The organism is Sphingomonas flavalba, from assembly GCF_004796535.1.
In the GTDB taxonomy this organism is placed as follows: Bacteria; Pseudomonadota; Alphaproteobacteria; order Sphingomonadales; family Sphingomonadaceae; genus Sphingomonas_L; species Sphingomonas_L flavalba.
In genome coordinates, this window is record NZ_SPHY01000001.1 from 1 (window position 1) to 55,402 (window position 55,402).

The following is a 55,402-nucleotide window of genomic DNA, read 5'->3' on the forward strand; positions in this document are numbered from 1 at the left end:
TTCGGCCGTCTCAAGGACTGGCGCCGCGTCGCCACGCGCTACGACCGGTGCCCGCAGGCCTTCTTCTCCGCCATCGCACTCGCAGCAACCGTCATCTTCTGGCTCTGATCAATGGGTCCTGACCCTAAGCGCCGCCAGCAACAGCGTCGCTACCGACAGCGCCGCCATCTCCGCCCCCGACGGCGGCTGAAGGCTGGCCACCCGCGCCAGCGCGAACAGCGGCTGGTGCCACAGATAGGCGGAATAGCTGATCAGCCCGATGAACACGATCGGCCGCAGCGACAGCAGTCGCCAGGTCAGTGTGCCGGGGCGGCTGAACAGGATGACGCCGATCGTCCCTAGCACCGGCACGGCGGAGTAAAGGGACGGGCTCGGCGTATGCTCGTCGAACACGCACATCGAACCGACGAGCAGCACCAGACTCACGAACGACAGCCATGGATCGAACGCCCGCGGCTTGCGCTCGATGTAGGAGCCAAGGCAGCCGACCATCAGCTCCCACGCGCGCGAGCTGAGCAGATAGAAGCTCGCCGCCGGATGGTGGCGCCAGCCATATTCCGATGCGACGAAGCTCGCCACGCCGATCAGCGCGATCGCCAGCACCTGCCGGCGCTTGTCCAGCCGGATCAGCAGCACCAGCAGCAGTGGGAACAGGACGTAGAACTGTTCCTCGACGCCAAGGCTCCAGGTGTGGAGCAACGGCTTGAACGCGCTTTCCAGCTCCCAGTAGCCGGACGTCATCGCCAGCAGGATGTTGTTCGAAAACAGCAGCGTCGCGACAATGCTCTGTCCATAATTCTGCCGGAAATCGGGCAGCATCAGGTACAGCGCGAACGGCGTGCAGCACAGGATGATGATCAGCAGCGCCGGCAGGATGCGCCGCGCGCGCCGTTCGTAGAAACCGAGCAGCGTGTAGCGCCCCGCCTCCATGTCCCGGCGCAGGATGGTGGTGATCAGATAGCCGGAAATGACGAAGAACATGTCGACGCCCAGGAAGCCGCCGCCAACGGCGCCGACGCCCGCATGAGCCAGGATGACCGATATGACGGCGATCGCGCGCAGCCCGTCGATGTCGGCCCGGTACTTCATCGCCTCCGCAGACATCGCACCCCCTGAACAACGCAAGGCAGACGCATGATACGTCTGCCTCCCGGCTTCGATAGCATTGCTGCCGTTCGCGAACGCTTAATCGTGCGCCGGGCACGGCCGAATACTCACCGCCGTCCGTTTCAGTCGGGCATGACGGTCCTGATGTCGAGCAGGAAAATCAGCCCCGCCGGTTCAGTTTGGGCCAGCCCGGCGGCGCGTGTCTGCCGCCGCCCCCTTTGACGCCCGCGTCGCTTGTGCAACGGTGCCGGGCGGAGGGCCCATGCGCTACACCGATTGCCACAACGTCGCCGATTTCCGCCATCTCGCCCGCCGCCGCCTGCCCGGCCCGGTGTTCCACTACATCGACGGCGCCGCCGACGACGAGTTGACCAAGGCGCGCAACACCGCCGCCTTCGACGCGTGCGATCTGGTGCCGAACGTCCTTGCCGGCATCGAGCAGGTCGACATGCGCACGACGATCATGGGCCGCGCCGTCGGCATGCCGCTGTTCCTGTCGCCTACGGCGCTGCAGCGGCTGTTCCACTGGCAGGGCGAACGCGCCGTAGCCCGCGCCGCGCAGGCGTTCGACACTTGGTTCGGCATCTCCAGCCTGGCGACGGTCAGCATCGAGGAGATCGGCCGGACGATAACCAGCCCCAAGCTGTTCCAGCTCTACGTCCACAAGGACCAGGGGCTGAACCGCTCGATGATCGCGCGCTGCAAGGCGGCCGGGTTCGACGCGCTGGCGCTGACCGTCGACACCGCGATCGGCGGCAACCGCGAACGCTGCCTGCGCACCGGCTTCACGTCGCCGCCACGGCTGACCCCGCGCTCGGCGATCAGCTTCGCCACCCATCCGCGCTGGACGCTCAACTATCTATTCCGCGAACGCTTCGCACTGCCCAACCTCAACACCCATGTCGCGGAAGGCAGCAACATCGCCCTGTCGGTCGCCGACTATTTCAACACCATGCTCGACCCGTCGCTGGACTGGAAAACGGCGGAGGCGATCCGCGCCGAATGGGGCGGCCCGTTCTGCCTGAAAGGCGTGATGTCGGTGGAGGACGCACGCCGCGCCGTCGCCATCGGCGCCAGCGCGATCATGGTCTCCAACCATGGCGGCCGCCAGCTCGACGGCAGCCGTGCCCCGTTCGACCAGCTTGCCGAGATCGTCGACGCGGTCGGCGACAGGATCGAGGTGATCTGCGACGGCGGCATCACCCGGGGCAGCCATGTGCTGAAGGCCCTGTCGGTCGGCGCCACCGGCTGCTCCGGCGGGCGGCTCTATCTCTACGCCCTCGCCGCCGCCGGCCAGCAGGGCGTGGAACGCATCATCGGCCGCTTGCGCGACGAGATCGAACGCGACATGAAATTGATGGGGGCGCCCAACCTCGCCGCCCTCACCCGCGCGAACCTGCGCTGGCGCTGACCAGGACGCCACCGAACGCTGTCAGGGGCACCAGTCCTTCGACTTCGCTCGGGATGGACGGATCGGAAGGAGGACACACCCCCGCGCGCCACCGCGACACCCCACCGTGCCACCTCCTGATCCCATCTCAAAACGCCCAACCTGCCCCCCACCGTCCATCGAGCGAAGTCGAGGGTCGCACCACAGCCGGGAACGACAAACCCCCTCACCCGGAAACCGCGCCATCCCCGTCGTCGCGCCGCCCGCCCCAGTCGATCCGCCGGGTCGCGTACATCACCACGCCCAGCGCCACGAACAGCATCAGCGCACCGATCAGCAGCGCATAGGCTTCCAGGCTGAGCAGCACATACAGCACTGCATAGAGCGCGATCAGCAGCCCGCCGATATACCACGCCCGGCGCCAGCTTTTCAGCACCGCCGCCGAATAAGCGCCGATCTGGACGATGATCGCGGCGCTGGCGATCAGATAGGCGGCGGTGAAGCCGACGATCTCGGCCAGCGCCAGCAGCAGCACGAAGAACAGCACCAACCCGACGCCGACCAGCAGATATTCCGCCCCGGCCACCCGCACCCCGGCAATCACGTCGAACATCAGGAAAGCGAGGAAAGTGAAGCCGATGAACAGGAAACCGTATTTTACCGCCCGGTTGACCTGCGAATAGAGGTCGACCGGCTGGATCAGCGTCACCCGCGCCTCCCGATCGCCCGCCTCGGCGCCCAGATAGCCGCGCCGCGCTACGCCGTTGCCGGTATCCGCGTCGGCAGCGCCGGTGGTGACCAGCGCCCGGCCAAGCGCCAGATTGCCCACCCGCCACGTCGCGGTGAAGCCGTCCGCGCTTACTTGCCGCGTCGCCGGCAGGAAGCCGCCCTGGAAGCTCGGGTGCGGCCAGGGCGAGGCCACCGTCCAACGCGTGTCGCCGGCCTGCGGGCTGAGGGTCAGCCAGCCATTGCCGCGAAACGCGTAGCTGAACGTCGCGCCCAGCGTGCCGCCGCGCAGCGCCGACGCATCCAGCCGGGCGAAGAAGCCGGACCCACCGGTGTCGCCCGGCCCCTTGCCGGGTTGCAGCACCAGCGGGCGCCCGTCGGCGGCAACCTGCGGCGGCGGGCCGAACAGGCCGCGCGCATCGGCCAGTCCGAAACGAATCTCGGCCCGGTCGAAGGCGATGCTGTCGAGCGCGACGCCCAGCCGGGCAAGGTCGGCGGGCAGCGCGAACCGCGCCTGCCCCTGCACCGCCGCTTCATAAACCACCGCTTCGTAGATCGATCGGGTGCGGCGCTCCGGCTTGATGCGGGCGTCGATCATGGCCACCTCGGGCGCGACGGTCAGCGCGCGCCACACTGATGTCGATTTGGTCACCTGCCGCCCGCCTTCGCTGACCGTCTCGGTCGCCTGGTCGAGATAGGGGATGACCAGCAGCGGCCCGGCAATGGTCTGGGGCCCGCCCCAGCCCTCGGCAATCGACGCGCGCGCCGTTTCCGACTGGGACTGCCGGTCGTAGACCATCAGGTAGACGGAAAAGAGCGGGACGGCGAGCGCCAGCCCGATTAGGATGACGACGATCAGCTTACCGCCCGGTGTCCGCTCGCCCTTCGCCGCCATCGCCGCCATCGCCGCCCGTCTCCCGTTGCAAGCGGGAGATCGGACAGCAAAACCGCCCGACGATCAAGCCACGCTTTGTCGCACGTTGTCGCGGCCGCTTAGTAGACCCGCTTTTTCGGCACGATATACTCGATCTCGTCGGTCAGCGTGTAGCTGTGCACCGGCCGGTAATCGATCGACACCTTGTGGTCCGGCGTCAGGCTGACCACGGTGTGTTTCATCCAGTGGGCGTCGTCGCGCTCCGGATAATCCTCGTGCATGTGGGCGCCGCGGCTTTCGGTGCGGTTGGCGGCGGAATGCATCGTCACCACCGCCTGGCCGATCAGATTGTCCAGTTCCAGCGTCTCGATCAGGTCGGTGTTCCAGATCAGGCTGCGATCGGTGACGTGGATATCGTCCATCCGCTTCGCGACCACGTCGATATGGGTTTTACCTTCTTCCATCAGCTCGGTGGTGCGGAACACCGCCGCGTGCTTCTGCATCGTGTGCTGCATGTCAAGCCGGACCTCGGCGGTCGGCGATCCGCCATCGGCGTAGCGGAACTTGTCGAGCCGGGCGAGCGCCGCCTCCTCCGACCCGGCCGGCAGCGGCTTCGACGGACTGCCGGGCTTGACGATCTCGGCGATGCGGTGGCCGGTCGCGCGGCCGAACACCACAAGGTCGATCAGCGAATTGGAACCAAGCCGGTTGGCGCCGTGGACCGAAACGCAGGCCGCCTCGCCGACCGCGAACAGGCCGGGGACGACGGCGTCCGGGTTGCCGTCGCGCAACTGGACGACCTCGCCGTGATAATTGGTCGGGATGCCGCCCATATTGTAGTGGACGGTCGGCACCACCGGCAGCGGCCCGCGCGTCAGGTCGACGCCGGCGAAGATCTTGCCGGTCTCGGTAATGCCGGGCAGCCGCTCGTGCAGCACCTTCGGGTCTATATGATCGAGGTGCAGGTAGATATGGTCCTTGTTCTTGCCGACGCCGCGTCCCTCGCGGATTTCCATCGCCATCGAACGCGACACCACGTCCCGGCTGGCGAGGTCCTTCGCCGACGGGGCATAGCGCTCCATGAAGCGCTCGCCTTCCGAGTTGGTCAGGTAACCGCCCTCGCCGCGCGCGCCTTCGGTGATCAGCACGCCGGCGCCGTAGATGCCGGTCGGGTGGAACTGGACGAACTCCATGTCCTGCAGCGCAAGCCCCGCGCGCAGCGCCATGCCTCCGCCGTCGCCGGTGCAGGTATGCGCCGACGTCGCGGAAAAATAGGCACGGCCGTAGCCGCCGGTCGCCAGCACCACCGCGTGCGAGCGGAAGCGGTGGATGGTGCCGTCCTCCATGCACAGCGCGATGACGCCGCGGCAGGCGCCGTCCTCCATGATCAGGTCGAGCGCGAAATATTCGATGAAGAAGTCGGAATCGTAGCGCAGGCTCTGCTGGTACAGCGTGTGCAGCATCGCGTGGCCGGTGCGGTCGGCGGCGGCGCAGGTGCGCTGCGCGGCGGGGCCGGCGCCCATGTTCTGCATCATCCCGCCGAACGGGCGCTGGTAGATGCGACCGTCCTCGGTGCGGCTGAACGGCATGCCGGCATGTTCCAGCTCGTAGACCGCCGCCGGCGCCTCGCGGACCATATATTCGATCGCGTCCTGGTCGCCCAGCCAGTCGGACCCCTTGACGGTGTCGTACATGTGCCAGGTCCAGTGGTCCGGGCTCATATTGCCCAGGCTGGCGGCGATGCCGCCCTGCGCCGCGACGGTGTGGCTGCGCGTCGGGAACACCTTGGTGATGCAGGCGGTCTTCAGGCCCTTCTCGGCGATGCCCATCGTCGCGCGTAGACCGGATCCGCCGGCCCCGACCACCACGGCATCATAGACGTGATCGATGATCTTGTAGGCGTCGGCCATTATGCGTGTGTCCCGGTAAAGGCGATCTTGAGGACCGAGAAGGCAGCAACCGCACCCAGCCCGATCACATAGGCGTTGAGCAGGATGAGGGCGCCGATCTTCAGCCCCTCGTCATGGACGTAGTCCTCTATCGTCACCTGCAGCCCCAGGCGGATGTGATAGAAGACGGACGCGATCAGCAGCAGCATCGGCACCGCCGCCACTGGCTGGGTCAACCACAACACGATCGTCGCATGGTCGAAATTGGGCAGCCTCAACAGCGACACGACGAACCAGATCATCAGCGCGACGTTGAAGGTCGCGGTCATCCGCTGGTGCCAGAAATGGCCGACGCCCGCCTTCGCGGAGCCGAGGCCGCGCACCCGGCCGAGTTCGGTCCCGCCGCCCATTACAGCATCCCCCTGAACACGTAGAGCCAGACCGCCGCCGTCGCCGCGACGGAGATGAACAGCGTCGCGATCGACCAGGCCCGGTTGGCCTTCAGCTCGTAACCGACGCCGGTGTCGAGGATCAGGTGGCGGATGCCGCTGCACAGATGCTGGAACAGCGACCAGGTCAGGCCGACGCCGACCACCGTCGCGGCAATGCCGACCCACGGCGTCGCCAGGCAACCCAGCAGGCGCTGGTACGCCTCCGGCCCGCCGGCGACGGCTGCCAGCCAGCAGGTCAGCAGCAGCGCGCCGCCAACCGCCAGTGCGATCCCGGTCGCGCGGTGCAGGATGGAGACCAGCATATGCGGCCCCCACTTCCAGATGGTCAGATGCGGCGACAGCGGTCGCGCGGGGTTTCGGTGTGCCATGGCATTCCCGTGAATGGTCGGAACGGGTGCGTCTTAGCGCAAGCACGGCGCCACGCAACCATTGGCGACAATTCAGCGGATGATTAACCCCTGCTTTACCGGCCGGGCGTAACGCTGGCGGCGCCGGGGCGCCCCGGCCAGGCGGAGTGAACGGGATGGCGGCAACCAACGAGATGAGCGCCGAAATGGCGGCGGCCCTGAAGGCGATTCGCATCCCTCTCGCCAGCCGGCTGGCCGATTTCGACCGCGACGGCCAGTTCGCCGACATCTGCCGCGAAGCCGGGGCCCTCCTCCAGGGCGAGGAACCGCGGCTGGCCCAGGATTTCTGCGAATTCTTCAACAGTTCGCCGCATGTGACGGACAAGATCAGCGGGGCCCTGCTCGAACGGGCGCTGGCGACCGCGGCCGACTATACGCGGATGCGCTATGCCGATCCGATGGCGCAGGACTGGGCCGACATGGCGCGCGACTACGCCCGCTGGACGCTGCGGGTCGGCATCCCGCAGGCGACGCTGCTCGCGGCCCTTGCCCATGTCCACAGCCATGCGCTCACCAGCATCCGCCAAAAGGTCGGCGACGACGACGCCCGTTTCATGCGACTCGCCGACGCGGTGCTGCGCCTGTCGTTGCTCGAGGCGGAAATCATGTCCGCCTATGTCGCCGAATACGAAGCGACCCGTGTCCGCTTCGAACGCGGCCAGCATGCCGATCTGTTCAAGGACCGGATCGCATCCGAAGTGTCGACCACCTTCGGCCTTGGCGAGGCATTGCGCGCCCAGGCCAAGGACGCATCCGAATCCGCGCGCGGCATGCTCGGCAAGGCATCTGAAGTCGCCGCCGCCGCCGAACAATCGGCCATCGCGATGCGCGAGGCGGCACACACCGCCGCCGGCCTGATCCGCGCCATCGAGGAAGCCCGCGGCGAAGTCGAGGTCGCCGCCGGAGTCGCGACCCGCGCCGCCGAACAGGCGACGACCGCCGTCGACATGTCGGAACAGTTGAGCGGCCACGCCCAGTCGATCGAATCGATCCTCGGCCTGATCCGCGACATCGCCGGCCAGACCAACCTGCTCGCCCTCAACGCGACAATCGAGGCGGCCCGCGCCGGCGACGCCGGCCGCGGTTTCGCCGTCGTCGCGCAGGAAGTGAAGAGCCTCGCCAACCAGACGGCGCGCGCCACCGACGACATCGCCGCGCGCATCGCCACCATCCAGTCGGCGACGCGCACCACCGTCGACGCCAACGGATCGATCCGCGACACGGTCAGCGACGTGCAGCGCTCCGCCGACCGCATCCGCACCGCCATGGAAACCCAGGCGCATACCGTGACGATGATCACCGCCGCCGTCGACGAAACCGCGCTCGCCGCCGACTCGATGTCGACGACGATCGCCTCGATCCGCGCCGACACCGAAAATGTCGCGTCGGAGATCGACCAGCTCGAAACCGGCTTCCGCAAGGTCGACACCCAACTGTGCGACCTGAAGCGCGCCGCCGACGACTACGTCCGCATGGTCGCCTAGCCCAGCGCCCAGCCCCTCCCCGTCATTGCGAGCGCAGCGAAGCAATCCATAGCCCCCGGCATTGCCCACCGCCCGCGCCCGCTTCGGCGCCGTGCCCGCCACCGCTTCCACCGGGGCGGAACAGCCTATAAGGCGGCGGCATGACCGCTATCCTCCTCACCGGCGCCACGCGCGGCATCGGCGCTGCCTGCGCCGACGCCTTCGCCGGCCAGCGCCTGTTCGGCACCGGCAGCGCCGACGGCGACCTGGCCGATCCAGCCACCCCCGCCCGGCTCTGGCAGACGGCGCTCGACGCGCTCGGCGGCCGGGTCGACGTGCTGGTCAACAATGCCGGGATCTTCGAAGCGACGCCGCTCGACAGCGCCGACGACGCCTGGCTCGCCGGCTGGGAGCGCACGCTGCAGGTCAACCTGACCGCCGCCGCCCAGCTCTGCCGCCTCGCCGTCCGCCATTTCCAGGCGCAGGGCGGCGGGCGCATCGTCAACGTCGCCAGCCGCGCCGCCTATCGCGGCGACAGCCCGGCCCACTGGCATTACGCGGCGGCCAAGGCCGGCATGGTGGCGATGACCAAGACGATCGCGCGCGGCTACGCCCGCGACGGCGTCTACGCCTTCGCCGTCTGCCCCGGCTTCACGATGACCGGCATGGCCGACGACTATCTCGCCAGCCGCGGCGGCGCGGCGCTGCTCGCCGACATCCCGCTCGGCAAGGTCGCCGATCCGGCGGAGGTCGCCTCGGCCGTCCGCTATCTGGCGCTCGAAGCGCCGCCGTCGATGACCGGCGCGGTCCTCGACGTCAACGGCGCCTCCTATGTCCGATAGCTGGAAGCTGACCCTGCCCTGCACCCGCGCGGAGGCGGAGATACTGGCGGAGGACATCGCGCCGCTCGCCGGGCTCGATCCGCCGCCGGTGCTGATGACCAGCGAGCCGGACCCGGACGCCCCCGACGCCTGGCGGCTCGACGCCTATTTCGAAGGGAAGCCGGACGCGGCGACGGTCGAGCTGCTCCACGGCCTGGTGCCGAGCGCGGCGGCGGTGAAGCCGGCCCTCGCCCGCCTGCCCGACGCCGACTGGGTGACGCTCAGCCAGCAGGGGCTGGAACCGGTCCGCGCCGGCCGCTTCTTCGTCCACACCGCCCAGCATGCCGAAGCGCCGCCGCCCGGCGCGGTCGCCTTCCGTATCGACGCCGGGCTGGCCTTCGGCACCGGCCAGCATGAAACGACCACCGGCTGCCTGCAAACGCTGGACCGGCTCAAGCGGCGCGGCGCCCGTTTCCGCAACCTGCTCGATCTCGGCACCGGCACCGGCCTGCTCGCCTTCGCGGCGATGCGGCTCTGGCCGCTCGCCTATGCGACGGCATCGGATATCGACCCGATCGCGATCCGCGTCTCGGCGGAAAACGCCGCGATCAATCGTATCCCGCTCGGCGCCGACCACGGCCGGCTGGCGCTGGCGGTCGCCGATGGGCTGGACGATCCGTTGCTCGCGGCCAACGCCCCCTACGACCTGATTATCGCCAACATCCTCGCCCAGCCGCTGATCGCCATGGCCGGGCCGGTCGCCGGCGCGCTCGCCCCAGGCGGCACGCTGATCCTCGCCGGCCTGCTCGACAGCCAGGCCGCCGCCGTCGCCGCCGCCTATCGCCGCCACGGCCTCCGCCTCGCCGGCCGCATCGACAATCGCGGCTGGCCCACCCTCCGTATGGTCAAGCGCCGCCGCTAGAACACAGCACGACAAAACGGGAATCGGCTTTCCGCCACGCTTGGCGATGAGCTGACATCCGCCTAAGCCGCCGGCCGGCTCAGCCCCGCCGCTTCCCCGCCGCATACGCCTGTGTGCCGCGGGTCAGCACCCGGTCGCCGTCGACGATTGCGTCGACCGCCAGGTCCGGCAACCCGTCCAGCGCGGCATAGAGCGGTGCGAAATCGGTCTCCACCGTCACCCGCAGCAGCTCCTCGAAGCTGGGGATGACGAAATAGCTCTGCTGATAATCGTCGATCCGGTAATCGGTGCGCATCACCCGCTTCAGGTCGAAACCGATGCGGTTGGGGCTGGGGTCGTCGAGCGCGAAGATGCTCTCCCCCTTCGACGAGACGATGCCGGATCCGTAGATGCGCAGGCCGCCGGCCTCCTCGACCAGCCCGAACTCGACGGTGTACCAGTACAGCCGCGCCAGCCTGGTCAGCGATCCATATTCCAGCGCCCGCAGCCCGCCCAGGCCATAAGCGACCATATAGTCGGCGAACACCGGGTCGGCGAGCATCGGCACATGGCCGAACACGTCGTGGAACACGTCCGGTTCCTGCAGATAGTCGAGCTGGTCGCGGCGGCGGATGAAATTGCCGGCGACAAAGCGCCGGTTGGCGAGGTGGTCGAAGAACACGGCATCCGGCACCAACCCCGGCACTGCGACGACCTGCCAGCCGGTCGCCTTCGTCAGCCGGTCGGACAATTCGCCGAAATCGGGGATTCCGGGCTTGGACAGTTTCAGCACGTCCAGCCCGCGCAGCCACGACTCGGATGCGCGGCCGGGCAGCAGCGCCGCCTGCCGCGCGAACAGCAGATCCCAGGTCGCGTGGTCTTCGGGCGTATAGGCGGCCCAGTCCTGCGGAATCGTCCAGTCAGGCTTCGCGCCGGCCGGCGGCCGGCCCAGCACATGCGTGTCAGCGCTCATGCCGGCAACATAGCACGCGGCAAGTCGTTGACGAACAGCGCATTTGCCGGACACGGCAACGCCGCCGGCCTCGCGGCCGACGGCGCCTCGCTCCACCCGGTGGATTTTATGCGAAGGTGACGGCGGCCCGGCTGCGCCGGCGGGCGACGCCGCCGATCAGGCCGAAACCGGCGATCATCATCGCCCAGGCGGCCGGCTCCGGCACGGCGGTGACCGCCAGCGAAATGCCGCCACGGTTATCGCCGACATTGTCGTCGTAGATGAAGAAGGTGACGTCGCCCGGCGCCGCCAGCGTGAACAGCGAACTGTAAGTCGTCGCACCGGCCGCGAAGGCGGCGGCGGCGCTGCTGTAGAACGCGTTGTCGGGCGTCGCGGTCGGGCCGTAATTGCCGGTGCCGCCTGCGTCGCCGAAATGGGTGATCGCGCCGTCGATCGCGTAGCTGGCGCTCAGTTCCCAGCCCTGCCGGCAATTCTCGCCGGCGCCGTCGCAGCCGACGTTGGAATTCCAGCGGCTGAACGCTGTGAACTGGGCCTGGGTGAAGGTCACCTGATAGGTGCCGGCGGCCAGGTTGATCGTCTCGCCGGCCGAGCCGTTCAGCGACGCATCGGCGATGCCGTCGAGGTTGACGATGGTGGCGGCGGGAGCGACCGTCGCCGACATGGCGAAGGCGGCGGTGGAAACGAGCAACAAACGACGCAACATGACAATTCCCCTATGAACACGGCACATGGTTTACAGTTCCGTAACCACGCCCATGTGCCCCATACTACGGCGTTTTCCGAATCCCCAACGAAAAATGCCGACCCGTGCGCGCTTTCGGTCGAGACGCAGCCGCGCTTGCCGCCGGCCGGCCCGCCATTCTATCGTCCCGCATGGCTCTCCCGCGTCCGCCGCACCGCCTCGTCCGCGCCGCGATCCGGCTGCTGCTCGCGCTGCTGCTGCTCCCTGTTTCCTACATCGCCGCCGCGCTGGTCGGCGGCCTCGTCCCCGCCAACCTTGCATGGCGGGAAACTGATATTGGGGTGACAATCTACATCGAAACCAACGGCGTCCACACCGGCCTGCTGCTTCCCGCCACCGCCGCCGGCGTCGACTGGCGCGGCTTCATCCGCGCCGATCACCTCGCCGACCCGCGCTATGCCGGGCGCTATCTGTGGATCGGCTGGGGCGACCGCCGCTTCTTCCTCGAAACCCCGGGCTGGGCGGACGTGAAGCCCGGCACGCTGCTCAGCGCGGCGTTCGGTTCGGGCGGGACGCTGATGCACGTCGACCACGTTGCCACGCCCCGCCCCGGTGACGCCGTCCGCCCGCTCCGCCTGACCCCAGCGCAGTATCGCCGCCTGGCCAGCCTGATCCGCGCCAGCTTCGCCACCGGCCCGGACGGCGGCGCGATACCGCTCCCCGGCTACGGCCCGGCGGACGTGTTCTACGAAGCGCGGGGTCGCTACAGCCTCTTCAACACCTGCAACAACTGGACCGGATCGGTTCTGCGCCGGACAGGGATCCGCGTCGGCCGCTGGACCCCGCTCAGCTTCACGGTGATGTGGTGGTTCGACCGCCCGGCTACTGCGCGCCGCTGACCTTCGGTGCTGCGACGAACGGCTTGATGCCGAATTTCGGATAAGCCTCGCTCGGGTAATAGAAGACGCCGTCCTTCACCACCATGCCGATCGTCTTGATCGCTTTGATGTCCCTGGTCGGATCACCGGGGATCAGGAAGAAATCGGCCAGCTTGCCCTTCTCGATCGAGCCGAGCCGCTGATCCTGCCCGGTGTAGCGGGCCATATCGAAGGTCGCACGCTTCAATATCTCCGGCGCGGTCATGCCGAACTGCTGATAGAGTTCCAGCTCGCGGTGATAGGTGAACGACCCGCCGGTATCGGTGCCCGGCACAATAAACACGCCGCGATCGTGCAGCATCCGCAACGTCGCAACGATCTTGTCGTAGGCGCCACGATAGGCCGCGTCGTCGCCCGGCGCGGAGGTGTCGGTCATCGCCTTCTTGGCACTGCGCTGGTAGCCGATCGGCATATGGTCGATATAGTCGACCGCCCCCGGCGGCACCTGCCCGTCGCGGTTCTTGGTCAGCATTTCGTGAATGCCGAGCGTCGGGTCGATCGCCACCTTGCGGTCGGTCATCAGCTTCATCGTGTGCTGGACACGCGGGCTGTCGAGGTCGAGCCCCGGCAGCCGCTTCAACGCAGTCAGGCGGAACAACGTGCGGGTGTCCTCGTCCGGCTTGATCACCCATTGCAGCATGAACTGGTTGATATGAGTGACTTCGTCGAACCCCGCCTCGATATCGGCATCCTCCGTCGAAAATGCCGGCACATGCCCAGCCACCCGCATTCCCAGCCAGTGCGCTTCCTTGACGAGCGCCGGAATCCACGCCGGGTTCATGCTGTTGTAGCTCTTGATCTGCCAAAAGCCGCGCGCACCGTACCAGCGCACCGCGTCAATCGTCTCCTGCTCGCTGTTGACGACGATGCCGTTATTGGCGCTGTACTGGCTCTTGCCCTCGACGAAGCCGCTGCGGATGATCCGCGGCCCGCCGATGATTCCGGCGTCGATCCGCTCCTTTAGTTCGGCGAGCACGGCGTTGTCGTTGCCCATATCCCGTACCGTCGTGATGCCGGCGAGCAGGTTGAGCAACGCATCGTCCTGCCCCAGATGCCCGTGCATCTCGTACATGCCGGCAACCAGCGTGCCCCCGGCACCGTCGATCGTCACCTCGCCCGGGGTACCCGGTTCGCCCATCGGTTCGACCGCAGCAATTTCGCGCCCGCTGACGACCACCTGCACTGGCCCGGTCAGCGCCGATGTCGCCGGGTCGAACAGCCGCACGTTGATGATGCGCACCGGCGCGGCGTAGTGATGGGCGACTTCCTTCTGGATCGCGACATAGCGGTCGGTCGACCATTTCGCCGCCAGGCCGCGCAGCCGTTCCTCCTCGCCCTCGTAACCGGCGCGGATGATGATGAAGTCGGGGGTCAGGTAGGCGACGAACGCGCCGCTGTCGTCGAGCAGGAACGTGTCCGGCGTCAGATCGATGCCGCTCAAGGTATAGGCGGTGGTCGCGAGCGCGCCGGACGTCCCGCTGATCGCCACCGCCTCCCCCTTTTCAAGCCGCAGGCTGCCGCCGGGCAGTGCCGGCATCTGGTGGTCCGCATCCTTCAGCAGCGCGCGAGCGTAAAGCCCGACCGACCACGGGCTGCCGCCCTGGGCGACATACAGGCTCGGCTCGCCGACCGTCGTGCTGCCCTTGCCGGTGGAATCCACCCAGCTTGCTCTGTCGCCCTTGCGGCTGAAGTTTTCGCTGACCTTGCTGCCGAAGGTGGTGGTGCCGCTGATCGTCCAGGCGGTCGGCAGGCCTTGCGCGTCAACGCTGACGGTTTCCGCCATCGTCGGCCCACGCCCGTTGTTCTTGTAGTCGAAGACGATCGCCGTCTTCGCGCCTTCGATATCGGCGGTCAGATGCCCGACGGCCTTGCCGCCGAAGATGACGGTATAGCGCTCGGTGGCGGCATCGGCGGCAGTCGCGGCGAACAGCGAGGCGGACAGGCAAAGGCCTGTGATGAGGCTGATTTTCATGCGGTTGATAGAGCATGCCGATGCGGGAAAGAAAACCCCGAACCAGCAATGCCAGCCCGGCGTCACGCGCCAGCGACGATCTCCGCCCAGCCAGCCTCGTCGATCACCCGAATCCCCAGTTCCCTGGCCTTTTTCAGCTTCGACCCGGCGCCTGGCCCGGCGACGACCAGGTCGGTCTTGACAGAGACCGACCCCGCTGTCTTGGCGCCCAGCGCCTGCGCCTGCGCCTTCGCCTCGTCACGCGACATCGTCTCCAGCGTGCCGGTGAACACCACGGTCTTTCCGCTGACTTCCGAAACGCGCGTGACATGGATGACGTCAGCCGGCGCCACCCCCATCGCGATCAGATCGGCAACCGCGGCGCGGTTATGGTCCTCGGCGAAGAAATCGAGCAGCGCGTTGGCGACTTCCGGACCGACATTTTCCGTATCGACAGCGGCGACAATCTCGCGCTGGCGGCGCAGTTCGAACTTGCGCTCCGGCTCGGCCGGGGTCGGAACGGTCGCGGCGCGCCGGGCCAGCGCCGCTTCGATCATCGCCATGAAGCCGTCGAAGCTGCGGTAGCGCCGGGCGAGGTCGCGCGCCGTCACCTCGCCGACATGACGGATGCCTAGCGCGAACAGGAAGCGGTCAAGCGGCTGCATCTTGCTCGCCTCGATGGCCGCCAGCAGCTTGTCTACAGAGGTTTCTGCCCAGCGCTCGCGCTCGATCAGCGCCGCGCGCTGCGCCTTCAACCGGTAGATGTCCGCCGGCGCCTTGACCATGCCGTCGGCGAAGAAGCTCTCGATATGCGTCAGGCCCAGCCCCTCGATATCCATCGCCCGGCGGCTGACGAAGTGACGCAGCCGCTCGACCCGTTGCGCCGGGCAGATCAGCCCGCCGGTGCAGCGCACGTCGACCTCGCCGTCCTCGCGCACCGCATCCGAATCGCATTCAGGGCAGGTATCGGGAAAAACGAAGGCTGGACGCTCTTCGTCCCGGGTCAGATTCTCCAGCACCTGTGGAATGACGTCGCCGGCGCGCTGGACCTTGACCGTGTCGCCCGGGCGAACGCCCAGTCGGGCTATCTCGTCGGCATTATGCAGCGTCGCGTTGGTAACGACGACGCCGCCGACCGTAACCGGCTGCAACCTCGCGACCGGGGTCAGCTTGCCGGTGCGGCCGACCTGAATGTCGATGGCGAGCAAGGTGGTGGACGCCTGCTCGGCCGGAAATTTGTGCGCCAGCGCCCAGCGCGGCGCCCGCGCGACGAAGCCGAGCCGCGCCTGCCAGTCGAGCCGGTCGACCTTGTAGACGACGCCGTCGATATCGAACGGCAACGATGCCCGCTGCGCCTCTATCCGGCGATACTGGGCCAACGCCGCGTCCGCGCCGTCGGCCAGCACAAGCAGGTCGGACAGCGGGAAACCCCAGGCGGCGATCGCCTGCATCATCGCCATCTGCGTGTCGGCGGGCATCGCGCTCATTTCGCCCCAGCCATGCGCCAGGAAGCGCAGCGGGCGGCTGCGGGTGACGGCGGCATCGATCTGGCGCAGCGAGCCGGCCGCGGCGTTGCGTGGATTGGCGAACAGCTTGCCCCCGGCATCCGCCTGCCGCTGATTGAGCGCGGCGAAGTCGGCTTTCGCCATGTAGACTTCACCACGAACCTCACAGACATCCGGTGCGCCAGCGGGCAATGCCGACGGAATATCGGCGATCATGCGGACGTTGCTGGTCACCACCTCACCGACAGTTCCGTCGCCACGGGTCAGCGCCTGCACCAGCACTCCGCCTTCATAGCGCAGCGAGCAACTCAACCCGTCGATCTTGGGCTCGGCGGTCAGCGCCACCGGTGCGTCTTCGCCCAGCTTCAGGAAACGACGAATCCGCCCGACGAACTCGATCACCTCGTCATCGGCAAAGGCGTTGTCGAGGCTGAGCATCGCCTGAGCGTGGGCGACCTTGGTCAAGTGCGAGGCCGGCGCCGCGCCAACCGCAAGGCTGGGCGAATCGGGCCGACGAAGATGAGGGAAGCGTGCCTCCAGCGCCGTGTTGCGGCGGACCAGCGCATCATAGTCTGCGTCGGAAATCTCCGGCGCATCTTCGCCATGATAGCGTTGGTTGTGATAGGAGATCGTCGCGGCCAACGCGGCCAATTCCGCTACTGCCGCGGCTTCGTCATCAGTTTGCGCCATGCGCCTAGCTAAAGGATCGCGGCCGTCGCGATCAAGCGGCCTCCAACAGCCGGTCCGCCTGCGCACGTGCCTCATCGGTCACCGTCGCGCCGGATAGCATTCGCGCGATTTCCTCCCGCCGCGCCGCGACATCTAGCTGCGTTACGCCGGTGCGCGTCACCGGCCCGTCGCTGCGCTTGGCGATCAGCATATGCGCGCGCGCGCGCGCAGCGACCTGCGGACTGTGCGTGACGACCAGCAGTTGCGTGTGCATGGCCAGCCGCGCAAGCCGTTCACCGATCGCGCTCGCCACCGCACCGCCGACGCCGCGATCGATCTCGTCGAAGATGATCGTGGCTGCACCGCCTTCCTCGGCCAGCGATACCTTCAGCGCCAGGATGAAGCGCGACAGTTCTCCGCCACTGGCGATTCGGTTGAGCGGGCCGAACGGCGCGCCGGGATTCGTCGCCACCTCGAACTCCACGCGATCGCGGCCGCCCGGCCCCCATTGCGCCTCAGGCAACGGCGCGATCATCGTCCGGAAACGCGCCGCATCCAGCTTGAGCGGCGCCAATTCCCGGGCCACCGCTGCATCGAGCCGCGCCGCCGCCTCGGTGCGCGCACCGCTCAGCGCAGCAGCAGCCGTCTCGTAGGCGGCGCGGGCCGTCTCCGCCGCCTCGGCCAGGTCAGCGAGTCTGGTTTCGCCATAGGCGATCGTCGCCAGCCGCGCGGCGAGCTCCTGCGCAAGGCTCGGCAGAGCGTCCGGATCGACGCGATGCTTGCGCGCCAGTGCGCGCAAGTCGAACAGGCGGGTTTCCAGCTGATCCAGGCGTTCGGGGCTGTAGGCGAAGGCGCTGTCCGCCTGCGCCAGTCGGTCCTCGGCCTCGGCCGCCTCGATCACCGCCCGGTCGAGCGCCGCCAGCGCCTCGGCCAGCAGCGCGTGCTCTGGCGCGATCCGGTCGAGCCGTCGCGCCGCCTGACGCAGTTGCGCGATCGCGCCTTCCGCCCCGGCCAGATGGGCGACGACCGTTGCCAGATCGTCAGCGAGCCGGGCGCCGCGCTGGATATCGGCGCGCGCCTCGGCCAATTTCGCCTCCTCGCCGATTTCGGGAGCGAAAGCAGCAAGCTCACCGGCCGCATGGTCAAGCCATTCTCTGTCGCGCGCGGCAGTGTCCGCGGCGGCACGCGCTTCGGCGAGCGCATCCTCCGCCGCGCGCCAGGCGGCATGGGCGGCCGCGACCGCCGCGCCATCGAGCCGCCCGAACGTGTCGAGCAGTGCCCGATGCCCGCGCGGGTTGAGCAGGCCACGATCATCGTGCTGACCGTGAATCTCGACCAGCATAGTGCCGATATCGCGCAGCAGTGCCGCCGCCACCGGCTGATCGTTGAGGAAACCGCGGCTACCGCCGTCGGCCTTGACGATGCGGCGGATCAGGAGCGGTTCGCCCGGCTCCACCTCTATGCCGTTTTCGGACAGTCGCGCCGCGATCGCCGCATCCGGCGCGAACGTCGCCCCGACCACCGCCTGTACCGCGCCCTGGCGGACCAGCCCGCTGTCCGCCCGCACGCCAAGTGCCAAACCCAAGGCGTCGAGCAGAATGGACTTGCCAGCGCCCGTTTCGCCGGTCAGCACGCCGAGGCCAGCACCGAACTCAAGGTCGAGCGCCTCGATCAGCACGACATCGCGAATGGACAGCGCGGTCAGCATCGGATCCGTGCTTTAGCCGATCCACATGGGGCAGGCAAAAGCGCCGGTCAGGCCGCTCAGGCGCCCGGCGCCTTCTGGCGCATCAGCTTGTAGGCGCGGTCGTACCACTCACTGCCCGGATAGTTGCTGCCGAGCACCGCCGCCGCCTTCTTCGCCTCCGTCGGGATGCCGAGCGCGAGATAGCTTTCGGTCAGCCGCATCAGCGCTTCCGGCGTATGGCTGGTCGATTGATAGTCGTCGATTACGGTTCGGAAGCGCAGCGTCGCCGCCAGCCACTGGGCGCGCCGCTGGTAGAAGCGACCGATCTCCATCTCCTTGCCCGCAAGATGGTCGTTGACCAGATCCAGCTTCAGCGCAGCGTCGGCGGCGTAGCGGGTATTAGGATAGCGGCGAATCACCTCGCTCAGCGCGTCACGCGCCTGTTGGGTGATCTTCTGGTCGCGGGTGACATCGCTGATCTGCTCGTAATAATCGACCGCGATCAGGTAATTCGCGTAGACCGCGTCGCGGTTACCCGGATGGATCGACAGGAAGCGACTCGCCGAGTTGATCGACTCGGGATAATTGCGCCCCAGATAGTAGCTGTACGCGCTCATCAACTGCGCACGCCTGGCCCAGATCGAATAGGGATGCTGGCGTTCCACCTCGTCGAACAAGGCGCCAGCCAGCTTGTACTGCCGCCGATCGAGCCGTGCCTTGGCCGCGTTGTAGAGCGTGTTGACGTCGCGGGCGACGTAAGACGTGTCGGTCTTTTTGTTGCCACGGCTGGCGCAGCCGGCAAGCGTGCCGGCAATGACGAGCGCGATGACGAGCGCGGCGGGGCGAAGGACGGGCATACGCATGGCCGGTTCTTTAGCCGAGCCTCCGTCCGCCGCCAAGCGCCCGTTGTCGGGGACATTGCGCGCGGGTTGAGCGTTGGACCGCTGACCCGGTAATGGAGTAGATGATGCCCGCCACCCGCCTCGCCATCCGTCGCGTCGAGAAACCGTGGGGCCGCCACCACCTGTGGCCCGGCTTTGCCGATACTCTGGCAGACTCGGCACCGATCGGCGAGATCTGGTTCGAGGCAGAGCACGCACGTGAGCCTGCCCTGCTGGTCAAATACCTGTTCACCAGCGAGAAACTGTCCGTCCAGGTCCACCCGGACGATGCCGCCGCCATCGCCGCCGGCCATCCACGCGGCAAGGACGAGGCGTGGGTCGTCCTTGCCGCCGAACCGGACGCAACGATCGCCCTCGGCGTCAAATCCCCTGTTACCCGCGAACAACTGCTGGCGGCGGCACGTGACGGCAGCATTGTCGACCTGCTTGCCTGGAAACCTGTCGCCGCCGGCGACGTCATCTACTCACCGGCCGGCACCATTCACGCAATCGGTGCCGGCATCACCCTGATCGAGATCCAGCAGAATATTGACCTGACCTATCGTCTTTACGACTATGGCCGCCCGCGCGAACTGCACCTCGCCGCGGGCGTCGCCGCCGCCTGTCTTACGCCGTTCGCGACACCGAAGCCGCCACGCGCCGTGGCGCCCGGCCGCATTATCCTGGCCGAAGGCGGAAAATTCGTGCTCGAGCGCTGGACTGCCGCGCAGCACATGACCCTGCCGGCCGGAAAAACCGGCTGGTTCGTGCCGATCACCGGCGCCGGCACGATCGACGGCAAGACCTGGCAAGGTGGCGAATGCTGGATGGCCGAAGGTGAAGTCACGGTCACCATGGCGGATGAGGCGGACATGTTGTTCGCCTACCCCGGCGCGACGATGCTCTATCCGCCACCTGCCCCGTAGTGGGCGCAGCGGTAAATTTACGCTCACGCCGCTACAACCCGATGCCATGCTGCGTGTCCTTACCCTTGCAAGCCTGTTTCCGGATGCCAGCCGGCCGACCTTCGGCCTGTTCGTCGAGCGCCAGACGCTGGGCCTCGCCGCACGGGCCGATGTTGCGGTCGAAGTGGTCGCGCCGCTCGGCCTGCCGCCGTGGCCGCTCAACCGCCACCCGCATTATCGCGGGCGCGCTACCCTGCCCGCGCGGGAAAGCCGCAACGGCCTAACCGTCCACCGCCCACGCTTTCCGCTCATCCCCGGCATCGGCGCGCGCTTCCATCCAGCGGCGATTGCACGCGTACTTTGCCCGCTGCTGACGCGGATCAGGCAGGACTTTCCGTTCGATGTGATCGACGCGCAATTCTTCTTTCCCGACGGCCCCGCCGCCGCTCGGCTGGCCCATCATTTCGGCGTGCCTTTCTCGATCAAGGCGCGTGGCGCCGACATCCACTATTGGGCCACGCGTGCCGACACCCGCCCGCAGATCCTTGCGGCGGCGCGCGCGGCGGACGGCCTGCTCGCCGTGTCGGCACGGATGAAAGCAGATGTCGCCGCGCTCGGCATAGCGGCTGACCGGGTTCGCGTGCACCATACCGGCGTCGACCTCGACCGCTTCGCCCCAGCCGACCGCACAGCGGCCAAGGCCGCGCTTGGCCTGTCTGGCCCGGTGATCGCGACGGTCGGCGCACTCATTCCGCGCAAGGGCCAGGACATCGTCATCGACGCGATGGTGGACATTGCCGACGCGAGTTTGCTGCTCGTCGGCGACGGCCCGGATCGCCGCCTGCTGGAGGCGCGGGCGGCGCGGTTCGGTAGCCGTATCCGCTTTCTCGGCAACCGCCCGCACACCGCCCTGCCCGCGCTGCTGGCGGCGGCGGATGTGATGGCCCTGCCGTCCGCCTCCGAGGGGCTGGCGAATGTCTGGATCGAAGCATTGGCCTGCGGCACCCCGATCGTCATTACCGATGTCGGCGGCGCGCGCGAGGTGCTGGACGACGACAGCGCCGGCCGGATCGTCGCCCGGACGCCCGGCGCGATCGCAGCGGCGATCACGGCGCTGCTCGCCGCACCTCCAGACAAGAATGCCGTGCGGCGGGTGGCAGAGCGCTTCACCTGGCAGAGGAACAGCGCCACGCTGTTCGATCACCTGTCAACGCTGGCGGGCCGCCACTGACGCTACCCCGTCGGCCCTCCTGCGAAAGCAGGGGCCCAGAGCACCGCTTCATAACCCTGAGGCCCCTGCTTTCGCAGGAGTGCAAGCTGGCTTGGCCGTAACAGGATCTTTTCGCCGGGCCGTTACAGCGGCATCAGCGCGGCGACGATCCAGCGGTCTTCGCCGCGCAGCACGCCCCAGGCGCGCGCGGCGGCACGGCTGTCCATCGCCTCGACCCCGATGCCGCGCGCTTCGATCGCGGCGACGAAGCGCGGCGACGGGCGCACCAGGTCAGGCCCGGTGCCGAGCAGGAGGAATTCCGGTTGCGGCGCGATATCCAGCAGCGGCGCCAGCGCCGCTTCCACGATGACCGGGTCCGTCCATGGACGCGCCCATTCTGGAGTCAGCAATGCCCCGGCCATGACGATGCCGTCGATCCTGAAGCCGCCGCCGGAAAAGCCGGAGATCACCGGCCCCGCCGGCGGCCGGTCCTGAGAGACGCGCAGCCCGGCCGAGTTGGTCGGCATCAGCCGCGCGGGCCGATCCGCTCGGCGCCCCCCGCGCCCGGCGCCGTCTTGGTCGGTGCCGGCGGCCGAGCGGTCAGGCCGAGCGAGATCAGCAGCGACGAAGAGACATAGACCGAGGAATAGGTGCCGACGACGACGCCGATCAGCATCGCGGCGGTGAAGCCGCGCAGCACATGGCCACCCCAGATCATCAGCGCGCCGAGCGCGAGGGCGATGGTGATCGAGGTCATCACCGTGCGCGGCAGCGTTTCGTTGACCGACAGGTCGATCAGCGACTTCATGTCCATCTGGCGGAACTTGCGCATATTTTCACGGATGCGGTCGTCGATCACCATCTTGTCGTTGATCGAGTAGCCGACGATGGTCAGCACCGCCGCGACGATGTTCAGGTCGAACTCCATCTGGGTGACGGCAAAGAACCCCAGGGTCATCAACACGTCGTGCATGATCGCGACGAAGGTCGATATGCCGAACTGCCATTCGTAGCGCAGCCAGGAGAAGATCGCGATGCCGATCATCGCCAGCAGCACCGCCAGGATGCCATTGCGGATCAACTCGCCGGAGACCTTGCCCGATACCGTCTCCGCCTTGTTGAAGACGACGCCGGGGTCTTCCTTGCCGAGCGCCGCCTGTACGGTACGGACGACGGCGTTGGTCGCGCCTTCGTCGCTGCTTTCGGGGAGCGGCAGGCGGATCGACACGGTGTTGGGGTCGCCGAACTGCTGAAGCTGGCCTTCGCCGACCTTCAGCCCGTCAATCGTCGCACGTACCTTGTCCAACTGCGGCGGCTGGCTGAACCGCGCCTCGATCAGCAGGCCGCCGACGAAGTCGACGCCCAGATTCAGCCCGCGCGTCGCCACCGCCGCCACCGCCAGGATGCTGAGGATGGCGGTGACCGCGAAGCACCAGAAGCGGATCTTGACGAAGCCGATATTGGTGTTGTCGGGGACAAGCTTCAGAAGGCGCATGGCAGCGATCCCGCCCTAGATGTGGATGTCGGTCGGCCGGTGGCTGTGAAGCCAGCCGACGACGAGCATGCGGGTGAAGGTGACGGCGGTGAACACCGACGTCGCGATGCCGATCAGCAGCACGATCGCGAAGCCCTTGATCGGACCGGAGCCGAGGACCAGCATGATCAGCCCGGCGATCGCGTGGGTGACGTTCGCCTCGAAGATCGTCCGGCTCGCTTCGTGGTAGCCGTGCTCGATCGCCTGCGCGACCCGGCGCCCGCGCCGCCGCTCCTCGCGGATGCGCTCGTTGATCAGCACGTTGGCGTCGACGGCGGTGCCGATCGTCAGCACGAAACCGGCGATGCCGGGCAGGGTCAGCGTCGCGCCGAGCAGGCCCATCACCCCCAGGATGACGAACACGTTGATGACCACCGCCGTGTTCGCATAGATGCCGAACCGGCCGTAGGTGACGAGCATGAAGACGATCACCGCCACCGCGGCGATCACCGAGGCGAGGATGCCGGCCCGGATCGAGTCCGCGCCGAGCTGAGGGCCGACCGTCCGCTCCTCGATCACCTTCAGCGCCACCGGCAGCTTGCCGGACCGCAGGGCAATCGCCAGCTCCGTCGCGCTCTGCACGGTGAAATTGCCGGAAATCTGCGCCTGACCGCCAAGGATCGGTTCGTTGATATTCGGTGCCGACAGCACCGAATTGTCGAGGATCATCGCGAAGGGCCGGCCGACATTCTCCTGCGTCACCCGGGCGAAGCGCTTGCCGCCCGCCGCGTCGAAGCGGATGTTGACCACCGGCGAATTGTCGCGTTGGTCGTAACCCTGCTGCGCCTCGATCAACTGGTCGCCGGAAATCAGCACCTGCCGGTGGACGGCGATCGCCTTCACCACGCCGGGCGAATCGGGATAAGGCAGTACCTGGCTACCGGGCGGGGCGCGGCCCTGCGCGACGTCCGCCGGGTTCGCGCTGACGTCGACCAGCTTGAATTCAAGCTTCGCCGTCTTGCCGAGCAGCTGCTTCAGCGCCTCCGGGTCCTGGAGGCCGGGCACCTGGACGAGGATACGGGTCGCACCCTGGCGGATGATCGTTGGTTCGCGGGTGCCGAGTTCGTCGATGCGCTTGCGGACGACCTCGGTCGCGACCTGCATCGCGGCGTCGACCGCGGCGTCGCGGCCCGCCGCCGTCGGGGTGACGACGACGCGGCTGGTGTCCTCGACCTGCACGTTCCAGTCGCGCTGGCCGGTGACGCCGACCCCCTGGGTCAGCGCGCGGAGGCGTTCGACCGCGGCATCGGTCTGCGCCGGGTTGCGGACGAGGAAGCTGAGCCGACCGCCCTGGCTGGAGATGTCGCTGATCTCGATGCGGGGGTCGCCGCGCCGCATTTCGGTGCGGATCGTGTCCTGCATCTGCTCGAGCCGCTGGCTGGCGACATCGGTCGGGTCAGCTTCCAGCAGCAGGTGGCTGCCGCCGGACAGGTCTAGGCCCAGGTTGATCCGCGGCGCCGGCAGGAAACGGGGCCAGTAGGCCTCCGGCACCAGGCTGGGGAGCGCCAGCGAGACGCCGAACAGCACAACGCCAACGATGCTGATGACCTTCCAGCGCGGAAAATCCAGCAGGCCCATCAGTCGTTCGCCGGACGCGTGCCGCCAGCCGGCGTGATGTCGCTCAGCGTTGCCTTCACCACCTTGACCCGGACGTTGGCGGCGATCTCAACCTCGACGAAGCTGTCGTCGACCTTGGTCACCTTGCCGACCAGACCGCCGCCGGTGACAACCTGATCACCCTTCCGGGCGGCGTCGATCATCGCGCGGTGCTTCTTTACCCGCTGCTGCTGCGGGCGGATCAGCAGGAAGTAGAAGATCACGAAGATCGCGATCAGCGGGACCATCTGGATCAGGAAGGACATCCCGCCGGTCGGGGCTGCGGCACCGGCCGCCTGGGCATAAGCAGGGGTAGCGAACATCGTCAGTTATCGCCTGGCAAGGGGCAGCCGGCCGAAGGGCCGACCGGAAAAGGCGGCGCCTATCACGATGTGCGGGCCGGGCGCAACCGGCCAGCGTGGGCGACCAGCGTGGGGCACCGGTTCGCCCCGCACCTTGCGCCGGGCGGCGACTGGGCTTAATGGGCGCGGCTTCGGGTCGGACGACCCGCCGGTCGGGGCGTAGCGCAGCCTGGTAGCGCATCACACTGGGGGTGTGGGGGTCGCAGGTTCAAATCCTGTCGCCCCGACCAATTCGCCGAAGGTTTCCACCGGAGTTATCAGGGCAAACACAGCGTGGCGGACCGGAAAGTTCCGGCCCGGCGCTTTTCGCTGTCCTACATAGAACCTATTTGGTTAGATATACGAATCATATCGAACCGAGGAGGCCGGGGTGGACATTGACGACCTGATCGACGCGGCGATCGGGCGGGAGGGCGGCTTTGTCGACCACCCGGCCGACCGGGGCGGGCCGACGCGATTCGGGATCAGCGAGGCGGTGGCGCGGGCCAACGGCTATGCCGGGCCGATGCGGGCGCTGCCCCGCGCCACCGCCGAACGCATCTACCGCCGGCTGTACTGGGAACAGCCCGGCTATGCGCGGATCGCCGCCACGGCGCCGGCGATCGCGACCGAACTGTTCGACACCGGGATCAACATGGGGCCGGCGGTGGCGACCGGCTTCCTGCAGCGGGCGCTGAACGCGCTGAACCGTGACGCCGCCGATTACCCCGACATCGCCGCGGACGGCGCGCTCGGCCCGCAAACCGAGGCGGCGCTGACCGCCTTCCTCGCCCGGCGCAAGCCCGGGGGCGAGGCGGTGCTGCTGCGCGCGCTGAACGCGCTCCAGGGCGAACGCTATATCCGCCTGGCGGAAAAGCGGCCGGCCAACGAGGCGTTCCTCTACGGCTGGCTGGCCAACCGGCTGGCCTGAACCGCCCCAATCCACGAGTGCCGGCGCACGCGCCTTCCCTTTCCCCGATGTCATGGAGACGGAGCATGGATATTCTCGGCGGGCTGGTCAGCCCGATCACCAAGCTGCTCGACAAGATCATTCCCGACCCGGAGGCGCGCGACGCCGCCAAGCTGGAACTGCTGAAGCTGGAGAACGCCCACGAGCTGGAGGCGGCCAAGGCGCAGATGGCGGCGATCCTGGCGGAAGCGCAGTCGCCCGATCCATGGACCAGCCGCGCCCGGCCCAGCTTCCTCTACGTGATGTACGTGCTGCTGCTGTGGGCGATCCCGATGGGGGTGATCGCCGCGATCAGGCCCGACACCGCGCAGGCGATCGCGCGGGGGATGAACGCCTATCTGGCCGGCATCCCGGAACCGCTCTACGCGCTGTTCGGCACCGGCTACCTCGGCTACACCGCCGCGCGCTCCTGGGGCAAGAGCCGGGGGGTGGCGAAATAGGCGGGCGGTCGATGCGCGCGGCGGTTCCGAGTATCCCGCGCCGGGATCGCCGTGCCACTGCCCGACATCGATCGGGTGCGCGGCAGGTTAAATGTGCCTACGCGTTGCCGCACATAACTCATTGCGAACAGGTAGCAAACGCGCCAGCATCACCAGATGCTCGACCAAGTGCCGACACAAGGCTGGCTGCTATTGCTGATCGCACTTTTTGCAAGCGCGCCCGCTCAATACGTTTATCAGTATCTTGCCCGCGCCCCCGCCAGACGGGATATAACACAACCCCCCGAGGATCTGAGTTGGCGGACCCGCCGGTTATTCGTCCGTAGCGCCGCCATCCTTCTGGTGCTTGCGGCGCTTGCGGTGTTCATCTTCACACCGGCGGCCGCCCAATTCGCGCGGGGACCGCTTTTCTGGCCGATAATGCTCACGGCATTCGGCGTCTTCGGTCTGGGAACGGTCGCGCGAGGGTTTTCGACCGGGCGCATAGAACCGTTTACGCGCGGCATCATGCTCAGTTTCAAGCGCCGGTCTCAGCCCAAGCGCTTCTGGGCGTCCATGGCGTGGAACACCCTATTGAGCTGTGGCGCGCTCTGGGCGGCCATCGACCTCGGCGGCCTGGCGAAAACGCAGGCGCTGGAAAGGCAGTGCCGCGATCCGACAAGCGCCCTCCACCCGCAGGATGCGATATCAGCCTGCAGCCAACTGGTCGAGGCGGCTTCCGAAGACGATGGGGATTTGCCCGATCTGATTGCAAACCGGGGATGGGCTTATTTCCGAGCCGGAGACTATCGCCGGGCAAAGGCCGATTATGCCCGCGCCGTTCACCTCAGCCCGGACGATCCGAATTTACGCTTCAACCTTGGACTTATCGATGAGCGGGCCAACGACATGGCCGGTGCGATCGCCCAGTTCGGCGAGGCGATCCAACTGAGGCCGGACGACGCCGGCGCCTATTCCCGCCGCGGCGTGCTCCTTCTCGAAGGCGGGCATTTCGATCGGGCGATAGCCGATTTCACCCGCGCGCATGAGCTTCAGCCCACCGACCCATGGCCGCTCGCGAGGCGCGCGGACGCATATGACCAAATGGGCGAGCGCGCGAAGATGGAAGCCGACGACGATGCGGTCATACGATTGAGCGAGGCGGAAGAGAGGACACGGCGGTGACGGAGCCGACACTGTCGGCGCGCGCGGGATGAACCCCACGCCTGCCGCGCCGGTTTACGGCAGGCTCATCAGCAGCGAGATGAGCGCGGTGATCCGGCGGCTGTCGGTTTTTTCGAGGATATGGCGGATATGGGTGCGAACGGTGGCCGCGGTGATCCGGCGCCGATCGCCGATCTCCTCCGCCGTCCGGCCGGCGAGCAGGCCCTCGGCCACCCCCATCTCCGCATCCGTGAGGCCGAAGCAGCCGCGCAGCCAGCGGACGCGACGCGCGGCGTCCGGTTCGGACGGCGCGACGAGAAGCAGGCAGCGGTTTGCGACATCGCCGGCCGGAAGCACCAGCAGGCGCCAGGGCGCGGCGCCGGACGGCCGCGCGCACAGGAAGGCCGCCTGTTCGACAGGGCGGCAGCGGAAGGTCTCCGCTATGGCGTTGCGGATCGCCGCCGCCGGGCCTCGATCCGAGAAAACGAGATGTCCCTGTCTCAGCGCAATGCCGTCACCGGTGTCGAGAAGCCTGCGCCCGTTCGGCGACGCTTCGACCAGGCGCAACGCCGCGTCGACCATCAGAACCGTGGCCTGATGCGCATCGAGCATGTTCGCCCAGGCGAGCCGATCCTCTGCCCGACGGCGCAGCAATTCGCGCGCGTGATAGATGCGGTGCAGATCGGTGCCGATCGTATCGAGCCGCGCCGCCTCCGCCGGTGAGAAGGCGCCCGCCGACCACGCCCGGTGGAAGCTAGTCGCCATGATCGCCCCGTCGAACCGGTGGACCAGTCCCAGGCTGTGCCCGGTATCGTCGCCGTGGAACCGGAACAAATCATTCCACATGGCGGAAGCCCGAAAGAGAGTTTCCGGCACGAGATCGTCCAGCGGGACGGCGCGATTGAGGATGCCGCTGGTCAACCCCGCCTGCGTCCACATATCCAGCTCCCCGCTGAATCGGGCGGCGTAATCCTCCATTATGTTACGGTCATAATAGCTGAACTGCTGGACGGTCGTCTGCCCGGCCCGGTCTATGCGCTGGACGTTGCACGACCGCGCCCCGACGAATTGCGCGACCATTGCGGGCAATTGCGCATAGGCCGCATCGTCATCGATGGCCGCGTACAAATCTCCCAACCGGACCATAGCCACCCCTGCCGTCCCACGCGGGGACTGAAAATGAGGCGAATCCTTCGCCGAAATCAACAGTTTTGAGGATGCGGGCGCCCTTTCCCGCACGGTAGCAGGCGGCCGGAGAGCGGGCGTCTCGACGAAGCGGGGAAGGGCACCATCCGATGGGCCCGCTACGCGCGCCTGAAACGCGCCGCTCCATTCCAGGGCGGTACCGGCCATTGTCAAAGGGAGCAGATCATGAAGGGTTTATTGTTGACGGGCGCGCTGGCTGCCTTGTGGGTTCCAACCCAGGCGATGGCGGAAGGGCAGGTCAGCGCAGGCCTGACCGGGGGCACCCTGGGCATCGGGCCGGAGCTGGGGTATCGGCTGTCGGACACGGTCGGCGTCCGTGGCAATGCGACCTTCCTGTCGATCAGCCACGATTTCGATTCCGACGACGTCACCTATCGCGGCAAGGTGAAGCTGAAATCCGTCGGCATGATGCTCGACCTCTACCCGTTCGGCGGAGGCTTCCGGATTTCGGCCGGCGCGCGCATCAACGGCAACGCCGGAACCGTGCGCGCGACCCCCACGGACGACATCGAACTCAACGGCACGCCCTATACGCCAGCCCAGGTCGGAACACTGCGCGGCAAGGCGGAGACGAAGAATTTCGCGCCGGCGCTGACGCTTGGTTACGGCGGCGGGCTGCATTCCGGGTTCACGGTCGGCGTGGAAGCGGGGGTGCTCTTTCAGGGCAAGGTCCGGCTACGCAACTTCACCGCCAGCGGGGGCGGCGTGTCGGCGGCCGATCTCGAAGCCGAGCGCCTGAGCCTGCAGAGCGATGTCGACGACTACAAGGTCTATCCGATTTTGCAGTTGACGCTGGGGTATCGGTTCTAGGCCCTGTCGGTTGCCGATGCCCGTCATCCTGCGGCGCCGTCGACGGTATCGCAGGATGACGGGCGCGGCCCGAAGCGGCAAGCAGGCGCTGTCGCGATCCACATCTGTCGGGCGCGCGCCTACCGTGGCGGGTTGAGGTCCGGGCAGATGTAGCGGGTGCCTTGCGAGTCCTTGTCGAACTTGCCGCTGTCGCGGCCACGGCAGGCGGCCCAGCGGTACTCGCCGGAGCTGAGCGGCCAGTTGCTGTTGACGCCGATCGTCCAGCTATTGCCGGAGCCGCGTTCGCATTCGCCGCTGGTCACCGAGCACCAGAACGCCTCTATCGGCACGCCGCAATCGTTGACGATATAGTTCCGGCCGTTCGGCTGGCGGCGCAAGGTGGCGCAATCCATCGCCGAGGCGGCCGGATTGTGGAGCAGGCGGCGGCGGGCGGGGTCGACGACGCCGTCGGAGGCGACCGGGGTCGCCGCGCCACCGGGCTGGACGCCGGAAGCGGGGTTGGCGGCAGGCGACGGTGCCGAGGGGGGCTGCGCGCCGCGCCGGACCGCTTCCGCCGCCGCACGGACCCGCTCGCGCAGGGTGGCGCCGGATGCGGCGTCGCATTTCTTCCAGAACGGCGCCGCGTCGATCTTGCCGTTGGGCTGGACGAAATATTCGCAGCCGGCGCGGTGGAAGACGACGGACGGGTTGGTGGCGCGGCGCGGGACGGCGGCGAGGGTCAGGCTCGGGGTGCGGCGGGTATTGTATTCGGCGATTTCGCCGGGGCCGTCGATCATCCCGTGCTGGAAGGTCACCCGGTATTCGAAGCGTTCGTCATAGTCGGCGCCTTCGAACGGCGACACCCGGGTTTCGGCGGCGAACACGCCGGGGCCATGCGCCAGGCCGTCGCCATCGCAGCCGCCGTTCCACCGCGCGTTGCGGTTGGTGCGGCGCGGGCCGAACAGCGGATGGTTCTCGGTATAGAGGACGATGATGCAGTCGCCGGCCTGCACCGCGCTCCACAACCCGTCACTGCTACGCGTGCCGTCCTGTGCCGCCGCCGGCGCGGCGGGGAGCACCAGCGCGGTCGCGGCGGCGGTGGCGCGCAGCGCGGCCCGGACCGTGCGGCGTGGTTGTGGTGTCGGCATGTCTCCCCTCCCTTATGGCCGCACGGCCGGGCACGCGCGGCGGTGTAGCCGCGCTTGCTCTACAAACCGTCCCCAGGGATGGTGAAGAGGGGGTTGCCGGGCGGGCGCCGGGGCACCCCCGCCTTATTTCGCCAGCCCCTCCAGCCGGGCGATGCCGATGGCGGCGACGGCCTGTTTCAGCGTGTCGATGCCGGGGGCGTTGCCTTCCGCCTCGACCATGAAGCGGTCGGCGACGAGGACGCCGTATTTGCCCTCGCGGGATTCGTTGTCCCATTCCTCGGTGGTCATCCGGCCGTCGACGATGCCGGTTTTCTCGTAGCCGGTCGCGGTCTGCTTGTTCGACTGGACGTTGAGCGCGGTACCGAGCGAAGCGAGCGCGCCGACGGCGGCGATGTCGGTCACTTCCAGCCGGAAATGATCGTCGCCGCGTTCGTAGCGCGCCTCCGCCCGCGAGCCGCCGAGGCCGCCGGCATTGGCGCCGGAGCTTTCGATCTCCGTCCGTTTCCAGTCGCCGAGCGCGGCGGGGAGCAGGCCCTGCAGCACGTCCGGGGCAACGGCGGTGCGGGGCGTGTCGGCGGCGGCCTCCATCTTGCGGGCGGCCGCCTCCATCTTGCCGACGTCGACCGTGCCGACGCCGGGGATGGCAAGGGTGCCGCTGACGCTGCCGCCACCGGCGCCGGCGCCGATCAGCGGCGCCGGAGTCAGCATCCGCCCGACGCTGGTCGCGACCATGCCGACGACGACGAACAGCACGACGGCGGCGATGACGGTGACGACGGTGTAGCCGAGCGCCTTGGCCGCGGGCGCGCGCATGAGCAGCGGCAGGCCGACATAGAGCAAATAGAGGCTGTAGAGGCCGAGCAGGCCGAGCCAGGCGAGCGCCGGCACGACCTGAAAGATGCCGGCAAGCCAGCCGGCGGTGGCCGAATAGGCGGCGACCTTCATCGCCTGCACCCGGTTCTTCGTGCCGTCGAAGCTGGGGGCCAGCGCATCGATGATATAGGCGAGGACGATCGTGCCGACGACCGTGGCGATGTAGCCGGCGATCGCGGTGCCGAGCGCCGCGCCGACGCTGGGCCGGTAGGTGATGCCGAGCAGCGAGACGCCGAACACCAGCCCGCCAATCAGCCCGGCGACCGGGCCGATCGCCGCCAGCGGCAGCACCCAGCCCTTGACGATGCCGCCGACGGTCATCGGCTCCGCATCGATCGCCCGCCATTCTTCCGCCGGCGCCAGCAGCAGGCGCTTGGCCCGGCCGGCGTGGGTGACGGGCTGATCGCCCGGAAACTCTGCGCTCATCATCGATCCCCTTGCGCGATGGATGGTGCCGGCAGCATGGCGGCTTTTTTGCCGCCCGGCTAGGACGGGTGCGACATTCCTGCCGGTGAGGCGCCGATGACACCGTTGCTGCTGCTGATCGCGTCGAACGTCTTCATGACGATCGCCTGGTACGGGCACCTGAAGTTCAGCCACGCCAATCTGTGGATCGTCATCCTCGTCAGCTGGGGGATCGCGCTGATCGAATATTGCCTGGCGGTGCCGGCCAACCGCATCGGCTATGCCCAGGGGCTGAGCGGCGGGCAGTTGAAGATCATGCAGGAATGCGTGGCGCTGATCGTGTTCGCGGTGTTCGCCCTCGTCGTGCTGAAGGAGCCGCTCGGCTGGCGCTATGTCGGCGCCTTCGTCTGCATCCTTGGCGCGGCGGCGTTCATGTTCGCCGGGCGGACGGCGTGATTGCACTCGCCGGCCGGCGACCCAATATGCGCAACACTGAGATGACGAGCGGGACCCGAATGAGCAACGAGATGACATGGCACGGCACGACGATCCTGTCGGTGCGGCGTGGCGGCAAGGTGGTCGTCATCGGCGACGGCCAGGTGTCGATGGGCCAGACGGTGATGAAGCCCAACGCGAAGAAGGTCAGGCGGCTGGGCGACGGATCGGTGATCGGCGGCTTTGCCGGCGCCACCGCCGACGCCTTCACCCTGTTCGAGCGGCTGGAGGCGAAGCTGGAGCGGCACAGCGGCCAGCTGATGCGCGCCGCCGTCGAGCTGGCCAAGGACTGGCGGACCGACAAATATCTGCGCAACCTGGAAGCGCTGATGATCGTCGCGGACAAGGATGTGACGCTGGTCCTGACCGGCAATGGCGACGTGCTGGAGCCGGTGGGCGGGATCGCCGCGATCGGCTCCGGCGGCAATTTCGCGCTGGCGGCGGCGCGGGCGCTGTCCGATTACGAGCAGGACGCCGAGACGCTGTGCCGCAAGGCGATGCAGGTCGCCGCCGACATCTGCGTCTACACCAACGAGAACGTGACGGTGGAAACGCTGGACAGCGCCGTCTGACCGCCCGGCACCCCACCCCAACCCCTCCCCTGAAGGAGAGGGGCTTGCGAATAGAGAGACCATGAACGATTCCCTGACCCCGAAAGCCATCGTCGCGGCGCTGGACGCGCACATCATCGGCCAGACCGAGGCGAAGCGCGCGGTGGCCGTCGCGCTGCGTAACCGCTGGCGGCGGCAGCGGCTGTCCGCCGAGCTGCGCGACGAGGTAACGCCGAAGAACATCCTGATGATCGGGCCGACCGGCTGCGGCAAGACCGAGATCAGCCGGCGGCTGGCAAGGCTGGTCGACGCGCCGTTCGTCAAGGTCGAGGCGACCAAGTTCACCGAGGTCGGCTATGTCGGCCGCGACGTCGAGCAGATCGCCCGCGACCTGGTGGAGGAAGCGGTGCGGCTGGAGAAGGAGCGCCGCCGTTCCGCCGTCAAGGACAAGGCGGAGGAGGCGGCGATGGGCCGGCTGCTCGACGCGCTGACCGGCAAGGACGCGAGCGAGGCGACGCGCAGCGCGTTCCGCCAGCGCTTCCGCGACGGCCACCTGGACGAGACCGAGATCGAGATCGAATTGCAGGCGGCGCCGCAGATGCCGTTCGAGCTGCCCGGCGCCGGCGGCCAGGTCGGCATGATCAACCTTGGCGACATGATGGGCAAGGCGTTCGGCGGCCAGCAGACCAAGCGGCGCAAGCTGAGCGTGCGCGCGGCGTGGGACAAGCTGGTCGAGGAGGAAGCCGAGAAGCGGCTGGACCAGGACGAGGTCAGCCGCGTCGCGCTGGCCGACGCCGAGGCCAACGGCATCGTCTTCCTCGACGAGATCGACAAGATCGCGGTTTCCGACGTGCGCGGCGGATCGGTCAGCCGCGAGGGCGTGCAGCGCGACCTGCTGCCGCTGATCGAGGGCACGACGGTTTCGACCAAATACGGGCCGATGAAGACCGACCATATATTGTTCATCGCCAGCGGCGCGTTCCATGTGGCGAAGCCGAGCGACCTGCTGCCCGAATTGCAGGGCCGCCTGCCGATCCGCGTCGAGCTGAAGGCGCTGAGCGAGGAGGATTTCGTCCGCATCCTGAGCGACACCAAGGCCAGCCTGCCGCAGCAGTACCAGGCGCTGATCGCGACCGAGGGCGTGACCATCACCTACACCGACGACGGCATCCGCGCGATCGCCCGCGTCGCCGCCGAGGTGAACGGCCAGGTCGAGAATATCGGCGCCCGCCGGTTGCAGACGGTGATGGAGAAGCTGATCGAGGATGTCAGCTTCCACGCCGAGGACCGGGCCGGCGGCACGCTGACCATCGACGCCCCTTATGTCGAGAGCCAGTTGTCCGGCATTGCGCGCAACACCGACCTCAGCCGCTTCATCCTGTAGCCGGGCGGGCGCGGGCGACGAACAGGCCGAGCAGCGCGCCGCCGAGCAGCACCGCCGCCGCGATCGCGAAGCCAAGCCCCGGCAGCGTGCCGATCGACAGGCTGTAGACCCAGCCGAAGAACAGCGGCGAGGCGATGCCGGCGATGCTGGCGATGCTGTTGTTCGCGCCCTGAAGCTGGCCCTGCTCGTTTTCCGCGACGCGCGCGGTCATCAGGGACTGCAGCGTCGGCATCGCCAGCCCCCAGAGCGCATTGGGTATGAGCGCGGCGGCGAACAGCCAGCCGGTCGGCGCGATGCCCATCGCCAGGAGGCCGAGGGCGCCGCCGGCCAGGCCGACGATCATCGTCCGCCGATCCCCCAGCCGGCGGGCGACCGGGCCGACGAGCAGGCCCTGCACCCCCATGTCGAGCAAGCCGGCGCCGGCGAGCAGCAGCCCGACCTCGAACGCGCCGAGGCCGTAGCGATGGCCGGCGTAGAGCACGTAGATCGCCGAAAAGACGTGGTGGGCGAAATAGAGCAGGAAATTGATCGCGGCGAGGCCGGTCAGGTCGTGGTGCGAGCGCAGCAGGCGCAGCGCGCCGAGCGGGTTGGCCCGCGCCCACGAAAAAGCCATCCGCCGTTCGACCGGCAGCGATTCGGGCAGGACGAACAGGCCGTAGAGGAAGGCGCAGGCGGACAGGCCGGCGGCGACCCAGAACGGCACCCGCGGCCCCCATTCGCCGAGCACCCCGCCGAGCGCCGGGCCGGCGACGAAGCCGGCGGCGAAGGCAGCGCCGACCAGGCCGTAGGCGCGGGCCCTGCCCTCCGGCGGCGTGATGTCGGCCATATAGGCGAAGACGGCGGTGAAGCTGGACGAGGTGACGCCGCCGATCAGCCGGCCGACCGCCAGCCACCACAGATCGGGCGCCAGCGCCATCAGCACCCAGTCGATCGCCAGCCCGACCGTCGAGATCAGAATCACCGGCCGCCGGCCGAAATGATCGGACAGCGCGCCGATGACCGGCGAGCACAGGAACTGCATGCCCGCCCAGATCGCGATCAGCGCGCCGTTCCAGATCCCGGCCGAGGCGGCCGATCCGGCGAATTCCTCGACCAGCGCCGGCAGGACGGGGATGATGAGCCCCATCGCCATCACGTCGAGCAGCGCCGTCACCAGGATGAAGGCGATGGCGGGGCGCAGCCGGGCGGGTGAGAGATGGATCGACACGGGGAACGGGCCTTTCCGGCGCAGGTCTGGCGGTCGGGCTGCTTAGGGGCTGCGCGGGGTAAAGGGAAGCGGGCGTCGCGGTGGGCGGGGATTGGCGGAGGCGGGGGTGGATTGCCGCGCCGCTGCGCGGCTCGCAATGACGGGAGACGGTGCTCCTGCGCAGGCAGGAGTCCAGGGGGGTTCGGCGGAGGGGATGTGGGCTCCTGCTCTCGCAGGAGTACAGGGAGCGGACGACGCCTTACGCGCGTGGGCTCCCGCTTTCGCGGGAGCGCGGGGAGCGGCGGGGGGCTAGACCAGCCGGGACTGTTTGACCGCGGCGCCGACGAAGCTGGCGAACAGCGGGTGGGGGTCGAACGGCTTGGATTTCAGTTCCGGGTGGAACTGGACGCCGACGAACCAGCTATGATCGGGCCGCTCGACGATTTCCGGCAGAGTGCCGTCGGGCGACATGCCGGAGAAGACGAGGCCGCCCTTTTCGAGCGCCTCGCGGTAATGGACGTTGACTTCGTAGCGGTGGCGGTGGCGCTCGCTGATCTCGTCGGTGCCGTAGATCGCGCGGACGACGCTGTTGCCGGCGAGCGTCGCCGGGTAGGCGCCGAGCCGCATCGTACCGCCAAGGTCGCCGCCGGCCTCGCGCTTCTGCAAGCCTTCTTCCGACATCCATTCGGTGATCAGCCCGACCACCGGTTCCGACGTCGGGCCGAATTCCGTCGTCGACGCGTCGGCGATGCCGGCGAGGTTGCGGGCGCCTTCGATGCAGGCCATCTGCATGCCGAGGCAGATGCCGAAGAACGGCACGTTGTGTTCGCGGGCGAAGCGGACGCTGGCGATCTTGCCTTCCGACCCGCGCTCGCCGAAGCCGCCGGGGACGAGGATGGCGTGCATCGGCTCAAGCTGGGCGGCGAGCGCGTCCTCATGCTCGAACAGTTCCGCGTCGAGCCAGCGAATGTTGACCTTGACCCGGTGGGCGATGCCGCCGTGGACCAGCGCCTCGTGCAGCGACTTGTAGGCATCCGGCAGGCCGACATATTTGCCGACGACGCCGATCGTCACCTCCCCTTCCGGGTTGGACAGGCGGCTGACGATTTCCGTCCAGCGCGACAGGTCCGGGCTGTCATTCGCGGTGATGCCGAACGCGCGCAGCACTTCGCGGTCCAGCCCCTCGGCATGATAGGCCTGCGGCACGGCGTAGATGCTCGGCGCGTCGAGCGCCGGGATCACCGCTTCCTTGCGGACGTTGCAGAACAGCGCGATCTTGGCGCGCTCGCTGGCCGGCAGCGGCTGTTCGCAGCGGCAGACCAGCACGTCCGGCTGGATGCCGAGGCTGGTCAGTTCGCGCACGCTGTGCTGGGTCGGCTTGGTCTTCAGCTCGCCGGCGGCGGCGATGAACGGCACCAGCGTGACATGGACGAACACGCTGTTTTCCCGGCCGATGTCGTTGCGGAGCTGGCGGATCGCCTCGATGAACGGTAGCGATTCGATGTCGCCGACGGTGCCGCCGATCTCGCACAGCACGAAATCGACATCATCGGTGTCGGCCTGGGCGAAGGCCTTGATCGCGTCGGTGACGTGCGGGATGACCTGCACCGTCGCGCCGAGATAGTCGCCGCGCCGCTCGCGCTGGATGATCGTCTGGTAGATGCGGCCGGAGGTGACGTTGTCGCTCTGGCGGCCCGGCACGCCGGTGAAGCGTTCGTAATGGCCCAGATCGAGGTCGGTCTCCGCGCCGTCGTCGGTCACGTAGACCTCGCCGTGCTGATAGGGGCTCATCGTCCCCGGATCGACGTTCAGATAGGGATCGAACTTGCGGATGCGGGCGCGATAGCCCCGCGCCTGCAGCAACGCCGCGAGCGATGCCGCCATGAGACCCTTGCCAAGCGAGGAGACCACGCCGCCGGTGATAAAAATGAACCGCGCCATGGGAGTTGATGCCTAGCCGCGAACCATACCCGACGACAAGCGGCGTTATCCGTCTTGCGACGAATAATTCGCTGCGGCCGGGTGCGGCCGATCAGTTGGTGGAGGTGGGCGAAGCCGCAGGCGTCGGGGTGGCGGCGGCCTTCGGCGCCGGAGTCGCCGCAGCGGCCGGCGATGCCGCAGGCGTCGGCGCCGCGGCAGGCGCCGGGGCACTGCCGCCGGTCGCCTGCTGGGCGGCGGCGGCGAGCGGATCGTCGACCGGCAGCGGCGGCGCCTCACCCTGCTGCTGCGCGGCCGGCGCCTGGGCGGCGAGGCTGGTGTCGATTTCCGTCGTCTTGCGCGCATGGGCGGCGACGAAGGCCAGGGTGATGCTGAGCAGGATGAAGATCGTCGCCAAGACGGTGGTGGCGCGGGTCAGGAAATCCGCCGCGCCGCGCGCCGACATTAGCCCCGCCGGGCTGCCGCCCCCGCCCATACCGAGGCCGCCGCCTTCCGATTTCTGCATCAGGATGATGCCGACGAGCGCGGCGGCAATGATGGCCTGGACGACGAGGAGAAAGGTGAACATGCGTGCTCTTGCGGATAGGGGAGCGGCGAAAGGCGCCGGATGTGGCGGCCGCCTTAGCGAATTGGCGGCCGTGGTTCAACCACGGCTTTCGCCGGCGGCCGCGATGATCGGCACGAAATCCGCCGCAGTCAGGCTGGCGCCGCCGACCAGCGCGCCGTCGACGTCGGCGACGCCGAGCAGCGCCGCCGCGTTCGACGCCTTGACCGACCCGCCGTAGAGGATGCGCACGCCCTGCCCGGCCGCGCCATAGGCGCCGACCAGCGCCGCGCGGATCGCGGCATGGATTTCAGCGACGTCGCCGGTCGAGGGGGTGCGGCCAGTGCCGATCGCCCAGACCGGCTCATAGGCGACGACCAGCCGGTCGGCCGCCGCCGGTAGCGACCCGGCAAGCTGGGCGGAGACGACGGCGACGGCGCGGCCGGCATCGCGCTGCCCCTCCGTTTCGCCGACGCAGACGATCGCGGTCAGCCCGGCGGCGATGGCGGCTTCCGCCTTGGCGCGGACCTCCGCATCGGTCTCGTGCTGGTCGGCGCGGCGTTCGCTATGGCCGACGATGACCAGTTCCGCCCCCGCCTCGACCAGCATCGCGGCCGAGACGCAGCCAGTGTGCGCGCCCGAGGCGGCGGCGTGGACGTCCTGCCCGCCGACCGGCACGCCGCGCCCGGCGGCGCCAGCGATCAGGGTGAAGGGCGGGCACAGCGCGACGTCGACGCCGGGATGCGCCCGCGCCGCCGCCGCGATCGCATCGACTTCCGCCAGCGCGGCCTTGCTGCCGTTCATCTTCCAGTTGCCAGCAACGAGCTTCCTCAGCACGATCCTTCCTCCCATGGTCAGCCGAGCCGCCCCTTTCCCCCGTCCGGCCGGAAAAATGAAGAGGCGACGTGCCCGGCGGCGATATTCGTCCCCGGCGCTTGATGCCGCCCGGCGCGCCCCCTAAAGCATGGTCCGACTTCCTGATCCAATCGCAGCGACGGATACCGCATGTTCGCATTCTTCCGGGGCCTGACCAATTCCAAGATCGGCCTGTTCTTCGTCGGCATCTTCGTCGTCGCGATCGCCGTCGGCTTCGCCATGGCCGACATGAGCAGCTACCAGCTCGGCGACGGGAGCGGCGGCGGCCGCACCACCCTCGCCAAGGTCGGCAAGCAGAAGATCGACGCGACCGAGTTCGCCCAGCGCATCCAGCGCCAGCTCGACCTGGCCCGGCGCGACCGGCCGGACATCACCATGCAGCAACTGGTGTCGGCCGGCGGGGTGGAGGACATACTGGCGCAACTGGTCGACAGCGTCGCGCTCAGCGAATTCGCCCGCAGCCAGGGCATGCTGGTCAGCCGCAAGCTGGAGGACGGGCAGATCGCCAGCATCCCGCTGTTCCGCGCGTTCAACGGATCGGTCGACCGCGCCGCGATCGACCAGTTCCTGAACCAGACGCGGATGACCGAGGCGCAGTTCCGCGCCGAACTGTCGCGCGAGGCGATGACCAGCCTGCTGATGACGCCGGCGTCCGGCGCCGCCCGCGCGCCGTTCGGCCTGGTCACCCCCTATGCGTCGATGCTGCTCGAGGAGCGGGCCGGCAGCCTTGGCTTCGTGCCGGTCAGCGCGGTCAAAACCGCGGCGCCGACCGACGCCGACATCGCCGCCTATTACCAGCGCAACGCGATGCGCTACACCGTGCCGGAACGCCGCGCGGTGCGCTATGCGACGATCGCCCGCGACGCCGCTGCCGGCACGGCGGCGCCGACCGAGGCGGAGATCGCCAAATATTATCAGGACGAGAAGGCCCGCTACACCGCCCGCGAGACCCGCAGGCTGAGCCAGGTCATCGTGCCGGACGAGGCGACGGCCAAGGCGATCGCCGCCAAGGCCAGCGCCGGCACCCCTCTCGCCGCCGCCGCCGAGGCCGCCGGTTTCGCCGCCGCGGTGCTCGACAAGCAGACGCGCGAAGGCTTCACCCCGCAGAGCAACGCCTCGCTCGCCGCCGCCGTATTCTCTTCCCCCGCCGGCACGGTGGTGCCGCCGGCCAAGTCGGCGATCGGCTGGCATGTCGTGCGGGTCGATGCGATCGAGGCGACGCCGGCGCGCAGCCTCGACCAGGTGCGCGGTGAAATCGTCGAGGCGCTGAAGACGCAGAAGGCCGATCAGGCGCTGTCCGACATCGTCGCGCGGATCGAGGATTCGGTGGCGGACGGCGCGACGTTCGACGAAGCGGTCAAGGCCAACGGGCTGACCGCCAGGACGACGCCGCCGCTGCTGGCGAGCGGCGTCGACCCCGCCGCGCCCGACGCGCCGGTGCCGCCGGAGGTCGCCGCCGCCGCCAAGGCCGCCTTCGCATCCGAGCAGGGCGACGACCCGACCGTCGAGCAGGCGGTGTCGAACGAGCTGTTCGTCCTCGTCGTGCTCGACCGGGTGATCGCCGCCGCGCCGCCGCCGCTGGCCCAGATCCGCGCGCGCGTCACCGCCGATCTCGTCGCCGATCGCGCCATGGAGGCGGCGCGCAAGATCGCCGACGCCGCCATCGCCAAGGTCAAGGGCGGCAGCACGCTGGCCGAAGCCTTTGCCGGCGCCGGCGCGCCCCTGCCCGCGCCGACCGCGATCGGCAGCCAGCGGCAGGACATCATGCGCCCCGGCCAGCGGCCGAACCCGGAAATGGCCCTGCTGTTCAGCATGGTGGTGAAAACGGCGAAGGCGCTGGAGGCCCCCGACCGCAAGGGCTGGTACGTCGTCTATCTCGACCGGGTTAAGCCGGGCAACGCGACCGGCCGGCCCGACCTGGTGGCGGCGGCGCGGGCGCAGTTCTCGCAGGTGCTCGGCCAGGAATATGCGCTGCAGTTCGCCGCTGCCGCGCGCGCGGCGGTGGGCGCCACCCACAACACCGCGGTGGTCGAGCGGCTGAAGCGCGAGCTGGTCGGCGGCACCAACCGGTGACGCTCGGCGCGGGCGACGCAGCGGCGCGCGCGGCGCTGGCCGCCGGTCGCCCGGCGCTGGTCTGGCGGCGGCGGATCGCCGACACCGAAACCCCCGTCTCCGCCGCGCTGAAGCTGATCGAGCCGGGACGTGGCGATTATCTGCTCGAATCGGTCGAGGGCGGGCAGACGCGCGGCCGCCACAGCCTGATCGGCCTGGCGCCCGACCTGCTGTTCCGCGCTATCGGCGACCGCGCCGAGATCAACCGCCAATGGCTGACCGACCAGCGGGCGTTCGAACCGGCCGAGGGCGACGCGCTGTCGGCGCTGCGCGCACTAGTCGCCGCCTGCCGGATGGAGGTGCCGCCGGAACTGCCCCGCGCGCTAGCCTGCCTGGTCGGCTATTTCGGCTATGAGACGATCGGGCTGGTCGAAAAGCTGCCGCGCCCGGCACCCAACCCGCTGGCACTGCCCGACATGCTCTTTGCCCGGCCGACGGTGATCCTGATCTTCGACCGGCTGACCGACGAGTTGTTCTTCGTCGCGCCGGTATGGCCGGGGGCGCCCGGCGGGGTCGACGCCGCCGTCGAGCGGATCGAGGCGGCGATGGCACGGCTAGCGCAGCCGCTGCCCGCCGAGGCCGCCCCCGCCGCCCTGCCGGAGATCGCCGCGACGCCGGTGCTGCCCGCCGGGCGCTATGCGGAAATGGTCGCCGGCGCGCAGGCGCATATCGCCGCCGGCGACATTTTCCAGGTGGTGCTGGCCCAGCGTTTCACCACGCCGTTCGCCCTGCCGCCGTTCGCGCTGTACCGCGCGCTGCGCCGGGTCAATCCGTCGCCCTTCCTCTATTACCTCGACCTGCCCGGCTTCGCGCTGATCGGCAGTTCGCCGGAAATCCTGGTCCGCGCCCGCGACGGCGAGGTGACGATCCGCCCGCTGGCCGGCACCCGACCGCGCGGGCGCACGACCGCCGAGGACGCCGCCAACCGCGCCAGCCTGCTCGCCGACCCGAAGGAGCGGGCCGAGCACCTGATGCTGCTCGACCTGGGCCGCAACGACGTCGGCCGGGTCGCGGCGGCGGGCAGCGTGACGGTGACCGACAGCTACGCGGTCGAGTATTACAGCCACGTCATGCACATCGTGTCGAACGTCGTCGGGCGGATCGCGCCCGGCAAGGACGCGCTCGACGCGCTGTTCGCCGGCTTCCCCGCCGGCACGGTCAGCGGCGCGCCCAAGGTCCGCGCCTGCGAGATCATCGCCGAACTGGAGCCGGAAACGCGCGGCGCCTACGCCGGCGGCGTCGGCTATTTCTCCCCCGACGGATCGATGGATTCGTGCATCGTGCTGCGCACCGCCGTGGTCAAGGACGGGGTGATGCACGTCCAGTCCGGCGCCGGCATCGTCGCCGACAGCGACCCCGCCGCCGAACAGCGCGAATGCGAAGCCAAGGCCGGCGCCCTGTTCGCCGCCGCCCGCGAAGCCGCCCGCATCGCCGGAGAAGCGGGATTCGGGCAGTAGGCGTTTACCGGGCGCCAGCGTTTGCCAAGCGGCCTGTCGCGCGGCTAAGGGCGGCGGCATGATCCTGGTCGTCGACAATTATGACAGCTTCACCTGGAACCTGGTCCATTACCTGATGGAACTGGGCGCGGAGACGCGGGTGGTGCGCAACGATGCGCTGAGCGTGGGCGAGGCGATGGCGTCCGGGGCGGCGGGGTTCCTGATCTCTCCGGGGCCGGGGACGCCGGACGATGCCGGCATTTCGCTGGAGCTCGTCGCTGCCTGCGCGGAGGCCGGGCGGCCGCTGCTCGGCGTCTGCCTTGGCCATCAGGCGATCGGCCAGCATTTCGGCGGGCGGGTGGTGCGCGGCGGGCTGATGCACGGCAAGACCTCTCCGGTCGCGCATGACGGCAGCGGCGTGTTCGCCGGCATCCCCTCTCCGTTCACCGCGACGCGCTATCATTCGCTGATCGTCGACGCGCTGGCGCCGCCGCTGATCGCCAATGCGACCGCGCCGGACGGCAGCGTGATGGCGGCGCGGCACGAGAGCCTGCCGATCCACGGCGTGCAGTTCCACCCGGAGAGCATCGCCACCGAGCATGGCCATGCGCTGATCGCCAATTTCCTGCGGATCGCCGGGGCGAGCGCGGCGGTCGCGGCATGACCGTCACGACAGGGCTGCCCGATCCGGCGACGCCGCTGGACGCCGAGACCGCGCGCGCGGCGTTCGACGCGATCCTCGACGGGCGCTGCGCCGACGACGCCGTCGCCGCCTTCCTTGTCGGCATGACGGTACGGGACGAGACGAGCACCGAGATCGCCGCCGCCGCGCGGGCGATGCGGGCGCGGATGATCCCGGTCGCGGCGCCCGAAGGGGCGATCGACGTGTGCGGGACCGGCGGCGACGGCGCCCACAGCCTGAACATCTCCACCGCCGTCGCCATCGTCGTCGCGGCGTGCGGCGTGCCGGTCGCCAAGCACGGCAACCGCGCCGCTTCATCCAAGGCTGGCGCCGCCGACACGCTGGAGGCGATGGGCCTGAACCTGGCCCGCGCATCGGAACGGGCGGAGGAGACGCTGGGCGACATCGGCATCGCCTTCCTGTTCGCGCAGACCCACCACCCGGCACTTGGCCGGCTGGCGCATATTCGGCGGACGATCGGGCGGCGGACGATCTTCAACCTGCTCGGCCCGCTGGCGAACCCGGCGCGGGTGACCCGCCAGCTTATCGGCGTCGCGCGGGTCGATTACCTGCCGACGGTGGCCGGCGCGCTCGATCAGCTTGGCGCCGACGCGGCGCTGGTCGTGTCCGGCGAGGAAAGCCTGGACGAGCTGTCGATCGCCGGGCCGAGCCGGATGGTGCAGCTCGGCACCTGCGGCAGCGCCACGGTGACCGTCACGCCGGAGGACGCCGGGCTGCCCCGCCACGGGCTGGACGCGATCCGCGGCGGCGATCCGGCGTTCAACGCCGCCGCGCTCGGCGCGCTGCTGATCGGTGCGGAAAGCCCGTATCGCGACGCGGTGCTGCTGAACGCCGCCGCCGCGCTGATCGTTGCCGGCCACGCGGCGACGCTGGCCGAGGGCGCCGAGGAAGCGGCCGAGGCGATCGACCGGGGACTGGCCAAGGCGCTGCTCGACTGCTGGATCGCGACCTGCCGATGACCGACATGCTGGAGACGATCTGCGCGACGACGCGAGCGGAGGTGGCCCGGCGCAAGGCGGCGCGGCCGCAGGCCGACATCGAAGCCGCGATCGCCGGGCAGACGCCGCCGCGCGGCTTCCGCGCCGCGCTCGACGCGATGCCGGGTCACGCGCTGATCGCCGAGATCAAGAAGGCCAGCCCGTCCAAGGGGCTGATCCGCGCCGATTTCGACCCGCCGGCCCACGCCCGCGCCTATCAGGCCGGCGGCGCGGCCTGCCTGTCCGTGCTGACCGACACGCCCTATTTCCAGGGCCATGCCGACTATCTGGTCGCGGCGCGCGCCGCCTGCACGCTGCCGGTGCTGCGCAAGGACTTCATGGTCGACCCGTGGCAGGTGGCGGAAGCGCGGGCGATGGGCGCCGACGCGATCCTGATCATCGTTGCCGCCCTCGACGACGGGCAGATGGCCGAGATCGAGGCAGCGGCGATCGACCAGGGCATGGACGCGCTGGTCGAGGTCCACGACGCAGCGGAGCTGGAGCGGGCGCTGCGCCTGCGATCGCGTCTGATCGGGGTCAACAACCGCAACCTGCGCGACTTCTCGGTCGATTTCGAACGGACCTACGAGCTGGTCGGCCGGGCGCCGGCCGGCTGCACCTTCGTTGCCGAAAGCGGGCTGGGCAGCGCCGCCGACCTGGACGCGATGGCTGCCCACGGCGTGCGCTGCTTCCTGGTCGGCGAAGCGCTGATGCGCGAGAACGACGTCGAGGCGGCGACGCGGCGGCTGCTCGGGCGATAGGCGCTCGGGACGGCGCCAACCGCCGGCGCTTGACGCGGGCGCGGATGTTTCCTACACGTTCTCCGTTCGTTCCAGCGGAGACATACGATGCTGACGCGCAAGCAACATGAACTGATCTGCTTCATCCACGACCGGCTGGCCGAAAGCGGCGTGTCGCCGTCGTTCGAGGAGATGAAGGAGGCGCTGGACCTGAAGTCCAAGTCCGGGGTCCACCGGCTGGTCAACGCGCTGGTCGAGCGCGGCTATATCCGCCGTCTGCCCAACCGCGCCCGCGCGCTGGAGGTGCTGCGCGCGCCGGAGCGGCCGAAGAACGCCGGCGCCGCGCGATCCGCCCCGACCCCGCCGCCGATCGCCGCCAACGACGTGCTGGAGATCCCGCTGCACGGCCGCATCGCCGCCGGCCTGCCGATCGAGGCGCTGGAAGGGCAGAGCATGTTGTCGGTGCCGGCGGCGCTGCTCGGCAATGGCGAGCATTACGCGCTGGAAGTGTCGGGCGATTCGATGGTCGAGGCCGGTATCCTCGACGGCGACTATGCGCTGATCCGCCGCGCCGACACCGCCCGGGACGGCCAGATCGTCGTCGCGCTGATCGACGACAACGAGGCGACGCTGAAATATTACCGCCACGAAGGCGCGATGGTGCGGCTCGACCCGGCCAACCGCGCTTATGACCCGCAACGCTACCATCCCGACCAGATCCGCGTTCAGGGCCAACTGGCCGGCCTGCTGCGCCGCTACTGAGCACAGAGCCGGGCGCGGCTCTGCAAGGCGGGCGGACGCGACGCGGTTCGTGTTGCGCCACGGGTGAAGGCGGACGGGCACCGGGTGCGGGCGACAGGCCGATGGGGTCGGCGCCATGGCGCGCGGGTGGGGCACGCGGCGTGCTCTCACCGCCGCTGGCGGGTTTGACGGGGCGGCTGTTTCCGGCGCGTGGTTCGGCTGCCGGCCCCTCCTGCACGCGGCGCTTTTTGGAGAGTCCGGCAGGTGAGTTCCGCCTGTGTGGATTGCCGCGCCCTTTCGGGGCTCGCAATGACGATCCTGCTTTGCGCCCCTTCGGGAGCCCGCAATGCCGGCTGCGATCTTGTCGGCTGAGGTTTGCCGGCGTTACGCCGGACGGGTCGGATTGGATGCGGGCGGCAGGCGGACGGGGCGTTTGCCCGGCCTGCCGGCGGCGGGCTGACAGGTCTGCGCGAACCGCCGGCGGTCATCGGTGTGGAGGCGGGATGGCGGCCGGCTGCACAGCAGAAGGGCGGCCCCTTGCGGGACCGCCCTTGCCGATGGTTATCCGATCGTCCGGCTAGCGGACGCAGACGTTACTTGCCGAACACCGCATATTGTTCGTTGCCGACAAAGCCCATCTTGGTCACGCCCGAGCGCTTGACCACGGCCAGAACCCGGTCGACGACCTCGTAGCGGGCCTGCGGATCCGGCTGGATGTGCAGTTCCGGCTCCGGCGTCATGACCTTGGTCCGGTCCAGATACTGGCGCAGCGTCACCAGATCGATCGGCGAACCATTCCACAGCACGACGCCACGGGGGTCGATGCTGAGCTGGTTCTTGTCCGGCTCGACCGGAGGCGGGTTCTTCTGGTCCGAATTGGCCGGAAGATCGATCTTCACCGCGTGGGTCTGGATCGGGATGGTGATGATGAACATGATGAGCAGAACGAGCAGGACGTCGATCAACGGCGTCGTGTTAATTTCCATCATCGGGGCGCCGTCGTCGCGGCCACCGCTCATTGCCATGTTGTGTTACTCCTTGGCAGTCGGTCTCAGAGACGCGTGACGACGCCGCCGGGCGGCGGTTCGGAAATGAAGCCGACCCGCGCGAAGCCAGCCCGCTGCATCGTGAAGATCGTGCCGCCGATGCACCGGTAGGGCGTGTTCACGTCACCGCGAATGTGGACTTCGGGCAGTTCGAGGCCGGGGGCGTTGACGCCGCCCTGCTTCTCGATCTCCAACTTCAGCTTGTCGACCGCGCGATTGAGCAGTTCCGTCGAGTTCACTCGCGTCTGATTCCAGTAGACCTCACAAGCACCGGTATCGCTTGCCTTGACCGACAGCGAGACATTCTCCGGCTTGGTGGTGGTCGGATCGAACCGAACGTCGGGCAGCTTGACCGGCACGGTCTGGATCACGACCGGAATTGCGATCAGGAAAACGATCAGCAACACCAGCATGACGTCCGTGAGCGGGACGACGTTGATGTCCGACATCGGAACATCCGTATCTCCGCCGACAGTGTGAGACATAATCTAGGATCCTATCCGTCACATTCATTATGTCCGCCCTATAGCGAGGCGGAGGAGAAGGGGGGCCGGCGCCCGAGGCTACCCGCCCCCCTTCCTGCGCACTTAGGCCTTCGGCGGCGTCGAACCACCACCCGGCGTGCCCGGACGGGCGGGCGCCGCGGCGGGGCGAGCCGGCGCGGCCTTGCCGGCGGCGACCGGCCGAACGTTGCCGCTCGAGCTCAGGTAGCTCTGAACGTCGTTGACGAAGCCGTCCAGATCCTCGGCGATCACCTTGTTGCGACGCTGCAGCCAGTTGTAGGCAAGCACCGCCGGCACGGCGACGACCAGGCCGAGCGCGGTCATGATCAGCGCTTCACCGACCGGACCGGCAACCGCGTCGATCGACGCCTGACCGGCGAGACCGATCTTGATCAGCGCGCGGTAGATGCCGACCACGGTACCGAACAGACCGATGAACGGCGCCGTCGCACCCACGGTGGCGAGGAACGGAAGCCCGCCGCCCTCGAGGCTGGACGAGATCAGCGCGCGGCTGCGGCCGAGCGCGGCATCCGTCCAGTCGTGCGCCTCGATCGAGCTGTCGGTCAGCTTGGCGTGCTGCTCCTGCGCGGCGATCGCGTCGTCGACGATCTGGCGATAGGCGGAGTCCTTCTCCAGCTTCGCGGCACCGTCCTTCAGGTTGGTCAGGTTCCAGAAGCTGGCGCGGACGCGCCGCGTCTGGCTCATGATCCGGTGCTGTTCGTAGAGCTTGGTGAACAGAACGTAGAACGAGAACACCGACATGATCATCAGGATGGCGAACGTCGACTGGGCGATGATGCCGCCCTGCTGAAGCGCCGGGACCAGGCCGTACGGATTCTCCCCGGCCGGTTCGGCCGCGCCGGCGGCGGCCATGAGCTGGATCAACATATTGTTTTCCTCACAAGTGCTTATGTCTGTTGAGCATCAAGCCAACCTGGCCCGCCGGGCCAGGTTGGCCGGTTGTTATTTCGGCAGCACCCACCGCACGCGTCGCGATGACGTCGAACGAATGGGATTCCCCGCCTGGTCAAGCGCCGCCTTGTAACGGCCGCGACGCGTGATCAACCTGCAAGCGGCGTCATCGAGTTCCTTGGAACCGCTCGAATCCGTCACGTGGCAATTTTCCACGCGGCCCTGCTCGTTGATCTCCCAGGCAATGGCACTGGTGCCCTGCTCCTCACGACGCTGGGCGCCGGGCGGATAGTCAGCATCGGTGATCCAGTTCGCCGGATTACCGGACGCAGCCGCAGCCTTGCTGATCGCCGGAGGGGGTGGCGGAGGCGGCGGGGGCGGCGGTTTCGGCGGCTCGGGCCGCGCGACCGGCTGGGTGAATATGACCGGCGCAGCGGTCACGGTTGGCGCCTGCACGATCGGCGGAGGCGCAACCACCGGTGGCGGCGGAAGCGGTTGATCCGGCGGCGGCGGTGGCGGCGGCTCCTCAGGTGGCGGCGGCTCGTCCGCGACGTCAAAGGTCTTCAGGTCCTCCTGGACCTTCTTGATCACGTTGAACGCGAGACCCGTGACGAACGCATAGCCGAGGACAGCGTGAAGAAGCAGGACGACGACAATCGCCCCGATCTTTCCGCCACCCATTTTCTGGTCAGCGTAGGCCATTCAGAAACGACACTCCCTCTTACCCCTGCCACGGCCGCCACATCAGCGCGGCCGCGACGAAATTGGCAACAACCCCGGTCCGCCCTGCATTATGATCTCATCCGGCGGAGGCGGGTTGTCTATCGCGCAACAACGTCGGAACGCAAACGCTTTGTCCCGACTTTGAGTATCGGTGATGGATATGGCAGTAATGCTGCACCGCACCGCCCGGAGCGGACGGAGACGGTGGAGGACCGATGCGCATATTGACGACCCTGGCGCTACTGTTGGCAGCTACCGGCATGCATGCCGCCCAAATGACTGATAAACAATCGGTTAACATGGGCGCGGAGGCCCCACCCTATACCTATGCGGACCTCGCCGACCTGGCCCTTGCCGCCCCTGTCGTGTTGTCCGGAACGGTGGCGAAAACGGTCCGGCTGAAGGGCGAACAGGCGGCCGGCGTCCCCCCCGGCAAGGTCCGGCTCTACGTTACCGTCACCGTCGCGACGTTGATTCGCGGGGCCAACGGGATCCCTTCAACCGTGAACTATCTCGTCGACCTGCCGCTCGATTCGCGGGGCCGCCCGCCCAAGCTGAAAAAGGCGCAGGTCATTCTCCTCGCCGCCGCCGCGCAAGGTGGCGACCTGCGCCTTGTCGCCCCCGACGCGCAACTGCCGTGGGCGGCGGAAGCCGAGGCGACGCTGCGCGCGATCCTGAAGGAAGCGACCGCCGCCGACGCGCCGCCGCCGATCACCGGCGTCGGCAGCGCGTTCCACGTGCCGGGCAACCTGCCGGGGGAAAGCGAAACCCAGATTTTCCTGCGCACCGCCGATCGCCGCCCGGTTTCGCTGAGCGTGCTGCGCCGCCCCGGCGCGGCGCCCGGCTGGTCGGTCGCGCTGAGCGAGATCGTCGACGAGGCGGCCGCACCGCCGCCGCCGGCCAGCCTGCTGTGGTACCGGCTGGCCTGCGGCCTGCCCCGAACGCTGCCCTACGAGGCGCTTGCCGGCGCCGACCCGGCGCAGGCGGAGATGATTCGCGCGGATTATCAGGTGGTGATCCGCCAGCTCGGCCCGTGCGAGCGCAGCCGGCAGCGGGATTAGGGCGGCTCGCCATTCAGAAGATGGCGGGCCGTCCCGGAGCGCGGTCATTGGTGATGGGACCGTCATCCCGGCGAAGGCCGGGATCTTGCAGGTGCGCCAGGCCGAAAGGGGAGATCCCGGCTTTCGCCGGGATGGCGGCATGTGCGCATCGCCCGGCGCGGAGGCCGGTCAGCGCCCTTTGCCGAGGTGGATGAAGTCGCGGTCGAAGGCGGTCAGGCTGGCGCCGCCGTCGACGAACAGGATCTGCCCGGTCGTCGATTCGGCGGCGGCGAGAAAGGCGACCGCGTCGGCGACGTCCGCCGGGCGAGACAGGCGGCCGAGCGGCATCATCGCCGCCAGCCGGTCGACCTGTTCCGGCACATAGTCGGCGGTCGGCAGGGTCAGGCCCGGCGCCACCCCGCACACCCGCACGTTCGGCGCCAGCGCCCGTGCTAGAGTGCGCGTCATTTCCGCCAGCAACTGCTTCGACAGGGTGTAGGACAACTGGTCGCGGTGCGGGTTGACGATGCGTTCGTCGAGGATGTTGACCACCGCCAGCGGCGCGGCGGGGCCGGCCATCGCCGCCAGCGCCAAGGTCAGCGCGAACGGCGCGACCGCGTTGACCGCCAGATGGGCGCCGAGGCCGGCGCTGGTCGCCGTGCCGGCGTCATCCTCCTCGAAGCGGGCGGCGTTGTTGACCAGCAGCGTCGGCGCCATGCCGAAACGGGCGCGCACCTGTTCGGGCAGCGCCGCCACCGCCGCCGGGTCCGCCAGGTCGGCGGCAAAGCGTTCCACCGCGACGCCGGCGGCGGCGATCCGTTCGGCCAGCCCCGGCTCCAGCCCGCCGTCCTGGCTGGCATGGAGGGCCAGCGCGTAGCCGTCCTCGGCCAGCCGCCCGGCGATCGCCGCGCCGAGCCGGCGGCAGCCGCCGGTGACCAGCGCCAGCTTCATGGCGCGTGGCGGACCATCGTCAGCCCGATCGATTCGCCGTTTTGCGATATGGCGAGCTTGACGATCTTGACCGAGACGCGGCGGACGCGCGGGTCCTGCAGGAACAGGGTGTCGGCGATGTGGTCGGCGATCGATTCGATCAGCCCGAAATGGACGTCGCGCGGGATCGCCTCCGTCACCGCGCGTTTCAGGTCGAGATAGTTCTTCGATGCCGACAGCGGCGTTTCCGGCGCGAACCGGTCGGGGCAGCGCAGGTCGGCGGTGACCGAGATGCGCAGCGGCTGGGGCAGCTTGGTTTCTTCCGACAGGATGCCGGTCAGCAGCGCGATGCTGATGTCGCTGACCTCAAGGCGCAGCAGGTCTTCCGCAGTATCGATCATTCGCGTCCCTCTTTGGGCCGGGCGATGCGGACGGGGGCGGCCGGATTCACGCTTCCCTTTCGCCGGCGCGGCGTTAGAGCGCGATCGGTTCCCACGTTTCCCCGACCCGAAAAGGCTCTAGAGCGCGCCGCGCCGGGCGTCCATGCCCCGTTTGTGAAGGTTCCTGCCATGGTTTCCATCGTGCCGCTGTCCGCCATTCCCGAAGCGGAGGTCGAAGCGCTGCTCGACCGCGCGTTCGGCGCGGACCGGCACGGGCGAACCGCCTACCGGCTGCGCGCCGGCACCCGCTGGATCGCGGCGCTGAGCCTGGCGGCGACCGACGACGCCGACCGGCTGCTCGGCAGCGTGCAGAGCTGGCCGGTGCGGCTGGGCGGCGATCCGCTGGTCATGGTCGGCCCGGTCGCGGTCGAGCCGGCGCACCAGCAGCACGGCATCGGCCGCGCGCTGATGACCGCGCTGATCGCCGCCGCCGACGCCAGCGCCCTGCCCGGCGCCGACGCGCTGATGATGATCGGCGACCCGGAATATTACGGCCGTTTCTTCGGCTTCACCGCTGACGCGACCGGCGGCTGGGTGATCGACGGCCCGGTCGAGCGGCGGCGGCTGCTCGCCCGGCTGCGCCCCGGCCGCCGTGTCGCCGCCGCCGGCGCGATCCTGCCCCGCACCGACAGGCCAGCCGGCTGAGCGGTTGCATCCGGGGGCGGCGCGGCTATGGCTGGGGCATGTCCAGCCAGCCCCCCCTTGCCGACCTTGCCGGCCTGTCGCTCGCCGAGATCGCGCGGCTGGCGGAAGCGCGGCGCCTGCCGCCGGTCGACAGCTGGAACCCGACGCATTGCGGCGACAGCGAGATGCGGATCGCCAGCGACGGCACCTGGTACCACCAGGGATCGCCGATCGGCCGCCCGGCGATGGTCCGGCTGTTCTCGACGATCCTGCGCCGCGAGCCGGACGGCGGCTATGTGCTGGTCACTCCGGTCGAGAAGCTGGACATCGCCGTCGACGACGCGCCGTTCGTCGCGGTCGAGCTGAAAAGCGAGGGGCAGGGCCGCGACCGGCAACTCGCCTTCCGGTTGAACACCGGTGACGGCGTCGTCGCCGGGGCGGAGCACCCGCTGCGCTTCGCCGAGACCGGAGCGGGGCCGCGCCCCTATCTGACGGTGCGCAGCGGGCTGGAGGCGCTGGTCGCGCGCGCGGTTTATTACGAACTAGCGGCGCTGGCGCTCGACGATGACGACGGCCTGCCCGGCGTGTGGAGCGACGGCGTGTTCTTTCCGTTCCCAACGACATGACCGCGCCCGCCACGCCCCTCGCCGACCGCCTCGCCGCGGCGCTGGCGACGGCGCGCGGCCGCGACGTCGCGCTGATCGCCAGCGACACGATGGACCTGGTCGCCGGCGCGCCGGCGGCGCCGGTGCCGGCGGCGGTGCTGGTCGCGATCACCGAACGGCCGGACCCCGGCGTCATCCTGACCCGGCGCACCGCGACGCTGCGCCAGCATGCCGGGCAGATCGCCCTGCCCGGCGGGCGGATCGACCCGGCGGACACCGGCCCGGTCGCCGCCGCGCTGCGCGAGGCGGAGGAAGAGATCGCCCTGCCCCGCGCCGCGGTGTCGGTGATCGGCACCGTCGACCCCTATCGCACCGTCACCGGCTTCGACGTGACGCCGGTGGTCGGCGTCGTCCCGCCGGACCTGCCGCTGCACCCGAGCGCGGCCGAGGTCGAAAGCTGGTTCGAGGTGCCGCTCGCCTTCCTGCTCGAGCCGCGCAACCAGATGGAGCTGAGCGCCGAGTGGCGCGGGCGGACGCGGCATTACCACGAGATCGTCTGGAACGGGCACCGGATCTGGGGCGCGACGGCGGCGATGCTGGTCAACCTCGGGCGGCGGCTGGCATGGCCGATCTGACCCTGCCCGACGCGCCGTGGCGCCACCGGCCGGGGCTGGACCGGCTGCTCGCCGCGCTCGGTGCCGGGGCCGGCGAGACACGCTTCGTCGGCGGGGCGGTGCGCGACACGCTGCTGGGTCTGCCGGTCGCCGACCTCGACCTGGCGACGCGGCTGCGGCCGGAGGCGGTGCGCGACCGCATCCGCGCCGCCGGGCTGAAGGCGGTGCCGACCGGCCTTGCCCACGGCACGATCACCGCGGTGCTGGCCGACGGGCCGGTCGAGGTGACGACGCTGCGCCGCGACGTGTCGACCGACGGGCGCCGGGCGACGGTCGCGTTCAGCGACGACTGGCGCGAGGATGCGGCGCGGCGCGATTTCACGATCAACGCCCTTTATGCCGACCCGGCGAGCGGCGCGCTGTTCGACTATTTCGGTGGCGCCGACGACCTCACGGCCCGACGGGTCCGCTTCATTGGCGATCCGCTGACCCGGATCGCCGAGGACCATCTGCGCATCCTGCGGTTCTTCCGCTTCCATGCTCGCTTCGGCGGCGGCGCGCCGGATGCCGAGGGCTATGCCGCCTGCGCCGCGCGCGCCAACGACCTGATGGCGCTGTCGCGCGAGCGGATCGCCGACGAATTGCTGAAGATGCTGGCCGGCCACGACCCGGCCACGCCGATCGGCCTGATGCGCGACCGCGCGATCCTGACCCCGGTGCTGCCGGAGATCGACGGCGCCGGCGAGCAGCGGCTGGCGGCGCTGGTCGCGGCGGAAGCGGCCGCCAGCATCGCCCCCGACCGCATTCGCAGGCTGATCGCGCTGCTGCCCGGCGACCCGGCGGTCGCCGACGCGATCCTCGCCCGGCTGAAGCTATCCAACGCGATCCGCAAGCGCGCCGCGCTGGTGCTGGCGCCCTGCGCCGAAACCGCGCCGGACCGGATCGGCTATCGGCTGGGGCGCGAGGCAGCGATCGACCGGCTGCTGATCGCCGGGCGGACGGAGGAGGCGTCGGCGCTGGGCGACTGGCAGCGGCCGACGCTGCCGATAAGCGGCGGCGCGCTGGTTGCGCGCGGGCTGAGCGCCGGGCCGGCGGTAGCGCGGGCGCTGCGCCGGATCGAGGAACAATGGGTGGCGGAGGGCTTTCCGGATACCGCGCGGGTCGCGGCGATCGCGGACGCGGTGGTCAGGCGGACGGCGGAATAGCCGGGCCGGGCCGGCGGGCCGACGGGCGTTCCCGCCAATAGGCCCATGCCTCGTCCGCATCGAGGGCACGGGCGTAGTAATAGCCCTGGCCACGGGTGCAGCCGAGCGCGCCGACAAGCTGCGACAATTCCAGCGTCTCGATGCCTTCGGCGATGGTTTCCATGCCGAGCGCCTGGGCGAGCGACAGGATGGCGCGGACGATCGCCGACTTGTCGCGGTCGACCAGCATGTCGGTGACGAAGCTGCGGTCGATCTTCAATATGTCGATCGGCAGCCGCTGAAGCAGCGCCAGGTTGGAGAAGCCGGTGCCGAAATCGTCCATCGCGATCGTCGCCTCGAGGTTCTTCAGCGAGCCCAGCGTCTGCGCGGCGCGGTCCGGGTCGGCGATGATCGCGCTTTCGGTCAGTTCGAGCACCAGCCGTTCCCCGCCGATGCCGTGGGCGACGAGCGAGGCGGCGACCGCCGCCGCGACATTGTCGCTGGCGATCTGGATCGGCGAGATGTTGACCGCCATCGAGATCGGCAACGGCGCCCCGGCCCGCCGGTCCCAATCGGCAAGCGTGCGGAGCGCGCTGTCCAGCGCCCAGCGGCCGAGCGGGCGGATCAGGCCGGATTCCTCGGCCACCGGAATGAATTCGCCCGGCGGCACGTCGCGCCCGTCGACCTGCCAGCGGGCAAGCGCCTCGAACCCCGAGACCGCGCCGGTAACGAGGTCGATCAGCGGCTGGAAGGCCAGGGTGAGCGCATCCTGCTCGATCGCGCGGCGCAGCTCGGTCTCCAGCGCGAAACGGTGGGCGGCGAGGTTGGACGCCGACGAGTGATAGACCTCGAACCGGCCGCTGGCCTTGGCCGCCTTGACCGCGAACTGGGCGCGGCGGACGGTCTCGGCCAGGTCGCAGCGCGGATCGAACAGCGCGCCGCCGACCGCGCAGTCGATGCTGATCTCCAGTTCCGACAGCCGGCACGGGTCGGCGAAGATGCCGGCGATGCGGCGGGCGACATGTTCGGCGTCGGCGATGCCGTTGGTGAGGCGAATCAACAGCCCGAATTCGTTGCCGCCGGTGCGGGCGATGACGTCGCCGGCGCGCAGCACCGCCATCAACCGCCGGGCGACGGTGATCAGCAGTTCATCGCCGGCGATCGGCCCGATCGATTCGTTGATCCGGCTGAACCGCCGGACGTCGACGATCAGAACGGCGTG

Annotated in this window: 54 protein-coding genes, 1 tRNA gene and 1 pseudogene (1 of these 56 cut by a window edge); 27 read left to right on the plus strand and 29 right to left on the minus strand. The window is 69.0% G+C overall.

Going from position 1 to position 55,402, the window contains the following annotated elements:
- Positions 1 to 108 (plus strand): annotated as a pseudogene (locus tag E4A53_RS00005) (IS5/IS1182 family transposase); the annotation flags it as partial.
- Here E4A53_RS00005 and E4A53_RS00010 read toward each other — a convergent pair.
- Positions 109 to 1,104 carry an acyltransferase family protein gene (locus tag E4A53_RS00010; RefSeq protein WP_136161070.1) on the minus strand — a complete coding sequence of 332 codons (996 nt, stop codon included), beginning with the start codon at positions 1,102 to 1,104 and terminating at the stop codon, positions 109 to 111.
- 265 nt (positions 1,105 to 1,369) lie between these two features.
- On the opposite strand from E4A53_RS00010, the gene E4A53_RS00015 reads away from it, so the two are divergent.
- The gene (locus tag E4A53_RS00015; protein ID WP_136161071.1) at positions 1,370 to 2,518 is read left to right on the plus strand and encodes an alpha-hydroxy acid oxidase; all 1,149 of its coding nucleotides are present in this window, start codon (positions 1,370 to 1,372) and stop codon (positions 2,516 to 2,518) included.
- A gap of 205 nt (positions 2,519 to 2,723) precedes the next feature.
- On the opposite strand, the gene creD is transcribed toward E4A53_RS00015, so the two are convergent.
- The 4 genes from creD to sdhC form a co-directional block, all read right to left on the minus strand.
- The gene (creD, locus tag E4A53_RS00020; RefSeq protein WP_239018055.1) at positions 2,724 to 4,127 is read right to left on the minus strand and encodes a cell envelope integrity protein CreD; all 1,404 of its coding nucleotides are present in this window, start codon (positions 4,125 to 4,127) and stop codon (positions 2,724 to 2,726) included.
- Between the two features lie 89 nt (positions 4,128 to 4,216).
- Positions 4,217 to 6,007 (minus strand): succinate dehydrogenase flavoprotein subunit, encoded by a 1,791-nt coding sequence (gene sdhA / locus E4A53_RS00025; RefSeq protein WP_136161072.1) that lies wholly within the window; start codon positions 6,005 to 6,007, stop codon positions 4,217 to 4,219.
- Complete coding sequence (gene sdhD, locus E4A53_RS00030; protein ID WP_136161073.1) at positions 6,007 to 6,396, minus strand: succinate dehydrogenase, hydrophobic membrane anchor protein; 390 nt, start codon at positions 6,394 to 6,396, stop codon at positions 6,007 to 6,009. The genes sdhA and sdhD overlap by 1 nt, the downstream gene beginning before the upstream one ends.
- Positions 6,396 to 6,806, minus strand: a complete 411-nt coding sequence (gene sdhC, locus E4A53_RS00035) for a succinate dehydrogenase, cytochrome b556 subunit (protein ID WP_136161074.1) — start codon at positions 6,804 to 6,806, stop codon at positions 6,396 to 6,398. The genes sdhD and sdhC overlap by 1 nt, the downstream gene beginning before the upstream one ends.
- A 155-nt stretch (positions 6,807 to 6,961) precedes the next feature.
- Between sdhC and E4A53_RS00040 the strand changes: the two genes are divergently transcribed.
- The 3 genes from E4A53_RS00040 to E4A53_RS00050 all read left to right on the plus strand — a co-directional run bounded on the left by E4A53_RS00040 (position 6,962) and on the right by E4A53_RS00050 (position 10,051).
- Positions 6,962 to 8,329, plus strand: coding sequence for a methyl-accepting chemotaxis protein (locus E4A53_RS00040; RefSeq protein ID WP_206366179.1), 1,368 nt, complete (start codon positions 6,962 to 6,964; stop codon positions 8,327 to 8,329).
- A 140-nt stretch (positions 8,330 to 8,469) separates the two neighbouring features.
- Positions 8,470 to 9,150 carry an SDR family NAD(P)-dependent oxidoreductase gene (locus tag E4A53_RS00045; RefSeq protein WP_136161075.1) on the plus strand — a complete coding sequence of 227 codons (681 nt, stop codon included), beginning with the start codon at positions 8,470 to 8,472 and terminating at the stop codon, positions 9,148 to 9,150.
- Positions 9,140 to 10,051: a 50S ribosomal protein L11 methyltransferase gene (locus E4A53_RS00050; RefSeq protein ID WP_136161076.1), complete on the plus strand. Its 912-nt coding sequence runs from the start codon at positions 9,140 to 9,142 to the stop codon at positions 10,049 to 10,051. Before E4A53_RS00045 ends, E4A53_RS00050 begins: the two co-directional genes overlap by 11 nt.
- Positions 10,052 to 10,130: 79 nt before the next feature.
- Here E4A53_RS00050 and phhA read toward each other — a convergent pair whose 3' ends face one another.
- Both phhA and E4A53_RS00060 read right to left on the minus strand, forming a co-directional pair.
- Entirely contained in the window at positions 10,131 to 11,003 is an 873-nt protein-coding gene (phhA, locus tag E4A53_RS00055) for a phenylalanine 4-monooxygenase (RefSeq protein ID WP_136161077.1), read from the minus strand.
- A 106-nt stretch (positions 11,004 to 11,109) separates the two neighbouring features.
- Positions 11,110 to 11,706 (minus strand): PEPxxWA-CTERM sorting domain-containing protein, encoded by a 597-nt coding sequence (locus E4A53_RS00060; protein ID WP_239018056.1) that lies wholly within the window; start codon positions 11,704 to 11,706, stop codon positions 11,110 to 11,112.
- A gap of 170 nt (positions 11,707 to 11,876) precedes the next feature.
- On the opposite strand from E4A53_RS00060, the gene E4A53_RS00065 reads away from it, so the two are divergent.
- Complete coding sequence (locus E4A53_RS00065; RefSeq protein WP_136161078.1) at positions 11,877 to 12,584, plus strand: TIGR02117 family protein; 708 nt, start codon at positions 11,877 to 11,879, stop codon at positions 12,582 to 12,584.
- Here E4A53_RS00065 and E4A53_RS00070 read toward each other — a convergent pair.
- The 4 genes from E4A53_RS00070 to E4A53_RS00085 form a co-directional block, all read right to left on the minus strand.
- On the minus strand, positions 12,568 to 14,595 hold the full coding sequence (locus tag E4A53_RS00070) for an amidohydrolase family protein (RefSeq protein WP_136161079.1): 2,028 nt from the start codon (positions 14,593 to 14,595) through the stop codon (positions 12,568 to 12,570). The two genes, E4A53_RS00065 and E4A53_RS00070, sit on opposite strands and share 17 nt — an antisense overlap.
- 62 nt (positions 14,596 to 14,657) lie before the next feature.
- Complete coding sequence (ligA, locus tag E4A53_RS00075) at positions 14,658 to 16,769, minus strand: NAD-dependent DNA ligase LigA (RefSeq protein ID WP_136161080.1); 2,112 nt, start codon at positions 16,767 to 16,769, stop codon at positions 14,658 to 14,660.
- A 31-nt stretch (positions 16,770 to 16,800) separates the two neighbouring features.
- Positions 16,801 to 18,456, minus strand: a complete 1,656-nt coding sequence (gene recN / locus E4A53_RS00080) for a DNA repair protein RecN (protein WP_136161081.1) — start codon at positions 18,454 to 18,456, stop codon at positions 16,801 to 16,803.
- 56 nt (positions 18,457 to 18,512) lie between these two features.
- Complete coding sequence (locus E4A53_RS00085) at positions 18,513 to 19,298, minus strand: outer membrane protein assembly factor BamD (RefSeq protein ID WP_136161082.1); 786 nt, start codon at positions 19,296 to 19,298, stop codon at positions 18,513 to 18,515.
- A gap of 104 nt (positions 19,299 to 19,402) precedes the next feature.
- Here E4A53_RS00085 and E4A53_RS00090 point away from each other — a divergent pair, with 104 nt between their 5' ends.
- Complete coding sequence (locus E4A53_RS00090; protein WP_136161083.1) at positions 19,403 to 20,242, plus strand: class I mannose-6-phosphate isomerase; 840 nt, start codon at positions 19,403 to 19,405, stop codon at positions 20,240 to 20,242.
- A gap of 46 nt (positions 20,243 to 20,288) precedes the next feature.
- On the plus strand, positions 20,289 to 21,452 hold the full coding sequence (locus E4A53_RS00095) for a glycosyltransferase (protein ID WP_136161084.1): 1,164 nt from the start codon (positions 20,289 to 20,291) through the stop codon (positions 21,450 to 21,452).
- Positions 21,453 to 21,574: 122 nt separating this feature from the next.
- On the opposite strand, the gene E4A53_RS00100 is transcribed toward E4A53_RS00095, so the two are convergent.
- Genes E4A53_RS00100 through yajC form a run of 4 tightly spaced genes read right to left on the minus strand, consistent with a single transcriptional unit; the run spans position 21,575 to position 24,884 of the window.
- Complete coding sequence (locus E4A53_RS00100; RefSeq protein ID WP_136161085.1) at positions 21,575 to 21,958, minus strand: Mth938-like domain-containing protein; 384 nt, start codon at positions 21,956 to 21,958, stop codon at positions 21,575 to 21,577.
- Positions 21,958 to 22,926, minus strand: coding sequence for a protein translocase subunit SecF (gene secF, locus E4A53_RS00105; protein ID WP_136161086.1), 969 nt, complete (start codon positions 22,924 to 22,926; stop codon positions 21,958 to 21,960). The genes E4A53_RS00100 and secF overlap by 1 nt, the downstream gene beginning before the upstream one ends.
- Before the next feature lie 15 nt (positions 22,927 to 22,941).
- Positions 22,942 to 24,537, minus strand: coding sequence for a protein translocase subunit SecD (gene secD / locus E4A53_RS00110; RefSeq protein ID WP_136161378.1), 1,596 nt, complete (start codon positions 24,535 to 24,537; stop codon positions 22,942 to 22,944).
- 5 nt (positions 24,538 to 24,542) lie between these two features.
- Positions 24,543 to 24,884, minus strand: coding sequence for a preprotein translocase subunit YajC (gene yajC / locus E4A53_RS00115; RefSeq protein WP_136161087.1), 342 nt, complete (start codon positions 24,882 to 24,884; stop codon positions 24,543 to 24,545).
- A 192-nt stretch (positions 24,885 to 25,076) separates the two neighbouring features.
- Here yajC and E4A53_RS00120 point away from each other — a divergent pair.
- The 4 genes from E4A53_RS00120 (at position 25,077) to E4A53_RS00135 (ending at position 27,476) form a co-directional block, all read left to right on the plus strand.
- A tRNA-Pro gene (locus E4A53_RS00120) sits at positions 25,077 to 25,153 on the plus strand.
- Between the two features lie 140 nt (positions 25,154 to 25,293).
- Positions 25,294 to 25,833 carry a glycoside hydrolase family 108 protein gene (locus E4A53_RS00125; RefSeq protein ID WP_136161088.1) on the plus strand — a complete coding sequence of 180 codons (540 nt, stop codon included), beginning with the start codon at positions 25,294 to 25,296 and terminating at the stop codon, positions 25,831 to 25,833.
- Between the two features lie 65 nt (positions 25,834 to 25,898).
- Positions 25,899 to 26,312 (plus strand): holin family protein, encoded by a 414-nt coding sequence (locus E4A53_RS00130; protein ID WP_136161089.1) that lies wholly within the window; start codon positions 25,899 to 25,901, stop codon positions 26,310 to 26,312.
- Between the two features lie 156 nt (positions 26,313 to 26,468).
- Positions 26,469 to 27,476 carry a tetratricopeptide repeat protein gene (locus tag E4A53_RS00135; RefSeq protein WP_136161090.1) on the plus strand — a complete coding sequence of 336 codons (1,008 nt, stop codon included), beginning with the start codon at positions 26,469 to 26,471 and terminating at the stop codon, positions 27,474 to 27,476.
- Between the two features lie 54 nt (positions 27,477 to 27,530).
- Here the strand turns inward: E4A53_RS00135 and E4A53_RS00140 are convergent, their stop codons facing one another.
- Complete coding sequence (locus E4A53_RS00140; protein ID WP_136161091.1) at positions 27,531 to 28,808, minus strand: helix-turn-helix transcriptional regulator; 1,278 nt, start codon at positions 28,806 to 28,808, stop codon at positions 27,531 to 27,533.
- Positions 28,809 to 28,841: 33 nt separating this feature from the next.
- On the opposite strand from E4A53_RS00140, the gene E4A53_RS00145 reads away from it, so the two are divergent.
- Positions 28,842 to 29,471 (plus strand): hypothetical protein, encoded by a 630-nt coding sequence (locus E4A53_RS00145; protein WP_136161092.1) that lies wholly within the window; start codon positions 28,842 to 28,844, stop codon positions 29,469 to 29,471.
- Between the two features lie 119 nt (positions 29,472 to 29,590).
- Here E4A53_RS00145 and E4A53_RS00150 read toward each other — a convergent pair whose 3' ends face one another.
- Positions 29,591 to 30,598, minus strand: a complete 1,008-nt coding sequence (locus E4A53_RS00150) for a hypothetical protein (protein WP_136161093.1) — start codon at positions 30,596 to 30,598, stop codon at positions 29,591 to 29,593.
- A 123-nt stretch (positions 30,599 to 30,721) separates the two neighbouring features.
- Positions 30,722 to 31,897, minus strand: a complete 1,176-nt coding sequence (locus E4A53_RS00155) for a Yip1 family protein (RefSeq protein ID WP_136161094.1) — start codon at positions 31,895 to 31,897, stop codon at positions 30,722 to 30,724.
- A gap of 96 nt (positions 31,898 to 31,993) precedes the next feature.
- Between E4A53_RS00155 and E4A53_RS00160 the strand changes: the two genes are divergently transcribed.
- The 3 genes from E4A53_RS00160 (at position 31,994) to hslU (ending at position 34,306) form a co-directional block, all read left to right on the plus strand.
- Positions 31,994 to 32,332 (plus strand): DMT family protein, encoded by a 339-nt coding sequence (locus tag E4A53_RS00160; protein ID WP_136161095.1) that lies wholly within the window; start codon positions 31,994 to 31,996, stop codon positions 32,330 to 32,332.
- A gap of 59 nt (positions 32,333 to 32,391) precedes the next feature.
- Entirely contained in the window at positions 32,392 to 32,943 is a 552-nt protein-coding gene (gene hslV, locus E4A53_RS00165; protein WP_136161096.1) for an ATP-dependent protease subunit HslV, read from the plus strand.
- Positions 32,944 to 33,004: 61 nt separating this feature from the next.
- Positions 33,005 to 34,306, plus strand: coding sequence for an ATP-dependent protease ATPase subunit HslU (gene hslU, locus E4A53_RS00170; RefSeq protein WP_136161097.1), 1,302 nt, complete (start codon positions 33,005 to 33,007; stop codon positions 34,304 to 34,306).
- Here hslU and E4A53_RS00175 read toward each other — a convergent pair.
- From E4A53_RS00175 to tpiA, 4 genes are all read right to left on the minus strand, one after another.
- Positions 34,296 to 35,513, minus strand: coding sequence for a TCR/Tet family MFS transporter (locus E4A53_RS00175; RefSeq protein ID WP_136161098.1), 1,218 nt, complete (start codon positions 35,511 to 35,513; stop codon positions 34,296 to 34,298). The genes hslU and E4A53_RS00175 overlap by 11 nt on opposite strands.
- Positions 35,514 to 35,801: 288 nt before the next feature.
- Complete coding sequence (locus E4A53_RS00180) at positions 35,802 to 37,433, minus strand: CTP synthase (protein WP_136161099.1); 1,632 nt, start codon at positions 37,431 to 37,433, stop codon at positions 35,802 to 35,804.
- A 91-nt stretch (positions 37,434 to 37,524) separates the two neighbouring features.
- Complete coding sequence (secG, locus tag E4A53_RS00185) at positions 37,525 to 37,998, minus strand: preprotein translocase subunit SecG (RefSeq protein ID WP_136161100.1); 474 nt, start codon at positions 37,996 to 37,998, stop codon at positions 37,525 to 37,527.
- A gap of 75 nt (positions 37,999 to 38,073) precedes the next feature.
- Positions 38,074 to 38,826, minus strand: a complete 753-nt coding sequence (gene tpiA / locus E4A53_RS00190; protein WP_420822591.1) for a triose-phosphate isomerase — start codon at positions 38,824 to 38,826, stop codon at positions 38,074 to 38,076.
- Between the two features lie 153 nt (positions 38,827 to 38,979).
- Between tpiA and E4A53_RS00195 the strand changes: the two genes are divergently transcribed.
- The 6 genes from E4A53_RS00195 (at position 38,980) to lexA (ending at position 45,580) form a co-directional block, all read left to right on the plus strand.
- A complete protein-coding gene (locus tag E4A53_RS00195; RefSeq protein WP_136161101.1) occupies positions 38,980 to 40,923 on the plus strand; it encodes a peptidylprolyl isomerase in 1,944 nt (647 codons plus the stop codon).
- A complete protein-coding gene (gene trpE / locus E4A53_RS00200) occupies positions 40,920 to 42,419 on the plus strand; it encodes an anthranilate synthase component I (protein WP_136161102.1) in 1,500 nt (499 codons plus the stop codon). The genes E4A53_RS00195 and trpE overlap by 4 nt, the downstream gene beginning before the upstream one ends.
- A 58-nt stretch (positions 42,420 to 42,477) precedes the next feature.
- Positions 42,478 to 43,062 carry an anthranilate synthase component II gene (locus E4A53_RS00205; RefSeq protein WP_136161103.1) on the plus strand — a complete coding sequence of 195 codons (585 nt, stop codon included), beginning with the start codon at positions 42,478 to 42,480 and terminating at the stop codon, positions 43,060 to 43,062.
- On the plus strand, positions 43,059 to 44,060 hold the full coding sequence (gene trpD, locus E4A53_RS00210; protein WP_136161104.1) for an anthranilate phosphoribosyltransferase: 1,002 nt from the start codon (positions 43,059 to 43,061) through the stop codon (positions 44,058 to 44,060). Before E4A53_RS00205 ends, trpD begins: the two co-directional genes overlap by 4 nt.
- A complete protein-coding gene (gene trpC, locus E4A53_RS00215; RefSeq protein ID WP_136161105.1) occupies positions 44,057 to 44,839 on the plus strand; it encodes an indole-3-glycerol phosphate synthase TrpC in 783 nt (260 codons plus the stop codon). Before trpD ends, trpC begins: the two co-directional genes overlap by 4 nt.
- 87 nt (positions 44,840 to 44,926) lie before the next feature.
- Positions 44,927 to 45,580 (plus strand): transcriptional repressor LexA, encoded by a 654-nt coding sequence (gene lexA, locus E4A53_RS00220; RefSeq protein ID WP_136161106.1) that lies wholly within the window; start codon positions 44,927 to 44,929, stop codon positions 45,578 to 45,580.
- 572 nt (positions 45,581 to 46,152) lie between these two features.
- Here lexA and E4A53_RS00225 read toward each other — a convergent pair.
- The 4 genes from E4A53_RS00225 to E4A53_RS00240 form a co-directional block, all read right to left on the minus strand.
- Positions 46,153 to 46,584, minus strand: coding sequence for an ExbD/TolR family protein (locus E4A53_RS00225; protein WP_136161107.1), 432 nt, complete (start codon positions 46,582 to 46,584; stop codon positions 46,153 to 46,155).
- Positions 46,585 to 46,610: 26 nt separating this feature from the next.
- Complete coding sequence (locus tag E4A53_RS00230) at positions 46,611 to 47,090, minus strand: ExbD/TolR family protein (RefSeq protein ID WP_136161108.1); 480 nt, start codon at positions 47,088 to 47,090, stop codon at positions 46,611 to 46,613.
- A 102-nt stretch (positions 47,091 to 47,192) separates the two neighbouring features.
- Entirely contained in the window at positions 47,193 to 47,996 is an 804-nt protein-coding gene (locus E4A53_RS00235) for a MotA/TolQ/ExbB proton channel family protein (RefSeq protein ID WP_136161109.1), read from the minus strand.
- A gap of 75 nt (positions 47,997 to 48,071) precedes the next feature.
- Entirely contained in the window at positions 48,072 to 48,722 is a 651-nt protein-coding gene (locus E4A53_RS00240) for an energy transducer TonB (RefSeq protein WP_136161110.1), read from the minus strand.
- A 320-nt stretch (positions 48,723 to 49,042) separates the two neighbouring features.
- On the opposite strand from E4A53_RS00240, the gene E4A53_RS00245 reads away from it, so the two are divergent.
- The gene (locus E4A53_RS00245) at positions 49,043 to 49,804 is read left to right on the plus strand and encodes a hypothetical protein (protein ID WP_239018057.1); all 762 of its coding nucleotides are present in this window, start codon (positions 49,043 to 49,045) and stop codon (positions 49,802 to 49,804) included.
- Positions 49,805 to 49,972: 168 nt separating this feature from the next.
- On the opposite strand, the gene E4A53_RS00250 is transcribed toward E4A53_RS00245, so the two are convergent.
- Entirely contained in the window at positions 49,973 to 50,734 is a 762-nt protein-coding gene (locus tag E4A53_RS00250) for an SDR family oxidoreductase (protein WP_136161111.1), read from the minus strand.
- Positions 50,731 to 51,114, minus strand: coding sequence for a dihydroneopterin aldolase (locus tag E4A53_RS00255; protein ID WP_136161112.1), 384 nt, complete (start codon positions 51,112 to 51,114; stop codon positions 50,731 to 50,733). Before E4A53_RS00255 ends, E4A53_RS00250 begins: the two co-directional genes overlap by 4 nt.
- A gap of 168 nt (positions 51,115 to 51,282) precedes the next feature.
- On the opposite strand from E4A53_RS00255, the gene E4A53_RS00260 reads away from it, so the two are divergent.
- From E4A53_RS00260 to E4A53_RS00275, 4 genes are read left to right on the plus strand one after another with little or no spacing between them, the layout of a single operon-like run.
- The gene (locus E4A53_RS00260; protein ID WP_136161113.1) at positions 51,283 to 51,798 is read left to right on the plus strand and encodes a GNAT family N-acetyltransferase; all 516 of its coding nucleotides are present in this window, start codon (positions 51,283 to 51,285) and stop codon (positions 51,796 to 51,798) included.
- Positions 51,799 to 51,836: 38 nt separating this feature from the next.
- Complete coding sequence (locus E4A53_RS00265; RefSeq protein WP_136161114.1) at positions 51,837 to 52,403, plus strand: DUF1285 domain-containing protein; 567 nt, start codon at positions 51,837 to 51,839, stop codon at positions 52,401 to 52,403.
- Entirely contained in the window at positions 52,400 to 53,017 is a 618-nt protein-coding gene (locus tag E4A53_RS00270; protein WP_136161115.1) for a CoA pyrophosphatase, read from the plus strand. The genes E4A53_RS00265 and E4A53_RS00270 overlap by 4 nt, the downstream gene beginning before the upstream one ends.
- Positions 53,005 to 54,201, plus strand: a complete 1,197-nt coding sequence (locus E4A53_RS00275; protein WP_136161116.1) for a CCA tRNA nucleotidyltransferase — start codon at positions 53,005 to 53,007, stop codon at positions 54,199 to 54,201. Before E4A53_RS00270 ends, E4A53_RS00275 begins: the two co-directional genes overlap by 13 nt.
- Here the strand turns inward: E4A53_RS00275 and E4A53_RS00280 are convergent.
- Positions 54,182 to 55,402 carry the 3' portion of a putative bifunctional diguanylate cyclase/phosphodiesterase gene (locus E4A53_RS00280; protein WP_239018058.1) on the minus strand. 561 nt of this gene lie beyond the right edge of the window, so the window shows 1,221 of its 1,782 coding nt (coding positions 562-1,782); the start codon falls outside the window, past its right edge — the gene reads right to left on this strand; its stop codon occupies positions 54,182 to 54,184. The two genes, E4A53_RS00275 and E4A53_RS00280, sit on opposite strands and share 20 nt — an antisense overlap.

Coding starts and splice junctions, on each gene's coding strand:
- E4A53_RS00010 (WP_136161070.1), bottom strand. CDS start 1,104: ATGTCTGCGGAGGCGATGAAGTACCGGGCCGACATCGACGGGCTGCGC.
- E4A53_RS00015 (WP_136161071.1), top strand. CDS start 1,370: ATGCGCTACACCGATTGCCACAACGTCGCCGATTTCCGCCATCTCGCC.
- creD (WP_239018055.1), bottom strand. CDS start 4,127: ATGGCGGCGATGGCGGCGAAGGGCGAGCGGACACCGGGCGGTAAGCTG.
- sdhA (WP_136161072.1), bottom strand. CDS start 6,007: ATGGCCGACGCCTACAAGATCATCGATCACGTCTATGATGCCGTGGTG.
- sdhD (WP_136161073.1), bottom strand. CDS start 6,396: ATGGGCGGCGGGACCGAACTCGGCCGGGTGCGCGGCCTCGGCTCCGCG.
- sdhC (WP_136161074.1), bottom strand. CDS start 6,806: ATGGCACACCGAAACCCCGCGCGACCGCTGTCGCCGCATCTGACCATC.
- E4A53_RS00040 (WP_206366179.1), top strand. CDS start 6,962: ATGGCGGCAACCAACGAGATGAGCGCCGAAATGGCGGCGGCCCTGAAG.
- E4A53_RS00045 (WP_136161075.1), top strand. CDS start 8,470: ATGACCGCTATCCTCCTCACCGGCGCCACGCGCGGCATCGGCGCTGCC.
- E4A53_RS00050 (WP_136161076.1), top strand. CDS start 9,140: ATGTCCGATAGCTGGAAGCTGACCCTGCCCTGCACCCGCGCGGAGGCG.
- phhA (WP_136161077.1), bottom strand. CDS start 11,003: ATGAGCGCTGACACGCATGTGCTGGGCCGGCCGCCGGCCGGCGCGAAG.
- E4A53_RS00060 (WP_239018056.1), bottom strand. CDS start 11,706: ATGTTGCGTCGTTTGTTGCTCGTTTCCACCGCCGCCTTCGCCATGTCG.
- E4A53_RS00065 (WP_136161078.1), top strand. CDS start 11,877: ATGGCTCTCCCGCGTCCGCCGCACCGCCTCGTCCGCGCCGCGATCCGG.
- E4A53_RS00070 (WP_136161079.1), bottom strand. CDS start 14,595: ATGAAAATCAGCCTCATCACAGGCCTTTGCCTGTCCGCCTCGCTGTTC.
- ligA (WP_136161080.1), bottom strand. CDS start 16,769: ATGGCGCAAACTGATGACGAAGCCGCGGCAGTAGCGGAATTGGCCGCG.
- recN (WP_136161081.1), bottom strand. CDS start 18,456: ATGCTGACCGCGCTGTCCATTCGCGATGTCGTGCTGATCGAGGCGCTC.
- E4A53_RS00085 (WP_136161082.1), bottom strand. CDS start 19,298: ATGCGTATGCCCGTCCTTCGCCCCGCCGCGCTCGTCATCGCGCTCGTC.
- E4A53_RS00090 (WP_136161083.1), top strand. CDS start 19,403: ATGCCCGCCACCCGCCTCGCCATCCGTCGCGTCGAGAAACCGTGGGGC.
- E4A53_RS00095 (WP_136161084.1), top strand. CDS start 20,289: ATGCTGCGTGTCCTTACCCTTGCAAGCCTGTTTCCGGATGCCAGCCGG.
- E4A53_RS00100 (WP_136161085.1), bottom strand. CDS start 21,958: ATGCCGACCAACTCGGCCGGGCTGCGCGTCTCTCAGGACCGGCCGCCG.
- secF (WP_136161086.1), bottom strand. CDS start 22,926: ATGCGCCTTCTGAAGCTTGTCCCCGACAACACCAATATCGGCTTCGTC.
- yajC (WP_136161087.1), bottom strand. CDS start 24,884: ATGTTCGCTACCCCTGCTTATGCCCAGGCGGCCGGTGCCGCAGCCCCG.
- E4A53_RS00130 (WP_136161089.1), top strand. CDS start 25,899: ATGGATATTCTCGGCGGGCTGGTCAGCCCGATCACCAAGCTGCTCGAC.
- E4A53_RS00135 (WP_136161090.1), top strand. CDS start 26,469: ATGCTCGACCAAGTGCCGACACAAGGCTGGCTGCTATTGCTGATCGCA.
- E4A53_RS00140 (WP_136161091.1), bottom strand. CDS start 28,808: ATGGCCGGTACCGCCCTGGAATGGAGCGGCGCGTTTCAGGCGCGCGTA.
- E4A53_RS00150 (WP_136161093.1), bottom strand. CDS start 30,598: ATGCCGACACCACAACCACGCCGCACGGTCCGGGCCGCGCTGCGCGCC.
- E4A53_RS00155 (WP_136161094.1), bottom strand. CDS start 31,897: ATGAGCGCAGAGTTTCCGGGCGATCAGCCCGTCACCCACGCCGGCCGG.
- E4A53_RS00160 (WP_136161095.1), top strand. CDS start 31,994: ATGACACCGTTGCTGCTGCTGATCGCGTCGAACGTCTTCATGACGATC.
- hslV (WP_136161096.1), top strand. CDS start 32,392: ATGAGCAACGAGATGACATGGCACGGCACGACGATCCTGTCGGTGCGG.
- hslU (WP_136161097.1), top strand. CDS start 33,005: ATGAACGATTCCCTGACCCCGAAAGCCATCGTCGCGGCGCTGGACGCG.
- E4A53_RS00180 (WP_136161099.1), bottom strand. CDS start 37,433: ATGGCGCGGTTCATTTTTATCACCGGCGGCGTGGTCTCCTCGCTTGGC.
- secG (WP_136161100.1), bottom strand. CDS start 37,998: ATGTTCACCTTTCTCCTCGTCGTCCAGGCCATCATTGCCGCCGCGCTC.
- tpiA (WP_420822591.1), bottom strand. CDS start 38,826: ATGGGAGGAAGGATCGTGCTGAGGAAGCTCGTTGCTGGCAACTGGAAG.
- E4A53_RS00195 (WP_136161101.1), top strand. CDS start 38,980: ATGTTCGCATTCTTCCGGGGCCTGACCAATTCCAAGATCGGCCTGTTC.
- E4A53_RS00205 (WP_136161103.1), top strand. CDS start 42,478: ATGATCCTGGTCGTCGACAATTATGACAGCTTCACCTGGAACCTGGTC.
- trpD (WP_136161104.1), top strand. CDS start 43,059: ATGACCGTCACGACAGGGCTGCCCGATCCGGCGACGCCGCTGGACGCC.
- trpC (WP_136161105.1), top strand. CDS start 44,057: ATGACCGACATGCTGGAGACGATCTGCGCGACGACGCGAGCGGAGGTG.
- lexA (WP_136161106.1), top strand. CDS start 44,927: ATGCTGACGCGCAAGCAACATGAACTGATCTGCTTCATCCACGACCGG.
- E4A53_RS00225 (WP_136161107.1), bottom strand. CDS start 46,584: ATGGCAATGAGCGGTGGCCGCGACGACGGCGCCCCGATGATGGAAATT.
- E4A53_RS00230 (WP_136161108.1), bottom strand. CDS start 47,090: ATGTCTCACACTGTCGGCGGAGATACGGATGTTCCGATGTCGGACATC.
- E4A53_RS00235 (WP_136161109.1), bottom strand. CDS start 47,996: ATGTTGATCCAGCTCATGGCCGCCGCCGGCGCGGCCGAACCGGCCGGG.
- E4A53_RS00240 (WP_136161110.1), bottom strand. CDS start 48,722: ATGGCCTACGCTGACCAGAAAATGGGTGGCGGAAAGATCGGGGCGATT.
- E4A53_RS00245 (WP_239018057.1), top strand. CDS start 49,043: ATGGGCGCGGAGGCCCCACCCTATACCTATGCGGACCTCGCCGACCTG.
- E4A53_RS00250 (WP_136161111.1), bottom strand. CDS start 50,734: ATGAAGCTGGCGCTGGTCACCGGCGGCTGCCGCCGGCTCGGCGCGGCG.
- E4A53_RS00255 (WP_136161112.1), bottom strand. CDS start 51,114: ATGATCGATACTGCGGAAGACCTGCTGCGCCTTGAGGTCAGCGACATC.
- E4A53_RS00260 (WP_136161113.1), top strand. CDS start 51,283: ATGGTTTCCATCGTGCCGCTGTCCGCCATTCCCGAAGCGGAGGTCGAA.
- E4A53_RS00265 (WP_136161114.1), top strand. CDS start 51,837: ATGTCCAGCCAGCCCCCCCTTGCCGACCTTGCCGGCCTGTCGCTCGCC.
- E4A53_RS00270 (WP_136161115.1), top strand. CDS start 52,400: ATGACCGCGCCCGCCACGCCCCTCGCCGACCGCCTCGCCGCGGCGCTG.
- E4A53_RS00275 (WP_136161116.1), top strand. CDS start 53,005: ATGGCCGATCTGACCCTGCCCGACGCGCCGTGGCGCCACCGGCCGGGG.